General features: G+C 39.5%; 53 protein-coding genes and 2 rRNA genes. 54 read left to right on the top strand and 1 reads right to left on the bottom strand.

Translation table 11 applies throughout. The features are described from left to right. From M028_RS0111570 to rsmI, 12 genes are all read left to right on the top strand, one after another. Window positions 1-146: ribosomal RNA gene (locus M028_RS0111570) — 23S ribosomal RNA — on the top strand; the annotation flags it as partial. Between the two features lie 81 nt (window positions 147-227). Next, window positions 228-344 (top strand): 5S ribosomal RNA (gene rrf, locus M028_RS0111565). A gap of 275 nt (window positions 345-619) precedes the next feature. Continuing rightward, complete coding sequence (locus tag M028_RS0111555) at window positions 620-838, top strand: sigma factor G inhibitor Gin (RefSeq protein ID WP_197031408.1); 219 nt, start codon at window positions 620-622, stop codon at window positions 836-838. A gap of 96 nt (window positions 839-934) precedes the next feature. Beyond that, entirely contained in the window at window positions 935-2362 is a 1428-nt protein-coding gene (locus M028_RS0111550) for an aminotransferase class I/II-fold pyridoxal phosphate-dependent enzyme (protein WP_026574056.1), read from the top strand. Window positions 2363-2385: 23 nt separating this feature from the next. After that, complete coding sequence (gene tmk / locus M028_RS0111545) at window positions 2386-3015, top strand: dTMP kinase (protein WP_026574055.1); 630 nt, start codon at window positions 2386-2388, stop codon at window positions 3013-3015. A 124-nt stretch (window positions 3016-3139) separates the two neighbouring features. Next, window positions 3140-3469 carry a cyclic-di-AMP receptor gene (locus M028_RS0111540; protein ID WP_026574054.1) on the top strand — a complete coding sequence of 110 codons (330 nt, stop codon included), beginning with the start codon at window positions 3140-3142 and terminating at the stop codon, window positions 3467-3469. Between the two features lie 37 nt (window positions 3470-3506). Then, a complete protein-coding gene (gene holB, locus M028_RS0111535) occupies window positions 3507-4514 on the top strand; it encodes a DNA polymerase III subunit delta' (protein ID WP_026574053.1) in 1008 nt (335 codons plus the stop codon). After that, a complete protein-coding gene (locus tag M028_RS0111530; protein ID WP_026574052.1) occupies window positions 4507-5334 on the top strand; it encodes a PSP1 domain-containing protein in 828 nt (275 codons plus the stop codon). Before holB ends, M028_RS0111530 begins: the two co-directional genes overlap by 8 nt. A 13-nt stretch (window positions 5335-5347) precedes the next feature. Next, the gene (gene yabA, locus M028_RS0111525) at window positions 5348-5716 is read left to right on the top strand and encodes a DNA replication initiation control protein YabA (protein ID WP_026574051.1); all 369 of its coding nucleotides are present in this window, start codon (window positions 5348-5350) and stop codon (window positions 5714-5716) included. 53 nt (window positions 5717-5769) lie between these two features. Continuing rightward, window positions 5770-6513: a tRNA1(Val) (adenine(37)-N6)-methyltransferase gene (locus tag M028_RS0111520; RefSeq protein WP_026574050.1), complete on the top strand. Its 744-nt coding sequence runs from the start codon at window positions 5770-5772 to the stop codon at window positions 6511-6513. Next, complete coding sequence (locus tag M028_RS0111515; RefSeq protein WP_026574049.1) at window positions 6500-6787, top strand: GIY-YIG nuclease family protein; 288 nt, start codon at window positions 6500-6502, stop codon at window positions 6785-6787. The genes M028_RS0111520 and M028_RS0111515 overlap by 14 nt, the downstream gene beginning before the upstream one ends. Then, window positions 6765-7640 carry a 16S rRNA (cytidine(1402)-2'-O)-methyltransferase gene (gene rsmI / locus M028_RS0111510; protein ID WP_026574048.1) on the top strand — a complete coding sequence of 292 codons (876 nt, stop codon included), beginning with the start codon at window positions 6765-6767 and terminating at the stop codon, window positions 7638-7640. The genes M028_RS0111515 and rsmI overlap by 23 nt, the downstream gene beginning before the upstream one ends. A 42-nt stretch (window positions 7641-7682) precedes the next feature. Here the strand turns inward: rsmI and M028_RS0111505 are convergent, their stop codons facing one another. Then, window positions 7683-7967 (bottom strand): AbrB/MazE/SpoVT family DNA-binding domain-containing protein, encoded by a 285-nt coding sequence (locus M028_RS0111505; RefSeq protein WP_026574047.1) that lies wholly within the window; start codon window positions 7965-7967, stop codon window positions 7683-7685. 482 nt (window positions 7968-8449) lie between these two features. Here M028_RS0111505 and metG point away from each other — a divergent pair, with 482 nt between their 5' ends. From metG to lysS, 42 genes are all read left to right on the top strand, one after another. Next, complete coding sequence (metG, locus tag M028_RS0111500) at window positions 8450-10408, top strand: methionine--tRNA ligase (RefSeq protein ID WP_026574046.1); 1959 nt, start codon at window positions 8450-8452, stop codon at window positions 10406-10408. Window positions 10409-10522: 114 nt separating this feature from the next. Further along, complete coding sequence (locus M028_RS0111495; protein ID WP_026574045.1) at window positions 10523-11290, top strand: TatD family hydrolase; 768 nt, start codon at window positions 10523-10525, stop codon at window positions 11288-11290. A 237-nt stretch (window positions 11291-11527) separates the two neighbouring features. Next, window positions 11528-12709, top strand: coding sequence for a G5 and 3D domain-containing protein (locus M028_RS0111490; protein ID WP_026574044.1), 1182 nt, complete (start codon window positions 11528-11530; stop codon window positions 12707-12709). Window positions 12710-12926: 217 nt separating this feature from the next. Then, entirely contained in the window at window positions 12927-13487 is a 561-nt protein-coding gene (gene rnmV, locus M028_RS0111485) for a ribonuclease M5 (RefSeq protein WP_026574043.1), read from the top strand. Continuing rightward, window positions 13480-14358, top strand: a complete 879-nt coding sequence (gene rsmA / locus M028_RS0111480; RefSeq protein ID WP_026574042.1) for a 16S rRNA (adenine(1518)-N(6)/adenine(1519)-N(6))-dimethyltransferase RsmA — start codon at window positions 13480-13482, stop codon at window positions 14356-14358. The genes rnmV and rsmA overlap by 8 nt, the downstream gene beginning before the upstream one ends. 536 nt (window positions 14359-14894) lie before the next feature. Beyond that, on the top strand, window positions 14895-15773 hold the full coding sequence (gene yabG, locus M028_RS0111470) for a sporulation peptidase YabG (RefSeq protein WP_026574041.1): 879 nt from the start codon (window positions 14895-14897) through the stop codon (window positions 15771-15773). Between the two features lie 208 nt (window positions 15774-15981). Beyond that, complete coding sequence (veg, locus tag M028_RS0111460) at window positions 15982-16242, top strand: biofilm formation stimulator Veg (RefSeq protein WP_026574040.1); 261 nt, start codon at window positions 15982-15984, stop codon at window positions 16240-16242. 143 nt (window positions 16243-16385) lie between these two features. After that, window positions 16386-16562, top strand: a complete 177-nt coding sequence (locus M028_RS0111455) for a small, acid-soluble spore protein, alpha/beta type (protein ID WP_026574039.1) — start codon at window positions 16386-16388, stop codon at window positions 16560-16562. A 214-nt stretch (window positions 16563-16776) separates the two neighbouring features. Further along, complete coding sequence (ispE, locus tag M028_RS0111450) at window positions 16777-17649, top strand: 4-(cytidine 5'-diphospho)-2-C-methyl-D-erythritol kinase (protein WP_026574038.1); 873 nt, start codon at window positions 16777-16779, stop codon at window positions 17647-17649. A 255-nt stretch (window positions 17650-17904) separates the two neighbouring features. Next, a complete protein-coding gene (gene purR / locus M028_RS0111445; RefSeq protein ID WP_026574037.1) occupies window positions 17905-18726 on the top strand; it encodes a pur operon repressor in 822 nt (273 codons plus the stop codon). A gap of 17 nt (window positions 18727-18743) precedes the next feature. After that, window positions 18744-19118, top strand: coding sequence for a RidA family protein (locus tag M028_RS0111440; RefSeq protein ID WP_026574036.1), 375 nt, complete (start codon window positions 18744-18746; stop codon window positions 19116-19118). A gap of 197 nt (window positions 19119-19315) precedes the next feature. Further along, window positions 19316-19606, top strand: coding sequence for a septation regulator SpoVG (gene spoVG, locus M028_RS0111435; protein ID WP_026574035.1), 291 nt, complete (start codon window positions 19316-19318; stop codon window positions 19604-19606). Window positions 19607-19797: 191 nt separating this feature from the next. Beyond that, window positions 19798-21171 carry a bifunctional UDP-N-acetylglucosamine diphosphorylase/glucosamine-1-phosphate N-acetyltransferase GlmU gene (gene glmU, locus M028_RS0111430; protein ID WP_026574034.1) on the top strand — a complete coding sequence of 458 codons (1374 nt, stop codon included), beginning with the start codon at window positions 19798-19800 and terminating at the stop codon, window positions 21169-21171. Between the two features lie 22 nt (window positions 21172-21193). Further along, complete coding sequence (locus tag M028_RS0111425) at window positions 21194-22150, top strand: ribose-phosphate diphosphokinase (RefSeq protein ID WP_026574033.1); 957 nt, start codon at window positions 21194-21196, stop codon at window positions 22148-22150. 103 nt (window positions 22151-22253) lie between these two features. After that, the gene (locus tag M028_RS0111420) at window positions 22254-22889 is read left to right on the top strand and encodes a 50S ribosomal protein L25/general stress protein Ctc (RefSeq protein WP_026574032.1); all 636 of its coding nucleotides are present in this window, start codon (window positions 22254-22256) and stop codon (window positions 22887-22889) included. A gap of 261 nt (window positions 22890-23150) precedes the next feature. After that, on the top strand, window positions 23151-23711 hold the full coding sequence (gene pth / locus M028_RS0111415; RefSeq protein ID WP_026574031.1) for an aminoacyl-tRNA hydrolase: 561 nt from the start codon (window positions 23151-23153) through the stop codon (window positions 23709-23711). Between the two features lie 149 nt (window positions 23712-23860). Then, a complete protein-coding gene (locus M028_RS0111410) occupies window positions 23861-24091 on the top strand; it encodes an anti-sigma-F factor Fin family protein (protein WP_026574030.1) in 231 nt (76 codons plus the stop codon). 137 nt (window positions 24092-24228) lie between these two features. After that, a complete protein-coding gene (gene mfd, locus M028_RS0111405; protein ID WP_026574029.1) occupies window positions 24229-27765 on the top strand; it encodes a transcription-repair coupling factor in 3537 nt (1178 codons plus the stop codon). Window positions 27766-27968: 203 nt separating this feature from the next. Beyond that, a complete protein-coding gene (spoVT, locus tag M028_RS0111400; protein ID WP_026574028.1) occupies window positions 27969-28505 on the top strand; it encodes a stage V sporulation protein T in 537 nt (178 codons plus the stop codon). A gap of 161 nt (window positions 28506-28666) precedes the next feature. Further along, on the top strand, window positions 28667-30280 hold the full coding sequence (locus M028_RS0111395) for a putative polysaccharide biosynthesis protein (protein WP_331280317.1): 1614 nt from the start codon (window positions 28667-28669) through the stop codon (window positions 30278-30280). A 3-nt stretch (window positions 30281-30283) separates the two neighbouring features. After that, window positions 30284-31747 carry a nucleoside triphosphate pyrophosphohydrolase gene (gene mazG, locus M028_RS0111390; protein WP_026574026.1) on the top strand — a complete coding sequence of 488 codons (1464 nt, stop codon included), beginning with the start codon at window positions 30284-30286 and terminating at the stop codon, window positions 31745-31747. A gap of 15 nt (window positions 31748-31762) precedes the next feature. After that, window positions 31763-32035, top strand: coding sequence for an RNA-binding S4 domain-containing protein (locus M028_RS0111385; RefSeq protein WP_026574025.1), 273 nt, complete (start codon window positions 31763-31765; stop codon window positions 32033-32035). A 75-nt stretch (window positions 32036-32110) separates the two neighbouring features. Further along, a complete protein-coding gene (gene yabP, locus M028_RS0111380; protein ID WP_026574024.1) occupies window positions 32111-32413 on the top strand; it encodes a sporulation protein YabP in 303 nt (100 codons plus the stop codon). Next, complete coding sequence (gene yabQ, locus M028_RS0111375) at window positions 32410-33042, top strand: spore cortex biosynthesis protein YabQ (protein WP_026574023.1); 633 nt, start codon at window positions 32410-32412, stop codon at window positions 33040-33042. The genes yabP and yabQ overlap by 4 nt, the downstream gene beginning before the upstream one ends. 12 nt (window positions 33043-33054) lie before the next feature. Then, window positions 33055-33450, top strand: a complete 396-nt coding sequence (locus tag M028_RS0111370) for an FtsB family cell division protein (protein ID WP_026574022.1) — start codon at window positions 33055-33057, stop codon at window positions 33448-33450. Window positions 33451-33533: 83 nt separating this feature from the next. Next, complete coding sequence (locus M028_RS0111365; protein WP_026574021.1) at window positions 33534-33971, top strand: S1 domain-containing RNA-binding protein; 438 nt, start codon at window positions 33534-33536, stop codon at window positions 33969-33971. A gap of 290 nt (window positions 33972-34261) precedes the next feature. Next, the gene (gene spoIIE, locus M028_RS0111360) at window positions 34262-36736 is read left to right on the top strand and encodes a stage II sporulation protein E (protein ID WP_026574020.1); all 2475 of its coding nucleotides are present in this window, start codon (window positions 34262-34264) and stop codon (window positions 36734-36736) included. Window positions 36737-36832: 96 nt separating this feature from the next. After that, on the top strand, window positions 36833-37570 hold the full coding sequence (locus M028_RS0111355; RefSeq protein WP_026574019.1) for a VWA domain-containing protein: 738 nt from the start codon (window positions 36833-36835) through the stop codon (window positions 37568-37570). Then, window positions 37539-38540 carry a serine/threonine protein kinase gene (locus tag M028_RS0111350; protein ID WP_026574018.1) on the top strand — a complete coding sequence of 334 codons (1002 nt, stop codon included), beginning with the start codon at window positions 37539-37541 and terminating at the stop codon, window positions 38538-38540. Before M028_RS0111355 ends, M028_RS0111350 begins: the two co-directional genes overlap by 32 nt. A gap of 143 nt (window positions 38541-38683) precedes the next feature. Next, window positions 38684-40069: a tRNA lysidine(34) synthetase TilS gene (gene tilS / locus M028_RS0111345; RefSeq protein WP_026574017.1), complete on the top strand. Its 1386-nt coding sequence runs from the start codon at window positions 38684-38686 to the stop codon at window positions 40067-40069. A gap of 26 nt (window positions 40070-40095) precedes the next feature. Then, complete coding sequence (hpt, locus tag M028_RS0111340) at window positions 40096-40641, top strand: hypoxanthine phosphoribosyltransferase (RefSeq protein WP_026574016.1); 546 nt, start codon at window positions 40096-40098, stop codon at window positions 40639-40641. Between the two features lie 118 nt (window positions 40642-40759). Beyond that, entirely contained in the window at window positions 40760-42709 is a 1950-nt protein-coding gene (ftsH, locus tag M028_RS0111335) for an ATP-dependent zinc metalloprotease FtsH (RefSeq protein ID WP_026574015.1), read from the top strand. 182 nt (window positions 42710-42891) lie between these two features. Beyond that, complete coding sequence (locus M028_RS0111330) at window positions 42892-43677, top strand: type III pantothenate kinase (protein WP_026574014.1); 786 nt, start codon at window positions 42892-42894, stop codon at window positions 43675-43677. 14 nt (window positions 43678-43691) lie between these two features. Continuing rightward, window positions 43692-44570: an Hsp33 family molecular chaperone HslO gene (gene hslO, locus M028_RS0111325; protein WP_026574013.1), complete on the top strand. Its 879-nt coding sequence runs from the start codon at window positions 43692-43694 to the stop codon at window positions 44568-44570. Window positions 44571-44593: 23 nt separating this feature from the next. Beyond that, window positions 44594-45493, top strand: a complete 900-nt coding sequence (locus M028_RS0111320) for a peptidyl-prolyl cis-trans isomerase (RefSeq protein ID WP_026574012.1) — start codon at window positions 44594-44596, stop codon at window positions 45491-45493. Between the two features lie 148 nt (window positions 45494-45641). Beyond that, window positions 45642-46565 (top strand): cysteine synthase A, encoded by a 924-nt coding sequence (cysK, locus tag M028_RS0111315; protein WP_026574011.1) that lies wholly within the window; start codon window positions 45642-45644, stop codon window positions 46563-46565. A gap of 130 nt (window positions 46566-46695) precedes the next feature. Further along, window positions 46696-47541 carry a dihydropteroate synthase gene (folP, locus tag M028_RS0111310; protein WP_026574010.1) on the top strand — a complete coding sequence of 282 codons (846 nt, stop codon included), beginning with the start codon at window positions 46696-46698 and terminating at the stop codon, window positions 47539-47541. Continuing rightward, a complete protein-coding gene (gene folB, locus M028_RS0111305) occupies window positions 47534-47893 on the top strand; it encodes a dihydroneopterin aldolase (RefSeq protein WP_026574009.1) in 360 nt (119 codons plus the stop codon). Before folP ends, folB begins: the two co-directional genes overlap by 8 nt. Window positions 47894-47895: 2 nt before the next feature. Continuing rightward, on the top strand, window positions 47896-48423 hold the full coding sequence (gene folK / locus M028_RS0111300; protein ID WP_026574008.1) for a 2-amino-4-hydroxy-6-hydroxymethyldihydropteridine diphosphokinase: 528 nt from the start codon (window positions 47896-47898) through the stop codon (window positions 48421-48423). After that, on the top strand, window positions 48375-48587 hold the full coding sequence (locus M028_RS0111295; RefSeq protein ID WP_026574007.1) for a helix-turn-helix domain-containing protein: 213 nt from the start codon (window positions 48375-48377) through the stop codon (window positions 48585-48587). The genes folK and M028_RS0111295 overlap by 49 nt, the downstream gene beginning before the upstream one ends. Window positions 48588-48606: 19 nt before the next feature. Then, window positions 48607-49599, top strand: coding sequence for a tRNA dihydrouridine synthase DusB (dusB, locus tag M028_RS0111290; RefSeq protein WP_026574006.1), 993 nt, complete (start codon window positions 48607-48609; stop codon window positions 49597-49599). A gap of 189 nt (window positions 49600-49788) precedes the next feature. Beyond that, window positions 49789-51273 carry a lysine--tRNA ligase gene (gene lysS, locus M028_RS0111285; RefSeq protein ID WP_026574005.1) on the top strand — a complete coding sequence of 495 codons (1485 nt, stop codon included), beginning with the start codon at window positions 49789-49791 and terminating at the stop codon, window positions 51271-51273. The last annotated feature ends 304 nt before the right edge of the window (window positions 51274-51577 follow it).

Here is a 51577-nt window from a genome sequence, read left to right as displayed (position 1 = left end):
CTAAGCATGAAGCCCCCCTCAAGATGAGATTTCCCATAGCGTCAAGCTAGTAAGATCCCTGAAAGATGATCAGGTTGATAGGTCAGAGGTGGAAGCATGGTGACATGTGGAGCTGACTGATACTAATCGATCGAGGACTTAACCATAGTCTTAAGGTGAACTCGTTTTTACTAAAAACTTCTTCTGTATTATCTAGTTTTGAGGGAATGATACCTCAAACAAAATAGTCTGGCAATAATGGCGAGAAGGTCACACCCGTTCCCATACCGAACACGGAAGTTAAGCTTCTCAGCGCCGATGGTAGTTGGGGGCTGTCCCCCTGTGAGAGTAGGACGTTGCCAGGCATAATGAAGGACAACCTGATATGGTTTGTCCTTTTTGCATTGGAATTAAGAGAGCACTGAGGCAAAGGGTATGGATCTGGAATGTAGATGCCCAAAATCAGAAGGTAAAACCGGCTAAAGTAAAAAACTCTAAAAAAGTACGAAGTATTTGAAAAGAAATCGTGTATAGACATACACCCAATTCCGAAAGAGGGCATAAACTAAGAAACAGGAACCCCTGAAAGAGACTATTCGAAAAATTGTATACAATTGCTAATTTAGGGAAGAATGGGTGTATGGAGGTGGACAAATTGAGTTCAATTTTTGCACAAAAATATCATGAGGAAACGTGTGTTATTTGTGATCAGCTAAAACCGAAAGGTATACATCTATACACGTCATTTATCTGCATGGAATGTGAAAAAGACTTAATTAATACAGAAACCAGTGACCCAAAATATAAATACTTTTTAAAACAACTAAAAAAGATCACTACACCGGAGATATTTTCTTAGCCAAGTCCTTTTAGGACTTTATTTTTTTGCAAACAAATGGGAAAGAAATCAATCTTTTGATAAAATAGATAAGACTCTTTTAAGGATGTAACGTAAATGAAAAACCAACAAAAAATCCCACTTTATCAAGCATTAGTAGAACACATCAACAAAAGTCCAATTTCCTTTCATGTACCGGGGCACAAATATGGGACGATCGCAAAGGATTATTTCGAGCAAATCCTTAAGCTCGATGCGACAGAACTCTCAGGATTAGATGATTTGCACTCACCTGAGGGAGCCATTTTGGAGGCTGAACAGCTTCTACAAGACCTATATCAAACCAGAAGCAGTTTTTTTCTTATTAATGGATCGACAGTTGGAAATTTGGCAATGATCATGGCGGCTTGCCGCGAAAATGATCTTGTGCTTGTTCAAAGGAATTGTCATAAATCGGTAGTAAATGGGTTACAGTTAGCGAAGGTAAATCCGATTTTTTTAGAACCGGAGATAGATAATGAGTGGAAAGTTGCTTCAGGTGTTCATTTAGAAACAGTAAAGGAAGCAATTGATTTATATCCTAATGCCCGTGCATTGATCTTAACCTATCCTAATTACTACGGGATGGTATACGATTTAGAAAGTATTATAAACTATGCGCACATACATAATATTCCTGTATTAGTAGATGAGGCACATGGACCTCATTTTATTGTAGGCAGTCCTTTTCCTTCTTCAGCTGTACAATTAGGGGCTGATATTGTCGTTCAATCTGCACATAAAACACTCCCTGCTATGACGATGGGATCTTATTTGCATGTAAATGGAAATCGAATTCAAATGGATAGGGTCAAAGATTACTTGCAAATTCTTCAATCGAGCAGCCCATCCTATCCGATTATGGCATCATTAGATATAGCAAGGCATTATCTATCCTCCTACCAACACAGGGATGTACTATATCTTTTAAAGGAAAGAAATCGATTTAAGGAATTACTCAAAAAGATTGCAGGTATAAAAGTCTTAACTTATCCTAATCATTTAGGTGACCCGTTGAAAATAACAATTCAGTCTACCAGCCATCTTAGTGGATTTGACCTTCAAAGCAAATTGGAGGAGCAGGGGATTTTTACGGAACTTGCAGACCCACATAACGTACTGATGATTCTCCCTTTGCTTAAGGAAAATCAAATCTATGCTTTTGAAGAAACGGCGAGGAGCATTCAAAAGGTTTTAGAGGGTATTACAGATAATGAGATAAATATAGAAACTAAGAAGATTGAACAAAAAATCACGGGACTGGCCATCTCTTATAGAAAAATGGAAGTTTTGAAGGAAAGAAAAATCCCACTCTTGGATTCAGTTGCCCAAGTGTCTGCGGAAACCATTATTCCTTATCCCCCAGGTATACCGCTGCTGCTAAAAGGGGAACGAATTACGGAAGGACAAATACGAAATCTTGTGAAATTAATGGAGAGCGGTGCACGGTTTCAGGGCGGAGGCTTTTTACAAAGTGGTCTAATAAGTGTATATAGGACATCTTAAGATTGGTTTTGGAGGTACATTTAATGAAGAATGGAATGTTTATTACATTTGAAGGTCCGGATGGCGCAGGGAAGACAACCATTATTAGTATGGTTGCGAGGCACTTTGAAGGTGCAATACTGACAAGAGAGCCTGGCGGTATTGATATAGCAGAACAAATTAGAAGTGTAATCCTGAATAAGGAAAATACGGCTATGGATCCGCGGACAGAAGCTTTGCTATATGCGGCTGCAAGAAGACAACATTTAATTGAAAAGGTAAAGCCTGCATTAGAGGAAGGAAAAGTGGTCTTTTGTGATCGGTTTGTTGATAGCTCTTTAGCATATCAAGGATATGCACGAGGGTTGGGAATAGATGAAGTACTAAACATTAACCAGTTTGCCATCGAGAATATGATGCCTAATTTAACGATTTACTTTGATATTGAGCCTGAGGAAGGATTAAAGCGAATTAATAAAAATAAAGGGCGGGAAATTAATCGCTTAGATTTAGAAAATCTTGAATTTCATCAAAAGGTAAGGGAAGGTTATCATCATATTTTGGAGCGTTTTACAGATAGGATTGTTAAAATAGATGCTTCGGGAACGCTAGATGAGGTATTCCAAAAAACAATTCAGATTATAAAGGATAAATTGGAAGAGACAAAGCCTTGACCTTAAGGCTTTTTTTCTATCCTTCAAAAAGAAAACAATCCCTTTTCTAGTATGTAAAGACACATAATACCTGTTATAATTATAGAAACGGAAGTCGGTATCGATAATTGAAAGGGTGAAACGAATGAAACTAATCATTGCAGTTGTTCAGGACCAAGATAGCAATCGATTATCCAAGGCTTTGGTAGAGAATAATTTTCGCGCGACTAAACTTGCGAGTACAGGTGGATTTTTAAAATCCGGCAATACTACATTTATGATTGGTACAGAAGATATTCGTGTGGATCGAGCTCTTCAAATTATTAAGGACAACTGCAGGGCCAGAGATCAGTTAGTAGCCCCGGTTTCCCCCATGGGTGGAAACGCAGACTCCTATGTTCCCTATCCCGTTGAGGTGGAAGTAGGAGGAGCAACAGTCTTCGTTCTGCCAATTGAACAATTTATGCATTTTTAATAGAAGAGGTTTTAAATAATAGAAGTGAGTGATGATTTTGGTTAAAACATGGGATCAGCTGGAAGTGGTACAGCCAACTGTATTAAAAATGATAAAAAACAGTATACAGAAACACCGAGTTGCCCATGCATACCTACTTGAAGGCATTAGGGGGACAGGCAAAAAAGATATTGCACTTTTATATACAAAGGCTCTATTTTGTGAATCCCCGATGAGTGAGTATAAACCATGTGAAGCCTGTTCAAACTGTAAGCGGATTAATCATGGCAACCACCCTGATGTACATATAGTTGAACCGGATGGTCAATCCATTAAAGTTGAGCAAATCAGAAACCTCCAGGCGGAGTTTTCAAAAAAGGGAGTTGAATCCCTAAAAAAGGTCTATATTCTGGCACATGCTGATAAAATGAGTGTCAGTGCCTCCAATAGCTTGCTAAAGTTCCTTGAAGAACCAAGTTCGCAAACGGCTGCCTTCCTGCTAACGGAGCAGCCACAGAAAATCTTACCTACCATTCTTTCAAGGTGTCAGGTATTAACATTCCAGCCGTTATCCCCACATGCAATGGTGGAACAATTGATAGAAAATGGTGTTGATCCAATGAAGGCGCCACTTCTTGCCCAATTAACGAATAGTCTGGAAGACGCATTGTCATTAAATGGCGATGATTGGTTTGCACAAGCCCAAAAAGTCGTGGTAAAATTATATGAGGTGTTGAAAAAAAATCCATTGGAGGCGATGATTATGCTCCAAGGGGATTGGTTTCCTCACTTCAAAGAGAAAGAACAGATTAATCGTGGTTTAGATCTATTACTTCTTATTTTTAAAGATTTACTATATATTCAGCTAGACAAGCAGGAGCAGATTGTTTATCTCGAAGATCGTGAACGGCTAAAACAATTTGCCTTGCAAGCATCTAGGCGGCGCTTAACCGATCAAATGTCAGCTATTCTTGAAGCAAAGAAAAAGCTTGCGGCTAATATGAATCCTCAGCTTATGATGGAACAGCTTGTGCTAAAATTGCAGGAGGGATCTTCGTTTGTATGATGTTGTAGGAGTACGATTTAAAAAAGCGGGGAAAATCTATTATTTTGATCCTGGAGAGCTGCAGGTTCAGAAGGATGACTTTGTGATTGTTGAAACGGTTCGTGGTGTCGAATATGGCAAAGCGGTTATTGCCAGAAAAACAGTAGAGGAACACGATGTCGTTCTTCCGCTTAAAAAGGTAGTAAGAATTGCTGATCAAAAGGATCGAATGATTGTTGAGGAAAACAAACAGGCAGCACAGGAAGCATACGAAACATGTAATGATAAAGTCAATGAACATCAGCTGGATATGAAACTAGTGGATGTTGAATATACATTTGACCGTAACAAAATCATTTTTTATTTTACCGCTGACGGAAGAGTTGATTTCCGGGAGCTCGTAAAGGATTTAGCAGCGATTTTCCGTACGAGAATTGAACTCAGGCAAATTGGTGTTCGCGATGAAGCGAAAATGCTTGGTGGAATTGGGCCTTGCGGAAGAATGCTTTGCTGTTCAACCTTTCTCGGTGACTTTGATCCCGTTTCGATTAAAATGGCGAAGGATCAAAATCTGTCATTAAATCCAACGAAAATATCTGGACTATGCGGCAGGCTCATGTGCTGTTTAAAATATGAAAATGATGAATATGAATCAGCCAAGGAGCAGTTGCCGGATATTGGTGAATTCATTGTTACTCCTCTTGGAGAAGGAAAAGTGGTAGGATTAAATATCTTAGAGCGGGTCCTTCAGGTGGAGCTAAAGGAACACGATCGGGTTCTCGAGTATACTTTGGATGAAATCATTAAAGAAGGTGCCTTTTCGATACAATCCACAGATTAACGAGGTGGAATACGTGGATAAAAAAGAGATATTTGATTCAGTAAGTAATATGGAAACACAAATTGGCCAGCTTTACCAACAGCTGGGGGAATTAAAGCAGCATCTGGCTGAAATAATAGAAGAAAATCATTATTTAAAGCTGGAAAATGAGCATCTAAGGCGCCGTTTAGATGTGACCACGGAAAAGGAAAAGAAGGATGTCACCACGAAAAAAGGGGCAGCTCAAGTACAGCCGAGTGATAAACCCTTTGATATTGGTGAAGGATATGATAACCTTGCTCGTCTTTACCATGAAGGGTTTCATATTTGCAATCTTCATTTTGGGAGCTTACGTAAGGAAGGGGATTGCTTGTTCTGCCTTTCTTTTCTAAATAAAAAATAAGAATCGGCCTTCCTTCCAAAAGGAAGGCTATTTTTATAAGTCAGGTGATATATTTGGTTTTTTTAAAAGATGATGAACGGCTTGATTATTTATTAGCAGAGGACTTACGAATTATTCAGAGTCCCTCTGTCTTTGCCTTTTCGCTCGATGCCGTTTTGCTGGCACGGTTTGTCTATGTCCCCATTCAAAAGGGAAACTTAGTAGACCTTTGCAGCGGGAATGGCGTAATTCCTTTATTTTTAAGCGTAAGAACAAAAGGCACGATTACCGGAGTGGAAATACAGGAACGGTTATACGATATGGCAGTAAGAAGTATTGAATATAATGGGCTGCAGGACCGGCTAAAAATGATTCACGACGACATTAAGAACATGCCAAAGCTTTTGGGCCATGGGAATTTTGATGTGGTTACCTGCAATCCACCTTATTTTGTAACTCCATCAACGGGTGAAATTAATTTAAATGAGCACTTGGCCATTGCCCGCCATGAAATCCATTGCACGTTAGAGGATGCAATCAGCGTTTCAAGTCAGTTAGTAAGACAGGGGGGGAAAGTGGCATTTGTTCACCGGCCAGGTCGATTATTGGATATCATTTCTTTAATGCGTAAATATCGTCTTGAGCCAAAACGGATTCAGTTTGTGTATCCGAAGATAGGAAAAGAGGCCAATACTTTATTAGTAGAAGCTATAAAGGATGGAAGCCCAGACTTGAAGATTTTACCTCCGATCATTGTCTATAATGAAGACAATGAATATACTCCCGAAATAAGAGGGATTTTATATGGAGAAAAATAATCACTTCTTTTATGTATTAACATGCGGGGATGGAAGCTTCTACGGAGGATATACAAATAATCTTGACCGGCGGTTAAAGCTCCATAATGATGGGAAAGGGGCAAAATATACCCGAGGAAGAGGACCGTTATCATTAACATTTTTCAAAACCTATGACAATAAGACTGATGCCCTAAAAGCAGAGTATCAATTTAAACGGTTAACGAGAAAGAAGAAATTGGAGTTTTTAACTAGGGAAACGGGTGGTTATGATGTGGCAGCAGAAGAGTTTTGAAAACGAGGAGCAAAAGGGGATTCTTTATCTCGTTCCAACCCCTATTGGAAATCTGGAAGACATGAGCGTTCGGGCAATTAGAATTTTAAAAGAAGCCGACTTAATTGCTGCTGAAGATACCCGAAATACAAAAAAACTATGTAATTATTTTGAAATTACGACCCCTGTGGTAAGTTATCACGAGCATAACAAGGAGACGAGTGGGGAGAAATTGATTTTGAAGGTAAAGGACGGCTTAAACATTGCCCTTGTTAGCGATGCAGGAATGCCAACCATCTCCGACCCTGGCTATGAGCTCGTTACGGCGGCAATCGCCGAGGAGTTAACGGTTGTTCCATTACCCGGTGCAAATGCAGCACTCACTTCCTTGATTGCTTCCGGACTTGTAACCCAGCCCTTCTATTTTTATGGTTTTTTAAATCGGAATAAGAAGGACAAACGTAAGGAATTAGAAAGCTTGAAACATCAGGAAGCAACAATGATTTTCTATGAATCACCACACCGTTTAAAAGAAACCCTGTCCATTATGCTGGAAATCCTCGGCGATCGGAAAATTTCCTTATGCAGAGAATTAACAAAAAGGTATGAAGAATTTATCAGGGGCAGTATTCAAGAGACGGTGGAATGGTCAAATCAAGAGGAAGTCCGCGGTGAATTTTGTTTAATTGTAGAAGGCGGGAACCGAATTGATGAGGAAACAAGCAGCTGGTGGGAGGATTTAACGATTGAGGAACATGTGAATCACTACATCACGCTAAAAAATATACCATCCAAAGAGGCCATTAAACAAACAGCAAAGGATCGCGGAGTGAATAAACGGGAAGTGTACCAGGCTTACCATATTGAGCATTAATTAAAAAAGCCCCAGACCATAATGTCTGAGGCTTTCGTCAATTTATTTTACTAACGCAAAAGAGTCTTGGATTTCTTTTAGTAATACTTCTGCACCTTCACGGCTAAGAATTAATTTACCGCCGGCAAGTGCTAAGTTATCATCAGAAACTTCCCCTGTAACTTGGCAAGTCATGTTTGGCTTGTATTTCTTAAGGATAATGCGGTCGTCATCCACATAGATTTCGAGAGCATCCTTTTCTGCAATACCTAATGTACGTCTTAATTCGATTGGAATAACTACGCGTCCTAATTCATCAACTTTACGAACAATTCCTGTAGATTTCATGTGTTTTAATCTCCTCTCAACTTGTTTATCTCTATTTTTTCTTCGCCATTATTCGACAATATTTTCACAACTCAATAATACCAGCCATTCCCATATTCGTCAATTATTTTATTAAATAAATAAAAGGGAATTTTTTCATGTTACAAAAAGGTTGATTTAACAAGGTTTTGCTGAATTAATATTCAGTTTTTTGGTTTTCACCATTAGTGTGATGCCGATCACAAATCAGAATTTCAGCTCTTATAATTCGACAAATTTCTACAAATTTCTATATAAATCTACTTTTATTCCTCATAACCTTCGCAGAAAGTTCGACTTTTACGTCCGCCATTTGGGATAATGGAATTAGTAAATTTTCTCTAGTTATAGGTTTGTTGCACAATACAAAGTTTTTCGGTATATTTTGATGATATAAGAGGATAAAAATGGGGCAATAATGGTTAAGTAGAGTTTAAGTTTTGCCGATCATAGGAGGGGTAAAGATGGAGGAAAAATTAAAAACGTTTTATATTACAACACCAATTTATTATCCAAGCGGAAATTTACATATTGGGCATGCGTATACCACAGTTGCTGGTGATGCAATGGCACGCTATAAGCGGATGCGCGGTTATGATGTCATGTACTTAACGGGAACAGATGAACATGGTCAAAAAATTCAGCGTAAAGCTGAAGAAAAGGGAATCACGCCTCAAGCGTATGTGGATGATATTGTCGGGGGAATCCAAGAACTATGGAAAAAACTTGATATTTCTTATGATGATTTCATACGGACAACACAGGAGAGGCATAAGCAAATTGTCGAAAAAGTATTTGCTCGGCTGCTTGAGCAGGGAGATATTTATTTAGATCAATACGAAGGCTGGTACTGTACACCTTGTGAATCCTTTTTTACTGACCGCCAACTAGTGAATGGAAACTGTCCGGACTGTGGCAGACCGGTGGAAAAGGTTAAAGAAGAGTCCTACTTTTTCAGAATGGGTAAATATGTTGACAGACTATTGCAATACTATGAAGAAAATCCTGATTTTATTCAGCCTGAGTCCCGAAAAAATGAAATGGTTAACAACTTTATTAAACCGGGTTTAGAGGATTTAGCGGTATCTAGAACGACGTTTGATTGGGGAGTAAAAGTACCAGGGGATCCAAAGCATGTCATTTATGTTTGGATTGATGCCTTATCCAATTATATTACGGCACTTGGTTATGGGACCGACAATGACAGTAAATATTTAAATTACTGGCCGGCAGATGTCCACCTTGTTGGTAAAGAGATTGTCCGTTTCCATACGATTTATTGGCCCATTATGTTAATGGCTCTGGATATTCCACTACCTAAGAAAGTATTTGCTCATGGGTGGCTGTTAATGAAGGATGGCAAAATGTCCAAGTCAAAAGGGAATGTGGTTGATCCTGTTACCTTAATTGATCGCTACGGGCTAGATGCACTTCGCTATTACTTATTAAGGGAAGTTCCATTTGGTGCTGACGGAGTCTTCACTCCCGAGGGGTTTGTCGAAAGAATAAATTTTGACCTAGCGAATGATTTAGGAAATCTATTAAACCGCACCGTTGCAATGATCGAAAAATATTTTGCAGGAGTCATTCCTGATTATGCCGGATCAGTTGTTGAATTTGATGAGGCATTACTTCAAGTAAATCAAGAAACAGTAACTAAATATGAAGAGGCTATGGAGAAAATGGAATTTTCAGTTGCCTTAGCATCAATTTGGCAATTGGTAAGCCGGACGAATAAATATATTGATGAAACACAACCGTGGACACTAGCGAAGGATGAAAATCGCAAAGAAGAACTTGCAAGTGTAATGGTGCACCTCGCTGAGTCATTACGCAGAACAGCGATTCTTCTTCAGCCATTTTTAACCCGGACTCCGAATGGTATTTTTAATCAATTAGGGATTACGGATATCGGCCTTAAGGCATGGGATAGCCTTGAAGGGTTCGGTTTAATTCCAAGTGGAACAAAGGTTCAAAAAGATGCTCCACTTTTCCCGCGTCTTGAGATTGCGGAGGAAGTTGAGTTTATTAAAACAAAAATGCAAGGCGGCACTACACCAGCTGTAGAGGAAATGAAAGAAGAAAAACCGGAAGAACTTGCTGAAATTGCCATTGATGATTTTATGAAAATTGATTTACGGGTGGCAGAGGTTATTCAGGCGGAACCAGTTAAAAAGGCGGATAAACTTCTAAAGCTGCAGCTTGATTTAGGCTATGAAAAGCGCCAAGTGGTTTCGGGAATCGCTCAATACTATAAGCCGGAGGAATTAGTAGGTCAAAAGGTGATTTGCATTACGAACCTAAAGCCTGTGAAACTTCGTGGTGAACTTTCCCAAGGAATGATCTTGGCAGGTTCTAAAGACGGGCAATTATCACTTGCTACTGTAGACCAAACATTGCCAAATGGATCAAAAGTGAAATAAAGCTTCATACAAAAAGAGCCTTTAACGGGCTCTTTTGCTTTAAAAAAGTTTCACGTGAAACAATTTTCGAGATTTTTCGGTGTTTTTAAACCTTTAATGACAGGGAGTTTTAAAATGTTATTCGACACACATGCACATTTAAATGATGAACAATACAACGAGGATTTGCAAGAGGTTATTGTAAGGGCAAAAGAAGCAGGAGTATCCAATCTTGTTGTTGTCGGTTTTGATCGACCAACGATTGAAAAGGCAATGGTTTTGGCTGATACATATGATTTTATCTATGCTTGTGTCGGCTGGCACCCGGTTGATGCCATTGATATGACAGAAGAGGACTTACAATGGATTGAGGATTTAACCGCACATCCAAAGGTTGTCGCAATAGGTGAAATGGGGCTGGACTATCATTGGGATAAGTCCCCTAAGGACATCCAGAAAGAGGTATTTCGCAAACAAATCAGGCTAGCGAAAAAGGTAAAGCTTCCAATTGTCATTCACAATCGTGAAGCAACGGCAGATATTGTTGAGATTTTAAAAGAGGAGGGAGCAGAGGAGGTCGGGGGCATCATGCACTGTTTTAGCGGCAGCCCAGAGGTTGCGAAGGAATGTGTGAAAATGAACTTTTATATTTCACTTGGAGGTCCGGTCACTTTTAAAAACGCAAAAAAGCCAAAAGAAGTGGCTGCTGAAATTCCTTTAGATAAACTGTTAATTGAAACCGATTGCCCATATTTAGCACCCCATCCTTATCGCGGAAAAAGAAATGAACCGGGGTATGTGAAGTTGGTCGCTGAGCAAATTGCCGAAATAAAAGGCATAACTCTAGAAGAAGTAGCCCATGCAACCACCTATAATGCAAAAAAATTATTCGGCATAAACTGACAGAAAATGCTGTCGTAGTACCGAGAAACTTGTCCTAATTTTTTCGGAAAACAAAAAGTTCTACACGTCTCCTTTCAGGAATAGGATTACCATGTCGATAAGTTTTCCTTTGCATTCCGTCCAGCATTATGCATAATTAGAAATACGTTCACAGGAATGCAAGGGTTGACAGCCGACAGCGTGGTTCTTATTATTTACTCCAACAAGAAGGAGGCGTTTTTCATCGTATTCAAAAACATGAAAAACCTGATTTCCAGGTCTGTGAGCAAGAAGAAATGGCCCATTGTATTCACTAGTTTAGTAGTTTTTGCCGGTGCTCTTAGTTTCCTTGTATTTGAGGGGTCGAAGAAAACAGTGGCAATGACGCTGAATGGCCAAGAAAGAATCGTAAAAACACATGCAGATACCGTCAAAGATGTATTCGACGAGCTAGGGTTAAAGATTCGCTCTCAGGACTACTTGTTTCCGTCTACAAATAGCAATGTAAAAGACGATCAAAAGATTGTCTGGAAACAAGCAAAACAGGTTACTATTGTGAAAGACAACGAGAAGAAAACGGTATGGACAACAGCCGATACGGTTGCTGAGCTTCTAAGGAATCAGAATGTTTCGATTAAGGAACATGATCAAGTTTTGCCAAATCCACAGAAACAGATCAGAAACAAGATGAAAATTAATATTAAGGCTGCCTTTCATCTTACATATGTAGATGGTGGAAAGAAGAAGAAAGTATGGTCCACTTCGACTACGGTCGCTGACTTTTTAACACAACAGGGAATTAAGCTAAAATCATTAGACCGAGTTGAACCGTCATTAACTGCGACAGTCAATAAGAATAATGTGATTCACGTTATTCGAGTAGAAAAAGTCACCGATGTAGTGGAAGAACCAGTTCATTTTGCTGTAATAACAAAAAAAGATGAGAGCCTCGCTAAAGGTAAAGAAAAGACTGTCAAGGAAGGCCAGAAAGGACTTGTTTCAAGAGAATATGAAGTTTTCTTTGAAAATGGCAAAGAAGTTTCAAGAAAACTAATTAATGAGCAGAAGCTTAAAGAGAAACAGGATAAGATTGTGGCTGTCGGAACGAAAGAGTTGGATTTACAAGTTTCCCGTGGTGAGAGTGAAACCGGTAAAGAGTTCTATGTGAGTACAACTGCATATACAGCAGATTGTAACGGCTGTTCGGGAAGGACGGCTACAGGGATTAATCTTCGGGCCAATCCAAATGTAAAAGTGATTGCTGTTGATCCGAATATCATTCCGCTTGGAACAAAGGTTTTTGTGGAAGGCTATGGCTATGCTGTAGCAGCTGATACTGGCTCAGCTATTAATGGTTACAAAATAGATGTTTTCTTTCCATCCAGATCGCAGGCGTATCGCTGGGGTGTTCGGAAGGTGAAAATTAAAGTCCTAAATTAAGCTTTTTTGTGCAGAGGATTCCTTCCTCTGCATTTTGCTTTTTTCCTAAATTTCTTTATACTAAGGAAAGCATAAGTGCCTTTTAGGACACCATCTGAACCATTTATAGATTCTTATTCTAATGTATGATGTTTTTCATTTATATAGACGATGGACATTACAAAAATGTTTCAAGTTTTTTTCAATTTTTTATTTTTTATGTTTTTTGGAGGAAATAATGAAGATTAAAGAAATTATTGTGGTAGAGGGCAAGGATGATACGACCGCCATTAAAAGGGCGGTAGATGCAGATACAATTGAAACAAACGGTTCAGCAGTAAATCAGGCAACAATTGAGAAGGTAAGACGTGCCCAAGAAACAAGAGGGGTCATTATTTTTACCGACCCGGATTTTCCCGGTGAAAAGATTAGAAAGACCATTGCAGAAAAGGTACCGGGGTGCAAACATGCCTTTTTACCAAAGGAAGTGGCAATTGCCAAGAATGGGAAAGGGGTTGGAGTGGAACATGCCCATCCGGAGGCAATTGTTGAGGCTTTAAAGGATGCCCAAATGATGTGTGAAACGATTGTCGAAGAAATCTCCCAAGAGGATTTAGTCACAGCAGGTCTAATTGGCGGTGAAGGCTCGAAGGAACGCCGAATCAAGCTGGGGATGCTTTTAAAAATTGGCTATACAAATGGTAAACAGTTACATAAACGCTTAATGATGTTTCAAATCAGTAAGCAGGAATTCGCACAGGCACTTTCAGTTGTGCTTCAGGAGGAACAAAATGAATAAAGATATCGCGACCCCTGTTAGAACAAGGGCTATACTGGAGAAATACGGTTTTTCGTTTAAGAAAAGCCTAGGACAAAACTTTTTGATTGATACGAACATATTAAGAAAAATCGTTGAATTTGCCAATATTACAGAAGATACAGGTACCATTGAAATCGGACCGGGGATTGGTGCCTTAACTGAGCAGCTTGCCCGCAGAAGTAAGAAGGTAGTTGCTTTTGAAATTGATCAGCGCTTGCTGCCTATTTTAAAAGATACTCTTGACCCTTATTCCAACGTAAAAGTGATTCATCAGGATGTTTTAAAAGCAGATGTAAAAGAGGTCATTAAGGATGAGTTTCAAACAATTGATGATCTGATGGTGGTTGCAAATTTACCGTATTACGTAACAACTCCGATTATTATGAAGATCCTCGAGGAGCATCTGCCGATTCGTGGAATTGTTGTCATGCTCCAAAAGGAAGTGGCGGACCGAATTTCAGCTTCTCCAGGTACAAAGGATTACGGGTCACTTTCAATAGCTGTTCAATACTATACGGAAGCCGAAACGGTAATGATTGTTCCGAAAACCGTGTTTGTTCCTCAGCCTAATGTTGATTCAGCGGTGATTAGGCTGACGAGGCGGACTACTCCTGCGGTTACGGTGAAAGATGAAGGTTTCTTTTTCCAAGTAACAAGAGCAAGCTTTGCCCAGAGAAGAAAGACATTGTTGAATAATTTAACTAGCCAGCTGCCGGATGGCAAGCAGAAAAAGGAACAAATCCTTGAAGCTTTAGGCGGATGCGGAATTGATCCGACCAGAAGAGGGGAAACACTCTCCCTAGAGGAGTTCGGAAGGCTCTGTGATGCATTATATCCATATTTTAAGTAGAAGACCTCTTAGGGGGTCTTTTTTGGTTTTAGAGGGCGTTGGACACAGGATCATTGGGGAAGTGTCTTCAATAAGCCTGATAGGCGACAAAACGAGTGAGAAACCCGGTCAAAGTGTCTTCAATAAGCCCGATAGGCGACAGAACGAGTGAGAACCCAGCCAAAGTGTCGCCAATAAGTTTGATAGGCGACAAAACGAGTGAGAAGCTAAGTCAAAGTGTCGCCAATAAGTTTGATAGGCGACAAAACGAGTGAGAAGCTAAGTCAAAGTGTCGCCAATAAGCCCGATAGGCGACAAAACGAGAGGGAAGCCCGGCCAAAGTGTCGCTAATAGTCAAAACTAGTACGAAACCTACCCAAATGCCCTAACATCCCGATTAAAAAGAAACCAATATGCTGCCAGCAAAAATTCCGACAATAACCTGGTGCCTCAAGCCTTCCCCACCATTCCGTCACAAATCTGCCGTATTCTGCATAGCCTATGAAAGGAACTTTATTTGAAAGGCCTTATTTGCTGGTCTTATTGGAGTGACAGCAATGGATTTAAAATTAATGGATGTTGTCGGCAGACAATCACATAATTGCGATATTCTCTTCCGAATTATAGATATTCGGGAAATCAACGGTCAAAAGATCGCCATCCTCTACGGTGAAGACTTTCGCTTAATTGCAGATGCACCCTATTACGATTTGATTCCAATTAACCAAACAGACAGAATGAGGATGACACAGGAATTTCGAAATCTGGAGGAACAATCGTACCGGCTTTTTACACAAGATGTTGATTTATTAAAGCACAGACAGGAATATGAAGCAACAGACGGGTATGTCAAATCATTTAATTACTTCCAGATTCCCGGTAAGGTCCTTCATTTAGATGGAGACCCAAATTACTTAAAGAAATGTATGGACTTATACGATAAAATCGGGATACCTGTCACAGGTATACATTGTAATGAAAAAGAAATGCCTGAAAAAATCGGTCAATTAATTGATTATTACCGTCCCGACATCCTTGTCATTACAGGACATGATGCCTATTCAAAAGCAAAAGGGAAAATGACCGATATCAATGCATACCGTCATTCTAAGCATTTTGTTCAAACCGTTCGGGAAGCCCGCCGAAAAGTACCGCATTTGGATCAATTGGTGATTTTCGCCGGCGCCTGCCAATCCCATTTTGAATCGCTCATTCATGCAGGAGCCAATTTTGCAAGCTCACCATCAAGGATCAATATCCATGCACTCGACCCTGTATATATCGTAGCTAAAATTAGCTTTACGCCCTTTATGGAGCGGATAAATGTTTGGGATGTATTAAGAAATACATTGACGGGCGAAAAAGGATTAGGAGGAATCGAAACAAGGGGAGTTTTACGGACTGGAATGCCTTATAATCCGGTTCCTGAGGAATAATTGAAGGCCTTTTTTACTCAAAGGGGCTTTTTTTTTATGATTGATACATATTTAAGGGAAGTTAAGGAAACCATAGAAATGTTGAAATTTAGAAGAAAAAGTAGAAGAAAAAATATTGACAATCTTTTTATCGGACTGATATAATTTTATATTTTGTTTGACAAATTGTTATACGCGTGGTATACTTTTACATAGTGAGGTGGACCGAATGCCAAAAACCTTAGCCGATATTAAAAAGGCTCTTGACTCAAATTTAGGGAAAAGATTGTTACTTAAGGCAAACGGAGGACGCAGAAAAACGATTGAGCGCTCCGGTGTTTTAGCGGAAACATACCCTTCAGTATTTGTCATTGAGTTGGATCAAGATGAGAATGCTTTTGAGCGTGTTTCATACAGCTATGCAGATGTATTAACTGAGACCGTTCAAATCACCTTTGAAGATGCATCAGGACACTTAGCTTTAAGCTAACATATAAGCAATGTTTGGGCGGTAAACGGTGGTTTACTGCTTTTTGCTTTCTTCAAAAATCGACATGGATGATTATAGATAACATGAAAAGATTAAATTTATACATACTATAAATACCGTGTGTGAAGAAAGGGGTTGTTTAGATGGGCAGAAGAAGAGGTGTCATGTCCGGTCAATTTAAAGAGGAGCTCGCTAAAGAGCTTGGCTTTTATGATGTGGTTCAAAAAGAAGGCTGGGGCGGGATTAAAGCCCGTGACGCAGGGAATATGGTAAAGCGTGCCATAGAGCTTGCTGAGCAACAGTTGTTGAACAAACGTTAACCAAAAGATCGATATCTTTCTGAAGTCAGTTTAAACCGATAGATTCACCACGGTCAGGCCAGGGAATAAACCCCCTGGCCTTTCATTTCTGCACTATTCTTTGTTAAAATGTTATATTTGATAGGATTATTTATCTATCACGTCTTACATTGGCCGTTTTGTGGTAAAATAGGACAAAATATGGAACTGTCAATTTTTAAAGTAGGTGGACGTTGTGAAGCTTTTAGTAAAAGCACCGGCCAAGATTAATTTATCATTAGATGTTTTGTACAAACGTCCTGATGGATATCATGAAGTTGAAATGATTATGACAACAATTGATTTGGCCGATCGAGTTGAGCTAAGTTTATTAAATCAAGATAAAATACATATTCTTTCCCATAACCGCTACGTTCCGGATGACCAGCGAAATTTAGCCTATCAGGCTGCCCAGCTGTTAAAGGACCGTTTTCAGGTCAAAAAAGGGGTTGTGATCTCCATTGAAAAGACAATCCCGGTTGCTGCAGGCCTTGCCGGCGGCAGCAGTGATGCTGCGGCAACATTAAGAGGTTTAAATAAGTTATGGGGACTTGGATTAACACTGGATGAGCTGGCTGAACTCGGTTCTGAAATTGGGTCAGATGTTTCCTTCTGTGTATATGGCGGAACAGCCATAGCAAAGGGCAGAGGGGAATTTATCACCGATCTCCCGGCTCCTCCCACATGCTGGGTGATTTTAGCAAAACCCTTTATTGGTGTATCGACAGCAGAGGTCTATCGTCGCCTTGACTTAAATGGAATGAAGCACCCAAACACAAATGGAATGGTTGAAGCAATAAAAAATAATGATTATCAGCAGGTTTGTCAAAACGTTGGGAACGTTTTAGAAGACGTTACATTAAACCTTCATCCGGAAGTAGCCCTCATCAAGGATCAAATGAAGCGCTTTGGTGCTGATGCTGTACTAATGAGTGGCAGTGGGCCGACGGTTTTTGGCTTAGTTCAGCATGATTCGAGAATGCACCGAATCTATAACGGCTTAAGAGGATTTTGTGACCAGGTTTTTGCAGTGAGGATGTTAGGAGAACGCCACTTCCTTGATGTCTAGCGCAAGCGTCCTGCCCCTCACGGTTGCTATCCTGCTCCTGCGGCAAAGCTTATTCAAGGTAGTACTGTTCACCTCGTCGCATGCCTGCAAGGAAGAAAATTCAGTGATGCTGGCATGTCGATGAAGTCAAAGAACGACTTCACCGCCAGGACCTAAAGCCTTGTCGGGGCTGAACAAGGCGCTTACGCTTTCCTTGATTAAATGCGTACGTTAGTGATATATTTTAATTAGAATTTTCGTCTTTTGGAGGTTATTATGAAGTTTCGTCGAAGTGAACGGTTGATTGATATGACGAATTATTTACTGGACCATCCTCGCCAGCTCGTGCCGCTGACATTTTTCGCCGATCGTTATGAATCAGCAAAATCATCTATTAGTGAAGATTTAGCGATAGTCAAAGAAACATTTGAGCAAAAAGGATTTGGAACCTTGCAGACGGTACCTGGTGCAGCTGGAGGCGTTAAATTCTTAGTGCAAATAAGCAAAGAAAATGCGAGGCCATTCGTTCAAGAACTTTGTGAATTAATTGCTACTCCTGATCGGTTATTACCTGGAGGCTATTTATATTTGACGGATATCTTGGGGGACCCTCAAATTGTACAAAAGGCAGGAAGGATTATTGCTTCTGCTTATTCCGAAGCTAAAATAGATGTCATCATGACTGTGGCAACAAAAGGGATTCCGCTTGCCTATGCAGTGGCAAGTCAATTAAATGCTCCTGTTGTGATTGTCAGAAGGGACAGCAAAGTGACAGAGGGGCCGACGGTAAGCATTAATTATGTCTCTGGTTCAACCAAAAGAATTCAAACGATGGTTCTTTCCAAGAGAAGCCTAACAGAAGGCTCCCGGGTCTTGATTGTCGATGATTTCATGAAAGCCGGCGGAACAGTTATCGGCATGATTAGTTTATTAGAGGAATTTAATGCTACAGTAGCTGGGATTGCTGTTTTAGTTGAAGCGGAAAAAATTGAAGAGCGCCTGGTTGATAACTATTTATCTCTTGTTCAATTATCGGATGTTGATTTAAAGGAAAAAAAGATTAATGTTAAAGAAGGTAACTATTTTACACTTGAATAAATAGGAGGGTTCTACATATGAAAATCGTTCAAACAAATCAAGCACCAGCGGCAATTGGTCCATATTCTCAAGGTATTGTTGTCAATAATTTATTCTACAGCTCTGGTCAAATTCCGCTAACAGCGGAAGGTACTTTGGCTGAAGGAGATATTAAGGTACAAACCCACCAGGTATTTAAAAATTTACAAGCAGTACTAGAGGCTGCTGGTGCATCCTTAGAGACTGTTGTAAAAGCCACTGTTTTTATTAAAAATATGGATGAATTTGCACAGCTTAATGAAGTGTATGGAGAGTACTTCCACACACATAAACCTGCACGCTCATGTGTCGAAGTAGCCAGATTACCTAAAGATGTATTAGTTGAGATCGAAGTAGTAGCGCTCGTGAAATAAACGAGTGCTTTTTTTATTTGTACGGAGGAAAATATTTATTATTTTGTCTTAAAATGTAAGAAAATTACCGTTTTTTACAGAAGTTCACTTTTTTGTCCTAATTTTTCTAAAAAATTTTAAAATTAAAGAAGGAAAACCAAGATTTCTGTTGAATTTATTAATCTAGCTTTTTATCTAGAAGAAAAGGGTGTGAGCACATGGAAGTAACTGACGTAAGATTACGCCGCGTTAATACGGATGGAAGAATGAGAGCGATTGCATCAATCACATTAGACAATGAATTTGTTGTTCATGACATCCGTGTTATCGATGGAAACAACGGTTTATTTGTAGCTATGCCAAGTAAACGTACTCCAGACGGAGAATTTCGTGACATTGCGCATCCAATCAATTCAGGAACACGCGGAAAAATCCAAGAAGCTGTTTTGGCAGAGTACCACCGCTTAGGTGAATTGGAAATTGAATTTGAAGAAGCCGGAGCTTCCTAAGGATTTTGACAACTAGGGCCTTTCTTCCACGTAAGGCTCTTTTTATTTTTCTTCGCTAATTGTCCCCTCTATAAGTCTTCTAAGCAGCACTCCAAATAACAAATTAAGACACTTTCAGAACATTCCTTGAAAAGGCAAGCAAATTGCGTTAATATTTTTAATGGATAAAAAGGTAAATTGGAGGCATGTTCATGTCTAATCGTTATGCTGTGATTTTAGCCGCTGGACAAGGAACGCGGATGAAATCAAAGCTCTATAAAGTGTTGCACCAGGTTTGTGGAAAACCAATGGTTCAGCATGTGGTGGATCAAATAACAAAGCTGGATATAGAAGAAATGGTTACGATTATCGGGCATGGAGCAGAAATGGTAAAAGCCCAATTAGGCGATAAAAGCCTTTATGCTCTTCAAGAACAACAGCTTGGAACGGCACATGCGGTCATCCAAGCTAAAGAAATGCTCGCTGGTAAAAAGGGAACAACCATTGTTGTCTGCGGTGATACTCCATTAATTCGTGCAGAAACGATGGAAGCCTTATTTAACCATCATCAAGAACTAGCTGCAAAGGCTACCATTCTGACTGCGAGGATTGAAGATCCAACAGGCTATGGCCGGATCATTCGAAATGAAAGCGGATTGGTTGAAAAAATCGTTGAACACAAAGATGCTACAGAGGCAGAGCGGGCCATTAATGAAATTAATACTGGAACGTATTGCTTCGACAATGAGGCTCTTTTTGAGGCATTATTAAAAGTCTCAAATGATAATGTTCAAGGGGAATACTATTTACCGGATGTTATCGAGATTCTAAAGGAACAAGGTGAAATTGTTACCGCCTTCCAAACAGATAAGTTTGAAGAAACGATTGGCGTGAATGACAGAATCGCGCTAAGCACTGCAGAGCGAATTATGCGAAAACGGATTAATGAAGACCATATGCGGAATGGTGTAACGCTCATCGATCCCGATAACACCTATATTGAGACAGATGTACAAATTGGCCAGGATACTGTGATTTATCCTGGGACCATCCTGAAGGGTAGAACGATCATTGGTTCTGATTGTCAAATTGGCCCGCATTCTGAGATTGATACTTGTGAAGTCGGGAATGGAACAGTTATCCGCCAATCTGCTGCTAATAAAAGTTCAATTGGCGCAAATGTCAATATTGGGCCGTTTGCCCATATTCGGCCTGATTCAGCCATTCAAGATGAAGTGAAGATTGGAAACTTCGTTGAAATTAAGAAGGCTGTATTTGGTAAGGGAAGCAAAGCCTCTCATTTAAGTTATATTGGAGATGCAGAAGTGGGTAATAATGTAAACATCGGCTGTGGTTCGATCACGGTTAACTATGATGGTAAAAATAAATATTTAACCAAAATAGAAGATGATGTCTTTGTCGGCTGTAATTCAAATCTTGTTGCTCCTGTTACAGTTGGGAAGGGTGCATATGTTGCTGCAGGTTCTACCATTACCATGGATGTACCTGGAGAGGCATTGTCCATTGCCCGTGCGAAGCAAGTGAATAAGGAAAACTACGTTCAAAAGCTTAATTTGAAAAAATAAGCGAGAATAATGGAGGACCATCATGTCAAATCAATATTTAGATCCAAATTTAAAGGTATTCAGTTTAAATTCTAATCTTCCCTTGGCAAGAGAAATTGCAAAAGTAATTGGTGTAGAGCTTGGAAAGTGCTCAGTAACAAGATTTAGTGACGGGGAAATTCAAATTAATATTGAAGAAAGTATCCGCGGCTGTGATGTGTACGTAATCCAGTCAACAAGCAATCCGATTAATGAGAATCTCATGGAACTATTAATCATGATTGACGCATTAAAAAGAGCATCTGCAAAGACGATTAATATTGTGATGCCTTATTATGGTTATGCCCGTCAAGATCGTAAAGCACGTGCCCGTGAGCCAATTACTGCAAAATTAGTAGCGAATCTGCTTGAAACAGCAGGAGCCACCCGTGTGATTTGTCTTGATTTGCATGCTCCGCAAATTCAAGGGTTCTTTGATATTCCAATTGACCACCTTATGGGTGTGCCAATTTTATCAGAATACTTTAAGAACAAAGCACTAGACGGTGATCTTGTCGTTGTATCTCCAGACCATGGCGGGGTAACAAGAGCTAGAAAAATGGCGGAGCGCCTAAAAGCACCGATCGCGATCATTGATAAACGCCGTCCGCGTCCAAATGTTGCCGAGGTTATGAATATTGTAGGTAACATTGATGGAAAGGTAGCTATTCTCATTGATGATATTATTGATACAGCTGGAACGATTACACTTGCTGCAAATGCATTAGTGGAAAACGGTGCTTTAGAGGTTTATGCCTCCTGTACACACCCTGTATTGAGCGGTCCAGCCATTGAAAGAATTCAAAATTCAAAAATTAAAGAATTAGTGGTTACAAACTCAATTGAACTTCCGGAAGAGAAAAAGATTGATAAAATTATAAATCTTTCTGTCGCACCACTAATCGGTGAAGCAATTATCCGTGTACATGAGGAACAGTCCGTTAGTACATTATTTGATTAATCGGTGCAAGGAACCACCCGAATTTAGCTGAATTAAAATGTTTAGACCTTCCTGTTTTGGGGCAATTTTATAAAGTGAACTTAAATAGGAAGGTGACATTTCAATGAGTACTGTTTTACAAGCAAAAGAACGCAATGAATTTCGTCATTCTGCTTTAAAGAAAATTCGGGACACTGGAAGCATTCCAGCTGTTATTTATGGTGCAAAGGTTGAAAGTAAGCCTGTTTATATTAGTTCTGCTGATTTAACGAAAACCATTCGTTCTGTAGGCAGGAATGGTGTCTTTTCTCTTGATATCAGTGGAAATCAGCATGATGTTGTCCTAAAGGATTATCAAGAGGATTGTATTAAAAAAGAAATTACACATGTTGATTTTTTAGCAGTTGATAAGTCTTCAAAAATCAATGTATCGGTCAGACTTGTACTTACTGGTGAGGCTGCAGGTGTGAAAGATGGCGGGGTTCTACAGCAGCCGGTCCACGAATTGTCAATCACATCAACTCCTGACAATATTCCGGCTCAGATTGAAGTAGATGTCACGAACCTGCAGGTTGGTGAAAATGTAACCATTGCAGATATCCTCTATCAAGGGTCATTTTCGATTAATCATGATGCAGAAGAAGTGGTTGCCTCGATTCTTCCTCCAAAACAGGAAGTAGAAATTAATGCAGGTGAACAGCAAGATGGCGGCCATCCTGATCAAGAAGAAGGAAGAGAAACAGAACCAATTGGAGACTAATAGTAATAGACGTAACCTAAACAAAGGTTACGTCTTTTGCAGTTCTTATTTAAAGCGAAAGCTATGTTAGACTTGGTTGTTGATTTCCGCTCCAGGAGGCTCACCTGTCCCGCTGCTCCCGCAGGAGTCTCGCACCTTACGCTCCAATCAACGTTTTTCAAATCAACACTACCTTTAACACAGCTAAAGCGAAAATAATGGAGAGAATTTATGCTTCGAAAAATTTTTAGAAAGTGGTTTGAACCGGAAGAGGTGGGAAAGATGAAAATAATGGTTGGTTTAGGAAACCCGGGGAAGCAATATGAACATACGAGGCACAATGTAGGCTTCGATGTCATTGATGAGCTTTCGCGCCGATTTAATATTCCGTTAGACCAATCCAAATTAAAAGGTTTGTATGGAATTGGATTCTACAAAGGGGAAAAGGTCTTATTGTTAAAACCATTGACCTTTATGAACTTATCTGGGGAATCCATTCGCGCCGTAATGGATTATTATGATATCGATTTAGAAGACCTCTTGGTGATTTATGATGACCTTGATCTACCTGTTGGGAAAATTCGTCTCCGCCAAAAGGGAAGCGCAGGCGGACATAATGGAATTAAGTCCACGGTAGCCCAACTTGGGACTCAAGCATTTAACAGAATTCGAATCGGCATTGACCGCCCACAAAATGGGATGAGCGTGCCTGATTATGTTCTGGGGAAATTTCATAAAGAAGAGCAGTCACAGGTTCAAGATGTTATTCAAAAAAGTGCCGATGCATGTGAAGCCTGGCTGGAGAGGCCATTTATACAAGTAATGAATGATTTTAATCAGTAAATGTACATGAGATAGGCCATCCTTTCATATTATAAAGCGTATATCCAAAACTGAATGTTTGCGGTTTGAGAAGTGACTTTAGAGTGAATAGATTCCCCCTGTTTGGGTTAATATACTAATATTAAATCGAAGAATAGGGAGGGACAGGCGTGGCCATCCATTATCATTGCAGGCATTGCGGCACAAAATTAGGCTCTATCGAACAATCATCCATACACAGCGAAACGCTTGGTCTGAATAAGTTAACTGAACGGGAAAGACAAGAAATGGTTGCGTACGATCCATCTGGGGATATTCACATCACCTCGATTTGTGAAGACTGCCAGGAAGCTTTGGAGCGAACTCCAGAATACCATCAATATGATTTTCTTATTCATTAACTAGCTTTGGATGCACTCCAAAGCATTTTTCTGTTTTGAAATTTAAACTTTTATAATATATGAAATTTGTATACTGTCTAGCTCCAGCCCCTGAAAAAGGCGCTTTTAGCTTTTCGGTTGAGAGAGGAGGATTTAGGTTGAACAGTTTAACATCATTATTCCTTCGACAGGAAGACATTCATTCTGTTATATCCGGAATGGAAGAAGGACTAAAGGAACAGTTAATTGCAGGGTTATCAGGCTCATCGAGGACCATCTTTGCAGCATCCATTTATGAACAAATGAAAAGGCCAATTATGTTCGTTACCTATAATTTGCTGCAAGCACAAAAGCTATATGATGACCTTGTCAGTCTAGTAAATGAAAAGGATGTTTTTCTTTTTCCGGCAAATGAACTGATCGCTGCGGAAATGAGTATTGCCAGCCCGGAATTAAAGGCTCAAAGAATTGAAGCTTTGAACTATTGGAGCAAAAATAGCCGCGGAATTTTAATAGCTCCTATTTCTGGCTTGAAAAAAATTACTCCCCCAAAGGCTATGTGGAAAAACTATCAACTTTCCTTAAAACTAGGGGAAGACTTAGATATAGAGAGAACGCTTACAACCCTTGTTAAGATGGGGTATGTAAGGGAAGAAATGGTGTCTACTCCTGGAGAATTTAGTGTACGGGGCGGAATTATTGATATTTATCCTCTTACAGAATCAGACCCGCTTCGGATTGAACTTTTTGATACCGAAATTGATTCGATCCGTTATTTCTCTCTTGAGGACCAGCGTTCCAAGGAAAAGATCTCAGAAATCTTAATTGGCCCTGCAACAGAAATTCTTCTTGAAGATGTAAATTACAGTCGAATCGTTGAAAGATTAGAAGATGGCTTAGCAAAAAGCTTAAAAAAATTAAAGGACGAAAAGGCCAAAATCCAACTCGCACAAAATATTGGATATGAATTAGAGCTGCTAAAAAATCAGCAAAAGCCTGACCAAGTCTATAAATACTTATCACTTGCCTACGAAAATGCTGGTAGTTTACTAGATTATCTTCCACATAACGGTTTAGTATTTATTGATGAAATCAGCAGGGTTCATGAAATGAATGAATCTCTAGTTAAGGAGGAAGCAGACTGGTATACCTCCTTATTAGGTGAGGGAGAAATTATACATGACCTGGTTATTTCACATGACCTACACGGGCTTTTACAAAAAAAGAATTTTCCGGTCCTTTATATGTCACTATTTCTCCGTCATGTCTCAAATACCAGTCCGCAAAATATTATTAATGTTTCTTGTAAGCCTATGCAAAACTTCCACGGACAAATGCATTTGCTTAAAGCAGAAGTAGACCGTTGGAAAAAAAGCAACTATTCTATTCTTGTACTCGGACCCGATGAAGAACGGGTAAAAAAACTGGAGAGGGTTTTAGAGGATTATGAAATTCAATCCTCACTTTTAGGTGAGGGGCAGGAGCCATTACCTGGTAAAGTTCAAATTATGAGAGGAAATCTCCAAACCGGATTTGAATTATCCATTCAAAAAATTGCCGTGATTACCGAGGAAGAATTATTTAATAAACGAGTGAAAAAATCTTCTAGCCGGCAAAAACTATCGAATGCAGAAAGAATTAAAAGCTATTCTGAACTCCGGGTTGGTGACTACGTTGTTCATGTAAACCATGGAATTGGAAAATACCTTGGTATCGAAACACTTGTAATTAATGGAATTCATAAGGATTATTTACATATTCGTTATCAAGGGACGGATAAGCTGTATGTTCCTGTTGAACAAATTGATTTAATCCAGAAATATGTTGGGTCTGAAGGAAAAGAGCCCAAAGTCTATAAGCTTGGCGGCACTGATTGGAAAAAGGTGAAAAAGAAAGTTCAATCCTCTGTCCAAGATATTGCGGATGATTTAATTAAGCTGTATGCCGAACGTGAAGCAGCTGTTGGTTATGCTTTCTCACCTGATGGAGACATGCAAAGAGAATTCGAAACAAACTTTGCCTACCAAGAAACAGAAGATCAGTTACGGTCTATTCGTGAGATTAAAAAGGATATGGAAAGATTGCGTCCAATGGACCGGCTCCTCTGTGGGGATGTTGGTTATGGAAAAACGGAGGTTGCTATTCGGGCGGCCTTTAAAGCCATTACCGATGGCAAGCAGGTTGCTTTCCTTGTGCCAACAACCATTCTAGCTCAACAGCATTTTGAAACGTTAAGGGAAAGATTTCAGGACTTCCCCATCAATATTGGATTGTTAAGCCGTTTCCGTTCGAAAAAGCAACAAACGGAAACGATAAAAGGGCTGAAGGCGGGGACTGTTGATATTGTCGTTGGAACACACCGCCTGCTGTCAAAGGATGTTATTTATCGTGACTTAGGGCTGTTAATTATCGATGAAGAACAAAGGTTCGGGGTTACACATAAGGAAAAGATAAAGCGCCTAAAAACAAATGTGGATGTTTTAACGTTAACAGCCACACCAATTCCAAGAACACTGCATATGTCCATGCTGGGAGTTCGAGATTTGTCGGTGATCGAAACACCGCCTGAAAATCGCTTCCCTGTTCAAACCTATGTTATGGAGTATAATGGATCGCTTGTCAGAGAGGCTATTGAACGGGAACTGGCCCGTGACGGACAAGTATACTTTTTATATAACCGGGTAGAGGATATTGAACGGAAGGCAGAAGAAATTTCTATGCTTGTACCGGATGCCCGTGTAACTTTTGCCCATGGGCAGATGTCAGAAAATGAATTAGAGTCTGTAATGTTGAGCTTTTTATCCGGAGAATTTGATGTTCTCGTCAGTACAACGATTATTGAAACTGGTGTAGATATTCCCAATGTCAATACGTTAATCGTCTTTGATGCTGATCGAATGGGACTTTCACAACTTTATCAGCTGCGTGGCCGGGTTGGAAGATCCAATCGGGTTGCCTATGCCTATTTTACGTATCGAAAGGATAAAGTTTTAACGGAAGTGGCTGAGAAACGCCTACAGGCGATTAAGGAATTTACGGAGCTCGGTTCCGGATTTAAAATTGCGATGCGGGATCTATCCATCAGGGGTGCCGGCAATTTATTAGGGGCACAGCAGCATGGTTTTATTGATTCAGTTGGATTTGATCTGTATTCACAAATGCTGAAGGAAGCCATTGAGGAAAAGAGAGGCGACCTTAAGGAAGCTGAACGGAAAACGGTTGAAATTGATTTAGAAATTGATGCGTATATTCCGGATTCCTACATTAAGGATGGACATCAAAAAATTGAAATGTATAAGCGCTTCAGGGGTATTCAGGCATTAGAGGATGTACAGGAGCTTCAAGAGGAAATGATTGACCGTTTTGGCGAATATCCTAATGAAGTAGCATACCTCTTCCAAATTGCAGAAATGAAGGTTTATGCCCTTCTAAATGGTGTTGAACAAATAAAGCAAGTGAAGCAGGAAGTAACATTGTTAGTGAATGAAATAGTAAGCAGCAAGATTGATGGCCATAAGCTGTTTAAAATCAGCAGTCAGTTTGGAAGAATGGTTACCCCAGGAATGGAGGGCAATAAATTAAAAATGACCCTCAATGTTAAAGGGTGCGAAATAGCAAAATGGCTTCATGTTGCCTTTGAAATGATAAAGGGGCTTGAAGAATCGAAAAAAGGCGAAGAAAATCCAGTTACTTAATCTTTTTTTCAATCCATTAGGTTTCAATTCAGTGGTTAATCCTGTACCTAAAAGGAAATTTTCTCACATATGTGAAAAAATATAACGATTGTGTATAGAACTTTCCAGATGAAAGATACTAAGTTCAAAGTTGGTGGTGATTATTACATAAGCATCATTACCAAGTTAGTTTAAATCATCAGATGAAAGTGAGGCAACATTGGATGAAAGCAACTGGAATAGTTCGTCGAATCGATGATTTGGGTCGTGTTGTCATACCGAAGGAAATTCGCAGAACATTAAGAATTCGTGAAGGGGACCCGTTAGAGATCTTTGTGGATCGAGACGGAGAAGTGATTTTAAAGAAGTATTCTCCAATTAGCGAATTAAGCGATTTTGCAAAAGAATATGCGGAAGCCCTTTTTGACAGCCTTGGAAATCCAGTACTAATTTGTGATAGAGATGCCTATATCGCTGTTGCTGGAGGTTCCAAAAAAGATTATTTAAATAAAAATATCAGTGATTTGGTTGAAAAAACGATGGAGGACCGTAATTCCGTTCTTGTCACTCAACAAGGCGATGTAGCCTTGTCAGATGGAAGTCCGGAGGCGATTTCATCATATACAATTGGACCGATTATTGCAAATGGAGATCCGATTGGAGCAGTTATTATTTTCTCTAAAGAAGGTACAGTTGGAGAAGTTGAACAAAAAGCTGTTGAAACAGCAGCTGGATTCTTAGCAAGACAAATGGAGTCATAATTTTAGTTTTTTTAACGAAAGGACAGCGCTTGCTGTCTTTTTTCATGCACCAAATGAAGGCGCATCCTATGCTATAATACATGGGAGTTTATTTTTGTCTAACTCCAGCGCTGTTCAAGGCGCATGTGCATTTCTGTTTGGAGGAAAAGATATTGAAGCCCGTGAATCAATCAAAGACTCTTTTTCGAGGGGCTTTCATTTTAACGATTGCTGCTCTGGTTACCAAAATTTTGAGTGCCTTTTACCGCATCCCGTTTCAAAATATTGTCGGTGATGTTGGTTTTTACATATACCAGCAGGTTTACCCGTTTTATGGAATCGCCATGGTTCTTGCAACCACCGGATTTCCGGTCGTTATTTCAAAATTATATACGGAGCAAAAAGAAGCAGGTGCCAATGGGAAACCGCAGCTTTTGCTCCTAGGATCATTTCTTTACTTGCAGATTTTTGGTTTTCTTTGTTTTTTAATCCTTTATATCGGGGCCCAGCCGATTGCACTGTTAATGAATGACCCAAAGCTATCGATACTTTTAAGGGTCGTTTCGATTGTATTTTTGACTTTTCCTGTTGCAGCTGTATTAAGAGGCTATTATCAAGGAAATGGAGATATGGTTCCGACCGCCTTATCACAGGTAGGGGAACAAATTACACGAGTGGTTACGATCATTTTCCTTGCCTATCTTTTTACACGGAAAGGCTATTCACTCTATCTCGTCGGCGGGGGTGCGATGTTTGGATCAATTACAGGGAGTATTGTTTCCGCCCTTATTTTGTTTACATTTCTAAAGTTTCGCAAAGAATGGAAACGGGTAGGTCCAAAAAAGAAAGCTGCTTGGAGTTTAAAAAGGGAAACAAAATGGATTTTCAAAGAGTTACTGTTTCAAGGACTGACCATCTGTGTTAGTGGAATGCTGATGATTTTTATTCAATTGGGTGATTCCTTAAACCTATATTCACTGCTTGTTTTAAATGGGACAGAGGAAGGTTTGGCGAAAAGCCTAAAAGGGATCTTTGACCGGGGACAGCCGTTAATCCAATTGGGGACCGTTGCGGCTTCGTCCTTGTCATTATCTCTTGTACCGCTAATTACTAGCGGGAGATTAAAAGAGCAGCCGGGCCTTTTACATGAAAAAATTCAGCTGGCAATGAGGATTAGTCTTGTCATTGGAATAGGCGCTTCTGCAGGTCTATGGGCTATTATTAAGCCAACGAATACGATGCTTTTTGAAAATGGATCCGGCTCCTCGGTATTAGGAGTCCTAAGTTTTGTTATTTTATTTACTTCACTCATTTCGACCATGATTGCGATTATGCAGGGAATGGGAGTCTTGGTTTTTCCCGCCGTAATAGTCGTTCTTTCTTTCCCGATAAAATACGGATTAAATTTGATTTTTTGCCCGCTGTTTGGCATTATGGGGGCTGCGGTTTCAACGATTATTACACTATTCATGATTAATTTACTGCTATATTTAAAGTTTAAAAATATGATGAATGCTCCTGTTTTTACCATCCGTTTTGTTCGAACGATTCTGACTGCGGCCATCGTGATGGCAGGCTTTTTAAAAGGGTATTTATATTTAACTAATTTTCTATTTCTTTCCCATATGGCGGTAAGGATTGGTTCCTCCTTTCAGGCTTTAAGCGGAGTAGTATTGGGAGGGATTTTATTTTTGATGATTGTGATTCGTGGGAGGGTCTTTTTAGTAGAAGATTTAGCGTTATTCCCATTTGGAAGTAAATTAATTCGGTTATTGCCAGAAAAGGTGAGGGGTTAAGATATGAAAAAAATTGAGATACTGGGTTTGGGTGCTGGGGATTTGGAGCAGCTTCCGTTAGGTGTGTATAAAAAATTAATCCAATCCGAACATGTTTATTTACGGACAAAAGAGCATCCGGTTGTGGCTGAATTGGAAAAAGAGGGTTTTCAATATATTTCATTTGATTCTATCTATGAAAAACATGATCAATTTGAGGAAGTATATCAGGAGATTTCTGCAACCTTGTTAAATATGGCCAAAACAGGTCCGATCCTATATGCTGTTCCTGGACATCCGCTTGTCGCGGAGCGTGCTGTTCAGCTTTTATTAGAGCAGGGTCTAGAAGAAGGGGTTGAAATTGTAATTGGCGGAGGCCAGAGTTTTATTGATGCCTTATTTCAATCATTAAAAATTGATCCAATTGATGGATTTCAATTGCTCGATGGAACGGCACTCAGCAGCAGTCAACTTCAAATGGGACAGCATATGATCATAAGTCAGGTTTATGATCAATTTGTTGCTTCAAATGTAAAATTAACCTTAATGGAATGTTTGCCGGATGAATATGAGGTATATCTTGTTACAGCTGCAGGGAGCAGTCAGGAAAAGATTGAGAAACTGCCATTATATGAGCTTGACCGCAATGTTGGCATTAACAACCTTACATCCGTTTATGTACCGCCTGTACAAGACGAAAAGATCTTATTTAAGACCTTTTCAAAGCTTCGGGATATAATTGCGGAGTTACGCGGGCCGCATGGCTGTCCATGGGATAAGGAACAAACACATGAATCACTAAAGAAATATTTAATTGAAGAATCCTACGAAGTGATTGAAGCGATTGATGAGGAGGATTTTGATCATTTAATTGAAGAATTGGGTGACGTTCTCCTGCAGGTCCTGCTGCATGCCCAAATAGGCGAGGATGAAGGTTACTTTTCCATCGACGATGTGATTGAAGGGATTTCAGCAAAAATGGTTCGACGACATCCCCATGTTTTTGGAAATGTGAAGGCAGAAAATTCAAAGGAAGTACTACAAAATTGGCAGGAAATTAAAAGGCAGGAAAAGGGGGAACAACCGGATTCCATCCTTTCAGGAGTTTCAAAATCCATACCCAATTTGATTCGGGCCTATGAGCTGCAAAAGAAAGCAGCAAAGGTTGGGTTTGACTGGCAGGAAATTGCCCCCGCTTTCGAGAAAGTGAAAGAAGAGCTTCAGGAATTTGAGGATGAGTTGAATGGTAAGGATAAAGAGCTTAAGTTAGCAAAACAAGAGTTTGGTGACTTATTGTTTGCTTTTGTCAATGTAGCTAGGTTTCTAGATATTCATCCCGAAGAGGCTTTATTTGAAACAAATGAGAAATTCATCCGTCGCTTTCGATTTATTGAAGAAAAAGTAAAGGAAAGCGGGAAAGCATTTGAAGAATTTACTCTTGAAGAGCTTGATCGGTTTTGGGATGAAGCAAAAGCCAAGGGATTATAGAATGGGGGAGTAATGATGCGTTTAGATAAATTTTTAAAGGTTTCAAGATTGATTAAAAGAAGGACATTAGCAAAAGAAGTATCAGATCAGGGCAGAATTGAGATTAATGGGAAAGAGGCAAAAGCCAGCTCAACCGTTAAGGTGGGGGATGAGTTAACCATTCGTTTAGGTCAAAGAAAAGTAACGGCAAGAATTGACCGAATCCAGGAAACATCCCGAAAGGAAGAAGCTGCCGAGATGTATACAATCCTAAAAGAAGAGAAAATAGGTTCACAAGAATTAGAGTAGGTGCTTGTTCTATTTCTTTTATCCCTCACATAACATGTACAAAAAGGTTTGTACAACTGACTGTGAGGGATGAAGATGAGCCAATATTATGATGTCAATACAACAAAGAGCAGCGTTCCAGAACATGATGTGATTATGCGGGGAAGAAAGCTTTTAGACATTACAGGCGTAAAACAGGTAGAAAGCTTTGATAACGAAGAATTTTTATTAGAAACCGTCATGGGGTTTTTGGCCATCAAAGGACAAAATCTGCAAATGAAAAATCTAGATGTGGAAAAGGGGATTGTTTCAATTAAGGGCAAAATCTTTGATTTAGTCTATTTAGATGAACAGCATGGGGAGAAAGCTAAAGGATTCTTTAGCAAGTTATTCCGATGACACTTTCCACTCAATTTCTAACAATGCTCTCCATGATTGGAATGGGTGCATTATTTGGAGTAATGTTTGATACCTATCAGCGGTTTTTAGATCGGCCGAGAAGGAATCGCTTCATCGTTTTTGTAAACGACATCCTATTTTGGATTATTCAAGCATTACTCATATTTTACATTTTGTTCCAAGTGAATAATGGAGAAATCCGCTTTTATATCTTTATTGCCCTTCTCTGTGGCTTTGCCGGATATCAAGGTCTTTTTAAAGGGCCGTATCTTCGCCTATTGGAATTACTGATCAAAGCGGTTATTTCCATTTACCGATTCCTTAAACATTCCTTTTTGATGGTAATCTATAGGCCTATTGTGGGTCTTATAAAACTAGTCATTTTTATGGTTATTTTCCTTGGCAGGGGCCTTTATACCCTTGTCAAATTTATTTTAAAGGTTGTATGGTTGGTTATAAAAGTCATTGTCATACCCGTTCAAAAAATATTGCTATTAATTTGGAGACTTTTGCCGAAAGGTCTTAAAAAATCCGTCGATAAGTTATATAATAGAACAGCAGGAAAATTCAAGAAATTAAAGAATTATATTGTTAAGTGGATAGATAAGTGGAAAAAGCGTAAACAGTAAGGAGGTTATGAAATGAGCGCGGTACGCAAAAAAAATGTAGCAAAGATTCAATCAACGTATGTAGAGCAGCAAGAGTTTGCTGAAATTGCAACAGCTAGAAAAAGAAAGTTAGTCGTACGCCGCCTTTCGTTGTTTTTAGTTTTTGCGATTTTCGTTTCTTATTTCATGATTTCCAGCATTCTAACGCAGGCTTCCGTGATAGATGCAAAAAAGGCACAAAAAAAACAGCTTGGCCTTAAGCTTGCTGAATTAAAAAAACAGCAGGATATCCTTAAGGAGGATATTGTGAAATTAAATGATGATGATTACATTGCTAAACTAGCGAGAAAAGAATATTTTTTCTCAAAGAAAAATGAAATTATCTTTAATATTCCTGAGGACAAAAAGGAAAAATCAACCGGTAACTAGTCTTATTGACACTGTTTTTTTACTTTCTGTATAATATAAGGTAAGATTGATTTTTTATTTTTTTAAGGAGGAACATTTTTTTTATGTCAATTGAAGTAGGCAGCAAGTTACAAGGAAAGGTAACAGGGATTACAAATTTCGGAGCGTTTGTGGAGCTGCCGGATGGATCAACAGGGCTCGTACACATTAGTGAGGTTGCAGACAACTATGTAAAAGATATCAATGATCATCTTAAGGTTGGCGACCAAGTTGAGGTTAAAGTCATTAATGTTGAAAAGGATGGCAAAATTGGACTATCCATCAAAAAAGCAAAAGATAGACCAGAGACACCTCAAAGATCTCATTCAAATTCGCATTCACAACGTCCTCGTCAGGGTAGAACGAACGATCGCAATAACTCTAGACCAGAAAACTTTGAAACAAAGATGGCTAAATTTTTAAAAGATAGCGAAGATCGTTTGTCTTCCCTAAAACGACACACAGAGTCAAAACGTGGAGGAAGAGGAGCTAGACGAGGATAACTTGCTGCTTGTTTATTGAAGGATAAAGGGCAGGTTCATTTAAAATATAGATCAACAATGACAAGTCATTATGACTTGTCTTTTTGTTTTAATGGAAACACTGACTTCTATGTTGGTGTTTTTTTATTTATGCAAAATTCCGACAATTAATATAATAATTCAGATTATTTGGATAAATTTAGTGAATACCGTCGAACGAAACTTACATATTCGTTCAATCTTTTGACAAACTTTTAACACTATCAACTTTATAATAGTTGGCAACGATGAATTAATAGGGAGTGTGAGATATGGAAAAGCCAAACGCTAGTTTAATAGAGCCGATCGGAGAAGTCAACCTACATTCATCCAAATGGGAGTGGGAGAAGGGAGTGAAAAAACTCCAAAACTATTTGGAGTCTTTTTTTATTAAAAAGGGATACCTTCTGTTATTAGTAGGATTTTTGCTTGGACGAGCTTTAATCTTGTCCAAACTTACTCCATTCAGTCTCCCATTTTTCGCAGCCGTATATTTAATCAAAAGGGATCGCGCACCGCTTGCGTTAGTTGGATTAATTGCAGGAGCTGCGACACTATCGATTGAAAATGCCGGTTTTACTTTTGTAGCGGTCCTGCTATTTCTAATCGTTTTCCGGATAGGAGAGAAATGGATAAAGAGCGGAATAAAATCCTTGCCCTTTTTTGTCGGAATTATCTTAGGCCTTGGGAAATTAATTGAATCTTTCCTATTAACAGGGCAATTGACATTTTACGATGGAATGATGGCCGCTGTGCAGGCCAGCCTATCATTTATTTTAACGTTGATCTTTTTGCAAAGCATTCCGTTATTAACTGTAACCAAACGCAGGCAGCTATTAAAAACGGAGGAAATTATCGGTTTAATTATCATGCTAGCTTCGATTATGACCGGAACCATTGGCTGGCAGGTATATGATCTTTCTGTTGAACACATTATGTCGAGATATCTCGTTTTAGTCTTTTCCTTTATTGCCGGTGCAACGGTGGGCTCAACCGTTGGGGTGGTAACAGGGTTAATCTTTAGCCTGGCAAGTGTGTCTAGCTTTACCCATATGAGTTTACTAGCATTCTCCGGTGTATTAGGCGGTTTATTAAAAGAGGGGAAAAAAATAGGTGTATCAATAGGATTATTAATTGCTACTCTCTTAATCGGTATGTACGGAGAAGGTGGCGGCTCTTTATCCCAAACTTTATTGGAGTCAGCAGCAGCCATTCTTTTATTCCTCTTAACGCCGCAGGTTTTCACCTCAAGACTAGCTAAGTATATCCCGGGAACTTCAGAATATACAGCTGAACAACAAAAATACATGAGAAAGATGCGGGATGTTACCGCACAGCGCGTCTCCCAATTTTCTAATGTCTTTTCTGCCTTATCCAATAGTTTTTCACAAATGGATGTAGAGCCAAGCGAAGAAGAAAATGTGAGAGAAATGGATTACTTTATGAGTAATGTAACGGAAAAAACATGCCAAACTTGCTTTAAAAAAGAACAATGCTGGGCAAAGAATTTTAATACAACCTATTCATATATGGAAGAAATTATTCATGAAATGGATCAAAACGATGGGGTTATTCCAACAAAACTTACGAGAGAGTGGGACAAGTATTGTACCAGGTCGAAACGAGTCTATGATGTCATTCAAACCGAGCTTACTTTCTTCCAGGCCAATCAAAAATTAAAAAAACAAGTAAGAGAAAGCAGAAGATTAGTGGCCGACCAGCTTCAAGGTGTTTCCGAGGTAATGGAGAATTTTTCGAAGGAAATTCAGCGTGAGCGGGAAAACCACTATAGGCAGGAAGAGCAAATTATGGAGGCTCTTCAGGACTTTGGCATACAAATTGAACAGGTTGAAATTTACAGCCTTGAACAAGGAAATGTTGATATTGAAATGACCATTCCTTTTTACAATAGCCATGGGGAGTGTGAAAAATTGATTGCCCCGATGCTGTCGGATATTCTGGGCGAAACAATTGTTGTTCAAAAAGAAGATTCTGCAGAGTACTTAAATGGTCTATGTCATGCGAATTTCCGTTCTTCAAAAAAGTTCATTGTACAAACGGGGGTAGCCCATGCGGCTAAGGATGGCGGCTTTATTTCAGGCGACAGTTACTCAGAAATTGAACTTGGCTTAGGCAAGTATGCTATTGCCATTAGTGATGGAATGGGAAATGGCGAAAGGGCACATTATGAAAGTAATGAAACGATTCAACTTTTGCAAAAAATCCTGCAAACAGGTATTGAGGAACAAGTAGCAATTAAATCAATTAATTCAATTCTATCCCTAAGGACAACTGATGAAATTTTTTCAACATTAGACCTTGCCATGATTGATTTGCAGAATGCATCAGCAAAATTTTTGAAGATTGGTTCAACACCAAGTTTTATTAAACGGGGGAATAAAATTATCAAAATTCAAGCCAGCAATTTGCCAATTGGAATGCTTGAGGAATTCGAAGTCGATGTTGTCAGTGAACAGCTAAAGGCAGGCGATTTATTAATTATGATGAGCGATGGGGTTTTTGAAGGACCAAGGCATGTCGAAAATTATGAGCTTTGGATGAAGCGGAAAATTCAGGAGTTACAAACGGATGATCCACAGGAAGTAGCAGATTTAATCATGGAAGAAGTCATTCGCACAAGCTCTGGATTTATTGATGATGATATGACCGTAACAGTGGCCAAAATAAAACATAATACTCCTAAATGGGCCAGCATCCCTGTGCAAAAAATGAAGAAAAGAGCCTAAACGGCTTAATTTGCACAACTAAGTCTCTAAATATGTATAATTCATCTCCTTCCCGTCGAAAATGGTAACAATTCATGATGTGGAGGGAGAATGGTTATGTATTCAGGGAAAATCCGCCAAATCTTATTGATAACTGATGGGTGCTCCAATCATGGTGAAGACCCAATTGCCATGGCAGCACTTGCAAAAGAAGAAGGAATTACGGTGAATGTAATTGGTGTCATGGACCATGATGTGATTGATGAAAAGGGTATGACAGAAATTGAAGGTATTGCCTTGTCTGGCGGTGGAGTCAGCCAAATCGTCTATGCAGAACGGCTGGCCCATACCGTCCAAATGGTAACGAGGAAAGCGATGACCCAAACTCTCCAAGGAGTTATAAACAAAGAGTTAAAGCAGATTTTGGGCAACTCACAAACGATTGAAGATCTGCCTCCCGAAAAGCGCGGCGAGGTAATGGAGGTTGTCGATGAATTAGGGGAGACTGTCGAATTAGAGGTGTTGATTCTTGTCGATACAAGCGCAAGCATGAAACACAAGCTTCCGACCGTTAAAGAAGCGATTCTAGACCTTTCCATCAGCTTAAATGCAAGAACAGGTGATAATTATTATTCCGTTTACGTATTTCCTGGGAAAAAGAATAATGTCGAAATGTTGCTGGATTGGACGCCAAAACTACAATCTTTGACAAGCATCTTTTCACAGCTGTCTACTGGTGGCATTACGCCAACAGGGCCGGCACTCAGAACAGCTTTATCTGCCTTTAATCAAAAACAATCATTAAGGAGCCTGCTTTCTCGTGATGATGAATCATACTTTGAAGAGTCAATGTAAGGTTAGCCCTGGCACAGTCATTTCAGGTAAATGGCATTCAAATCAGTATACCATTTTGAAGGAACTGGGATATGGAGCAAACGGAGTGGTTTATCTCGCGAATCATAAAAACACTGAGGTAGCTTTGAAGATGAGTGATAATGGATTGTCGATTACCTCTGAGGTAAATGTTTTAAAATCCTTTGCAAAGGTCCAAGGGTCTGCCCTCGGGCCTTCTTTGCTTGATGTTGATGATTGGAAGACAAATCGCGGACAGGTGTCCTTTTATGTAATGGAGTTTATAAAGGGACCGGATTTACTTACGTTTATTGAACAGAAAGGGAAATCATGGATTGTAGTATTAATGTTACAGCTTTTAAGCGATCTTGAAAAGCTGCACCAAAATGGATGGGTGTTCGGGGATTTAAAACCTGAAAACTTAATTGTTACCGGCCCCCCGCCAAAAATTAGATGTATTGATGTGGGTGGTACAACCATTGCTGGAAGGGCTATTAAAGAATTTACGGAATTTTATGATCGTGGATACTGGGGCCTTGGTTCAAGAGTAGCCGAGCCTTCATACGACCTCTTTTCTTTGGCAATGATTATGATCAATACCGCCTATCCGAAGCGCTTTACAAAAACGACAGGGGGCCTTTCACAACTAACAGAGGCAATCCGGCAGAAGCCTGAGCTTCATTCCTTGGAAAAAGTAATGGTAAATGCACTAAAAGGACATTATACAAATGCGAGACAAATGAGACAGGATCTGTTGGCTTTATTAACGGATGAGCCGCTGCCTAAGCACCGAAAAGTGTCAAAAGCAGCTGCCAACAATATTTCGAGCCCAGTACCTGATCTTAATAAAAACAACCCAAAAACAAGGCAGCAATATCGAAAGAAAAAGAAAAAAACAGGCTGGATTGAAACAGGAGTCATAGCAGCAGTATTTATTATTTTCTATGTGGTCATTATTTTAAAATTTTTTTGAAACTATTGAGAGTTTCATTCGTAATTAATTTGTAACAATTAAGAAAATACAGCAGTTAATGAAGACATTGTTTTTGATAGTTTAAATACAAAAGTGGTAAGCTATTGGTATTCAATTTTAAAAAAGACTGAGGAAGAAGCAATATGTTGGAACCGAAGGTAATGGATTTTCTTTGCCGCCACTTCTTTTCATTAAAAAGTAAAAAAATCATTGTTGGTGTTTCGGGGGGACCTGATTCTCTTGCACTACTACATTTCCTTTGGGGGCAAAAGGATAAAAGAAACCTTTCGATTGTTGCGGCCCATGTTGACCATATGTTTCGTGGGCAAGAATCCCTTGATGATGCTTTTTTTGTTAAGGATTATTGTAAGCAGCATGATATTCCCTTTGAAATGACCCGAATCAATATTCCACTGATAATGGAAAGAACCGGGGAAAGCTCCCAGGTCGCGGCTAGAGAGGAACGATATAAATTTTTTGAAACCATCATGGAAAAATATGACTATCCTTACTTGGCACTTGCGCACCATGGTGATGATCAAATTGAAACGATGCTCATGCGAATGACAAGGGGGAGTACTGGAAAAGCGCGAGCTGGTATCCCCTTTACCCGTCCTTTTCATAGAGGTATGATTTTTCGCCCCTTTCTAACCTTGACAAAGGAGGAGATTGAACAGTACTGCAGGGAAAATCAACTCACACCGCGAATAGACCCAAGTAATAAAAAAAGTATTTATAGCAGGAATCGATTTCGAAAAGAAGTTTTACCGTTTTTAAAGATGGAAAATCCAAATGTTCATGAACATTTTCAACGTTTTAGTGAAGATTTACAATGTGACGAGGTATTTCTTCAGGAATTAACTGTCCAAAACATGAATAAAGTAATGACAATAAGGGAAAAATCCAAAATTAGCATGGACATAAAACCGTTTCTTGATATGCCTTTACCTTTACAAAGGAGAGGTATTCAACTAATATTAAACTATCTTTACAAGGAAAAACCTGCATCTCTTTCTGCTGTACATATTGAACAGATTTTCTCAATAATTTACCATTCAGGACCATCAGGAAAACTGAATTTCCCAAACGGACTGATGGTTATTCGGTCCTACGAGACCATATTCTTCCAATTTGGGGATTCAAGTGTAAAGAATTATTATTATGTAGTACACGATGATTCAAAGATTGATTTACCAGATGGGGGGAGTATCGGGGTTAAGTTTGTTCATAAAGAACCTTCAGAATATGACTCTCACTCTGCAATCTTTAATGCAGCAAGGATTAAGTGGCCGATTGTGATTCGGACAAGGGAAAATGGAGACCGAATGTCTTTAAAAGGAATGTCAGGAACGAGGAAATTAAAGGATATATTCATTGACTATAAAGTTCCCCTTCAAGAGCGGGACACTTGGCCGGTAATTACAGATGGAGATCATTCCATTATCTGGCTTCCTGGTTTAAAAAAATCAGCAATGGAAGGCACCGATTCCTCTGCAAAACAATATTTACTACTCACATATAAAACGTAATGATTTTTCTAGGGGGCACAAGTAGAATGAAACAGGATATTGAAAAGGTGTTAATTTCAGAAGAAGAAATTCAGGAAAAAGTTAGGGGATTAGGGGCAGAGCTTACCGAAGAATACAAAGATCGTTTCCCGCTTGCTATCGGTGTTTTGAAAGGTGCTATGCCTTTTATGGCGGACTTATTGAAACATATGGACTGCTACCTTGAAATGGACTTTTTGGATGTATCCAGCTATGGTAACTCAATGACTTCCTCAGGAGAAGTGAAAATCCTTAAGGACTTAGATACTTCTGTTGAAGGAAGAGATATCTTAATTATCGAAGATATTATCGATAGTGGTCTTACATTAAGCTATTTAGTCGACCTTTTCCGTTATCGAAAGGCGAAGTCGATTAAAATTGTCACTTTGCTTGATAAACCTACAGGAAGGAAAAGTGATATTCAGGCCGATTATGTCGGCTTTATTGTACCGGATGCCTTTGTTGTGGGCTACGGATTGGATTATGCCGAGAAATACCGGAACCTTCCATATATTGGGGTTTTGAAACCTGAAGTATACAGTAACAACCTTTAAGCAAAACTTAACGAAAGACATTCTTCGATGTCCTGAAGTAAGTGTAATTCCTTGAATTGGAATGATTTTCTATGATACTATTTAATATAGTTTGTTTACCCGTGGGAGGAGGTAAGGGATGAATCGGATTTTCCGTAATACCATCTTTTATTTATTAATATTTTTAGTCATCATTGGTGTTGTAAGCTTCTTTAATGGAAGCAACGAGCCGACTGATCATATTTCATATGATAAGTTCGTTTCCCAATTAGAGAAGGGGGAAGTTAAGTCATTCTCCATGCAGCCTGAACGAGGTGTTTTTGAGGTTCGGGGACAGTTTAACGATGGGAAGGATAAAAACTTCTTAACCTATATACCAAACAGTGAAAAGATTCTTGATCGAATTGATCGTGCAAAAACAACAAATGTGGATGTGTTGCCAGCTAAAGAAACTAGCGGATGGGTTACCTTCTTCACTTCCATTATTCCGTTTGTGATTATTTTTATCTTATTTTTCTTTTTATTGAACCAGGCACAGGGCGGCGGCAGCCGAGTCATGAATTTTGGTAAGAGCAAAGCCAAGCTCTATAACGACGATAAGAAAAAGGTTCGTTTTAGAGATGTAGCCGGCGCAGATGAAGAAAAACAAGAATTAGTCGAAGTAGTTGAGTTTTTAAAAGACCCTCGTAGATTTGCCGAGCTTGGTGCCCGTATTCCAAAAGGGGTATTGCTTGTCGGACCTCCAGGGACAGGTAAAACGCTTCTTGCAAGGGCAACAGCTGGTGAAGCCGGCGTACCATTCTTTTCGATAAGTGGTTCTGACTTTGTTGAAATGTTTGTTGGGGTCGGTGCATCTCGTGTTCGTGATTTGTTTGAAAATGCGAAGAAAAATGCTCCGTGTATCATTTTCATTGACGAGATTGATGCGGTTGGCCGTCAGCGTGGTGCTGGTTTAGGCGGAGGCCATGACGAGCGTGAGCAAACATTGAACCAATTGCTAGTTGAAATGGACGGCTTTGGTGCTAATGAAGGAATTATTATTATTGCTGCAACAAACCGTGCAGATATTTTGGACCCTGCGTTACTTCGTCCAGGCCGTTTTGACCGTCAAATTACTGTTGATCGTCCGGATGTTATTGGACGTGAGGCAGTACTTAAAGTCCATGCACGCAATAAGCCATTAGATGATTCTGTAAACTTGAAAAACATTGCTATGCGTACACCTGGCTTTTCAGGTGCAGATTTAGAGAATTTATTAAATGAGGCCGCTTTAGTTGCAGCCCGTGCAAATAAGAAAAAAATCGATATGGAAGATATCGATGAAGCAACGGATCGGGTAATTGCCGGTCCTGCTAAAAAGAGCCGTGTTATTTCTGAAAAAGAACGCAATATTGTAGCATTCCATGAGAGTGGTCATACAGTGATTGGTTTAGTTTTAGATGAAGCAGATATGGTCCATAAGGTTACAATTGTTCCACGTGGGCAAGCTGGCGGCTATGCTGTAATGCTTCCACGTGAAGACCGCTATTTTATGACAAAACCTGAGTTGCTTGATAAAATTACCGGTTTGTTGGGTGGCCGTGTTGCGGAAGAGATTGTATTTGGTGAAGTAAGTACAGGTGCGCACAATGACTTCCAACGCGCTACAGGGATTGCACGAAGAATGGTTACTGAGTTTGGAATGAGTGATAAGCTCGGTCCATTGCAATTTGGTCAAGCGCAAGGACAGGTATTCTTGGGTCGTGACCTGCACAATGAGCAAAATTATTCTGACGCAATTGCTTACGAAATCGACCTTGAAATTCAACGAATTATTAAAGAGTGTTATGAGAGAGCGAGAACGATTCTAACGGAAAACCGTGATAAGTTAAATCTTATTGCCAATACTCTTCTTGAGGTCGAAACCCTTGTTGCTGAACAAATCAAATATTTGGTTGAAAACGGAAAGATGCCTGATAGTTCCGTGGCTCTTGAAAGTGTTCATATTGGTCCGAAAAAAGTGGAGGATGTAAAAGTAAACATCAACACCAAAAAGGACGAACAAGTTGACTTAACCAAAACAGATGATCCTGGTAACGAGCAAAAGTAAATAAAAAAAGAGTGCTTCCTATTGAAGCACTCTTTTTTTTCATAACTTTAGGTAACGCACCAAGCCTCGTGAAAAGTCCAGAAGGTCTCGCAATCGACGAGTTTTCTTTACATGACCTTACACAATTATGTTATTATGTTTTCAGTGTGAGAAATGATAAATCTGTAAAGTGAGTGATAGATTTGATTTTTGTCTTTGATGTGGGGAATACAAATATTGTATTGGGTGTTTATGAGGAGGATGAACTAAAATATCACTGGCGGATTGAAACGAATCGCAATCGTACAGAAGATGAATTCGGAATGATCATCAAATCCTTGTTTGACCACTCAAAATTAAGCTTTTCAAAAATTGACGGAATCATTATCTCTTCTGTTGTTCCACCAATTATGTTTGCATTAGAGCGAATGTGTCAAAAATATTTCCATATCAAGCCGCTCGTAGTGGGGCCGGGAATCAAAACAGGGCTTAATATTAAATATGAAAACCCAAGAGAAGTTGGAGCTGACAGGATTGTAAATGCAGTTGCGGCGATTCACGAATATGGAAGTCCACTTATTATTGTTGATTTTGGAACGGCAACTACTTATTGCTATGTAAATGAAGAGCGTCAATATATGGGAGGGGCGATTGCTCCTGGAGTAGGTATTTCAACAGAGGCCCTTTACTCAAGAGCTGCGAAGCTTCCGAGAATTGAAATAGCACGTCCGGAAGGGGTTATTGGGAAAAATACAGTTGCAGCCATGCAGGCTGGTATTGTTTATGGGTATGTTGGTCAAGTTGAGGGTATTGTAAGAAGGATGATCGAGCAAAGTGAAAAAAAGCCAACGGTTATTGCTACTGGGGGGTTATCTAATTTAATTGCTCAGGAATCAAAGATCATTGACATTGTTGACCCTTTTTTAACTTTAAAGGGACTGCAGTTAATCTATAAACGAAATATAGATTCGTTTCACCATAACAACTAGAGGGGAGTCTGAAAATGAACGATTATCTTGTAAAGGCACTTGCCTTTGACGGGCATGTACGTGCATATGCTGTTCGTACAACGAACATTGTGAGTGAAGCACAGCGCCGGCACGATACATGGAGAACAGCCTCTGCAGCATTAGGGAGATCCCTTACAGCTGGAGTCATGATGGGGGCAATGCTAAAGGGTGAAGAAAAATTAACTATTAAAATTGAAGGGGACGGCCCGTTAGGCCCAATCCTTGTTGACAGTAATGCCAAGGGAGAAGTCCGCGGATATGTAACGCATCCTCATGTTGACTTTGAAGCGAATGCCCATGGAAAGCTTGATGTTCGCCGTGCGGTCGGCACTACAGGGTCTTTAACGGTTATAAAGGATATTGGTCTCCGCGACTTTTTCTCTGGACAGGTTCCGCTTGTTTCAGGTGAATTAGGGGAGGATTTCACCTACTACTTTGCTACTTCCGAGCAAATTCCATCTTCAGTCGGTGTAGGCGTTTTGGTGAATCCGGACGACTCGATTTTAGCTGCAGGAGGGTTTATTCTTCAATTAATGCCAGGAATTGAAGATGCAGCGATAACAAAAATGGAAGAACGATTAAAGACTATACCGCCTGTTTCTAAATTAATTGAAAAGGGGCTTACCCCTGAAGAAATCTTAGGGGAACTTTTTGGGGATGAGCCCGTTAATATACTGGAAAAAATGCCGGTAAAATTCCAATGTACATGCTCAAAAGAGCGCTTCTCTAATGCCATACTCGGATTAGGTGCTGCTGAAATTACTGCAATGATTGAAGAAGATGGACAAGCTGAAGCACATTGTCATTTCTGCAATGAAAAGTATCTTTTTACAAAAGAAGAATTGGAAGAACTAAACAAGCAGGCAAAATAAGCAGGGGCATTGGGGGAAAAAAGTTGAGGAGAAAGCAACTTTGGTTTGTAATCGCCGCACTGATTATGGTTAATTGCTTAACTATAGCCATTTTTCTCACAAAAGGGAATACGGCTAATGGCGCCAGCTTAAAAAAAGATGTCGTGGCAACGGTAGGGAAAAAGGAGATTTTAAGGCAGGATTGGCTGAATGAATTAGAAGCACGGTATGGTAAAGATGTGCTAAAAGATATGATCCATCAAAAGGTCGTTAAAGAAATGGCAAAAAAGTATAAAATAACGGTTTCTAATCAGGATGTCGAAAGAGAATTTAGAATTATTCAAACCACTTATCATTCATCCAGCGAAAAAAGGCAGGAAGACGAGAATAGGTGGAAAGAACAAATTCGGAATAGTTTATTGCTTGAAGAAATCTTGACAAAGGACGTTGCCGTTTCTGAACAGGAAAAGAAAAACTATTTTAACCAGAATAAAGACCTGTTTGATATCCCGTCTGCCTTTCATTTGTCTCAGATTATCGTAAAAACAGAAGCGGAAGCAGAGAAATCATTAAAGGAGCTTTCGCAGGGTTCAAGCTTTTCAACGATGGCAATGGAGCGCTCGACTGATGAATTCTCTGCTAATGATGGCGGAGATATTGGGTACATAACAGAGGATGATGACCGTTATCCTTTGGAATATGTTCTAACTGCAAAAACATTAAAAGCCGGGGAATGGAGCAAGCCTGTTAAGGTGGAACAAGGTTATGCAATCCTTAAGTTAGAAAGTAAAATAAAAGGGGAATCGTATTCTTATCAAGATGTAAAAGAGGAGATTCGCCGGCAAATTGCCCTCGAACAAATGAAAGTGCCGGCATCAGCTAGAACCTTTTGGGATGAGGCGAAGGTAAGCTGGTTCTACGGAAAAGAAAAATCAAACGATTAAACACAGAAAGTGATTTTCTGTGTTTTTTGCATTCATAAAATTTTAATAATTTGGTGAATGAATTCAATTGACAAAAGGAGCCTTAAACTGTTAAATTGTATATAAATCCAATAAAAATACTCGGAATAGAGAGCTGGGGGTAATTATAATGGTTCGTGTTGCAAATTCAGTTGCCGGATTAATCGGTCAAACACCAATTGTAAAATTAAACAGATTAGTAGATGAGAACAGTGCAGATATTTATCTAAAATTAGAGTATTTTAACCCTGGAAGCAGCGTTAAAGATCGTATTGGTTTAGCAATGATCGAGGCTGCAGAAGAACAAGGTCTTATTGCACCTGGAAAAGATACTATCATCGAGCCAACAAGTGGAAACACTGGTATTGGTCTTGCGATGGTTGCTGCTGCAAAAGGATATAAAGCTATTTTTGTAATGCCTGAGACAATGAGTTTAGAAAGAAGAAATCTTCTTCGTGCATACGGTGCAGAGCTTGTATTAACACCTGGGCCGGAAGGAATGAAAGGTGCTATCGCAAAAGCTGAAGCACTCGCTGCAGAACATGGATATTTTGTGCCGCAGCAATTCCAAAATCAAGCAAATCCAGAAGTTCACAAACGTACTACAGGACCTGAAATTGTAGCGCAAATGGAGCAGCTAGATGGCTTCGTTTCTGGAATTGGTACTGGCGGAACCATCACTGGTGCTGGAAGCGTTCTTCGTGAACATTATCCAAATATTAAAATTTATGCGGTTGAACCAAAAGATTCAGCTATTTTATCAGGTGGAAAACCAGGACCTCACAAGCTTCAAGGCCTTGGTGCCGGATTTGTACCTGACACATTAAACACAGATATTTATGATGAAGTGATTCAAATTACAACAGAAGAGGCATTCGAATATGCCCGCCGTGCGGCCAGAGAAGAAGGAATTCTTGGTGGTATTTCCTCAGGTGCGGCAATCGCTGCGGCGGTGAAAGCTGCAAAAGAGCTTGGAAAAGGGAAAAAGGTTTTAGCAATTATTCCTGATAACGGAGAGCGCTACCTAAGTACACCACTTTACCAGCTTGACTAACTGTTAAACCCAATAAGGTGATGGCTACATTAGCCACACCTTATTTTTTTGCACTGATATTAAAAATTCGTGTATGATAATGACAGCATATTATACTAAAGAAACGAGAATCATCATGGAGGATAACAGAATGAATAGAGCTGGGATACAAAAAATTGAATGTGGAAAGCATACACTAGACTTCGGTCAAAAAACCATGATCATGGGTGTTTTAAATATTACGCCCGATTCATTCTCTGATGGCGGAAAATTTAATGATCTGAATAAGGCATTAGAGCATGCTTATGAAATGGTCCAAAATGGAGCAGATATCATTGATATTGGCGGTGAATCAACGCGTCCTGGTTATGAGGTTATTTCTGAAGAGGAAGAAATCGATAGAGTGGTTCCTATTATTGATGCGATATCCAAGCAGATTCCTGTTCCGATCTCCATCGATACGTATAAAGCAAGAGTAGCTGAGCAGGCCCTTAAAGCAGGAGCTCATATCATTAATGATATTTGGGGAGCAAAGGCTGATGAAAAAATGGCTGGGGTAGCTGCACAATTTGATGTACCTATCATTCTGCAACATAATCGCAATGAACGGAATTATAATAATTTTATTCGGGATGTTATGAACGATCTATTTGAAAGCATTTCAATTGTAAAAAAAGCAGGGGTTCGTGATGAGATGATTATTTTGGATCCCGGTATAGGTTTTGCGAAGAATTACCAAGAAAATCTAGAGATGATGAGGGAACTAGAAACATTAACATCCATCGGATATCCAGTCTTATTGGGAACCTCACGAAAAAGAATGATTGGGGAAGCCTTGGATTTGCCAGTTAATGAGAGACTGGAAGGCACTGGAGCCACCGTTTGTTATGGAATTCAGAAAGGGTGTCATATTGTCAGGGTTCATGATGTAAAAGAAATGAGCAGGATGGCAAAAATGATGGATGTGCTCATGGGAAAGGGGATTGTCCTTGGATAAAATATATTTAAATCAAATGGAGTTTTATGGTTATCATGGCGTTTTTCCCGAAGAAAATCGGCTTGGTCAGCGTTTCATCGTTGATTTAATCATATCCTTGGATTTAAAAAAGGCTGGGGAAACGGATGAACTAGAGTATTCGGTCCATTATGGTGAGCTTTTTCAATTATGCCAAAAAATCGTTGAGGGAGAGCCCTATAAGCTTTTGGAAACTGTTGCGGAAAACATTGCAGCGAATGTGTTAAAGGAGTTCGTCCTTGTTAATGATGTAACGGTAAAAATGATAAAACCTGACCCACCAATTCCGGGCCATTACAAGTCTGTTGCAGTAGAAATTACAAGGAGAAGATAATGGTGGAAAATACAGCATTTATTGCCCTTGGCTCAAACATGGGAAACCGATATGATTATTTAGGACAAGCTATTAAGCTTTTGTCAGATGTTCCAAAAATAGAGTTAGTAAATTGTTCCTCTGTTTATGAAACAGATCCGGTTGGCTATGAGGATCAGGATTTATTTTTGAATATGGTAATCGAGATAAAGACTGAGTCCAACGCCTATGAACTATTAGATATCTGTTTAAAAACAGAGCAGCAACTTGGAAGAAAGCGGGAGATAAAATGGGGGCCAAGAACAATAGACCTTGACATTCTCATGTATAATCAAGAAAATATTGAAACAGAGAACCTCATCGTCCCTCATCCCCGTATGCATGAAAGGGCATTTGTTATTGTACCGTTATTGGAGATTCAGCCAGACATGATCATTCCAGGGATGGAAAAACCACTTCAAACATCATTAGATGAATTACCTGATAAAGAAGGAGTCCGGATATGGAAGCGGAAAAATGGGGAAGACGCATTCGAGCCTATCGGAAGCTAAAGGGATTTACACAGGAGAGCTTTTCGAAGGAACTAGGTGTTTCAGTATCAATTTTGGGAGAGATTGAGAGAGGCAATCGGCTTCCGCCAAGCGATTTGCTGACCAGAATTGCTCAATCCTTAAATATAACGATTGATGAATTAGCGCCGCCAAAAGAGACATAGGAAATGGAGGTACTTTTACATGTTGAAAATTGGCGATATTGAAATGAAAAACCAGGTAGTTTTAGCACCAATGGCCGGTGTTTGTAACTCTGCATTCCGTCTGACCGTTAAAGAGTTTGGCGCAGGATTAGTATGTGCTGAAATGGTTAGTGATAAAGGAATTAATTTTAGAAACGAAAAAACGATGAATATGCTTTACATCGACGAGCGGGAGAAACCGTTAAGCCTGCAAATTTTTGGAGGGGAAAAGGAATCGCTCGTAGAAGCAGCTCAATTTGTTGATAAAAATACCAATGCAGACATTATTGATATTAATATGGGATGTCCAGTTCCGAAAATTACAAAGTGTGATGCAGGGGCAAAATGGCTTTTAGATCCTAATAAAATTTATGAAATGGTTGCTGCTGTGGTTGATGCAGTTGAAAAGCCGGTAACGGTTAAAATGCGGATGGGCTGGGATGAAGATCATATTTATGCTGTTCAAAACGCCCAGGCAGTTGAACGTGCCGGTGGAAAGGCTGTTTCGCTTCATGGCCGTACGCGTGTCCAAATGTATGAAGGAAAAGCAAACTGGGATATTATTCGTGAGGTAAAACAATCGATAACGATTCCGCTTATAGGAAATGGTGATGTCCAGACGCCACAGGATGCGAAAAAAATGCTTGAGGAAACCGGCTGTGACGGAGTGATGATTGGTCGAGCAGCACTAGGTAACCCTTGGATGATTTACCGTACGGTCCAATTTCTTGAAACAGGCAAGCTTTTGGGTGAACCATCTGTTCGGGAAAAAATTGATGTTTGTATTCTTCACTTAGATCGCTTAATTGCCCTCAAGAATGAGAATATCGCTGTCCGTGAAATGCGCAAGCATGCAGCTTGGTATTTAAAAGGAATCCGAGGAAACGGTAAGGCGCGAAATGGCGTCAATGAGTGTAATACCCGTGAAGAATTGGTCACTCTTTTAAATGGTTTAGTAGCAGAAGCGGAAGAAAAAGAAGTGACAGTCGGATAAAAGCTTGAGTTTCCAATTTGGCTTATCTATAATTGCTTTGTAGCTGCCAGTAATATGCTGGCAGTTTTTATCTATGTTTTAAACATTTTTAATGTCTGAATTCCTAAGTTTGTGTAAAATAATATAGTATGTATAAAAATGCGGATTAGTATGCTATTTACATAAAAGAGATAATTGGAGTTGATTTGCATGAGTCAAGAAGAATTAAACGACCAACTGATAGTCAGACGGGAAAAAATGAATTCCATGCGCGAAAAAGGTTTAGATCCATTTGGAAAACGTTTTGACCGCACGCACAATGCGATGGAATTGATTGAACAGTACGGAGAGCTTGAAAAGGAAGCTATTGAAGCTAAAAATGTAACCGTTACTCTTGCTGGAAGAATTATGACAAAGCGCGGTAAAGGAAAAGCTGGATTTGCCCACATTCAAGATTTAACTGGCCAAATTCAAGTATATGTTAGGCAAGATGCAGTGGGAGAAGAAAAGTATGAGATTTTTGATTCGGCTGATTTAGGTGACATTATTGGGGTATCGGGTACCCTATTTAAAACCAAAGTTGGCGAATTGTCTGTTAAAGTACTAGGATTTGAGTTTTTAACGAAAGCATTACGACCACTGCCAGATAAATTCCATGGTCTTAAGGACGTAGAACAGCGCTACCGTCAGCGTTATTTAGATTTAATTATGAGCGATGAAAGTAAAAAGACCTTCATCATGCGCAGTCGTATTATCCAGGAGATGCGCCGTTATTTAGATAACCATGGCTATTTAGAAGTCGAAACTCCGATGATGCATGCTATTGCCGGGGGGGCGTCTGCTCGTCCGTTCATCACACATCACAATGCGCTGGATATGCCGTTATATATGCGCATCGCGATTGAGCTTCATTTGAAGAGACTAATCGTAGGCGGACTTGAAAAAGTCTATGAAATTGGCCGTGTTTTCCGTAATGAAGGAGTATCAACACGCCATAATCCTGAATTTACAATGATTGAACTGTATGAAGCGTATGCTGACTACAGAGATATAATGAGTCTTACAGAGAATCTAGTTGCTCATATTGCCCAAGAAGTCTTAGGGACAACAACTGTTCAATATGGTGATTATGAGGTAGACCTTAAACCAGAATGGAAAAGGCTTCATATGGTAGATGCAATTAAGGAATACACAGGAGTGGATTTCTGGAAAGAGATGAGTGTTGATGAAGCACGTGCACTGGCGAAAGAGCATGGTGTGGAAATTACCGAACATATGTTATACGGCCATATCGTTAATGAATTCTTTGAACAAAAAGTAGAGGAGAAACTGATTCAGCCAACCTTTATTTATGGACATCCAGTTGAGATATCACCGCTGGCAAAGAAAAACGATGAGGATCCACGATTTACGGATCGTTTCGAATTATTTATTGTTGCTCGTGAACATGCGAATGCCTTTACGGAACTAAATGATCCAATTGATCAGCGGGAGCGCTTTGAAGCACAATTAAAGGAAAAAGAACAAGGCAACGATGAAGCACACGAAATGGATGAAGACTTCGTAGAAGCACTTGAATATGGTATGCCACCAACAGGCGGCTTAGGGATCGGAATCGACCGTTTGGTTATGCTTTTAACCAATTCGCCTTCCATTCGCGATGTATTATTATTTCCATTAATGCGCCAACGCTAATATTTCTTAAAACTAGTGCCGGGTCCTGCCTGGCACTTTTTATTTAGAAGTTTATAATTGAAGAATGTGAATATTTTTATTTTAGATTTGATGAATAAAAACTTAAAAAGACTATTGCACACTGATTCCAATGGTGGTATATTTATATTCGTTGTTGCGAGACAACAACATGTAAGAAAAATTAACTAAAAAAAGTTGTTGACTTTAAGTTGGTAACTTGGTAAGATGATTAAGTCGCCTTTGAGCGACGAAGAAATTTGTTCTTTGAAAACTAAACAAACAAAAACGTCAACAAACAATAATA

The organism is Bacillus sp. UNC438CL73TsuS30, assembly GCF_000482325.1.
Taxonomy (GTDB): domain Bacteria; phylum Bacillota; class Bacilli; order Bacillales; family Cytobacillaceae; genus Neobacillus.
Note: the sequence above shows the minus strand (reverse complement) of the source record. Positions and strands in the feature narration are given on the sequence as shown.

Bases quoted from the DNA above. Each gene is read 5' to 3' on its own strand.
- M028_RS0111555 (WP_197031408.1), top strand. From the start codon at position 620: ATGGAGGTGGACAAATTGAGTTCAATTTTTGCACAAAAATATCATGAG.
- M028_RS0111550 (WP_026574056.1), top strand. From the start codon at position 935: ATGAAAAACCAACAAAAAATCCCACTTTATCAAGCATTAGTAGAACAC.
- tmk (WP_026574055.1), top strand. From the start codon at position 2,386: ATGAAGAATGGAATGTTTATTACATTTGAAGGTCCGGATGGCGCAGGG.
- M028_RS0111540 (WP_026574054.1), top strand. From the start codon at position 3,140: ATGAAACTAATCATTGCAGTTGTTCAGGACCAAGATAGCAATCGATTA.
- M028_RS0111515 (WP_026574049.1), top strand. From the start codon at position 6,500: ATGGAGAAAAATAATCACTTCTTTTATGTATTAACATGCGGGGATGGA.
- rsmI (WP_026574048.1), top strand. From the start codon at position 6,765: ATGTGGCAGCAGAAGAGTTTTGAAAACGAGGAGCAAAAGGGGATTCTT.
- M028_RS0111505 (WP_026574047.1), bottom strand. From the start codon at position 7,967: ATGAAATCTACAGGAATTGTTCGTAAAGTTGATGAATTAGGACGCGTA.
- metG (WP_026574046.1), top strand. From the start codon at position 8,450: ATGGAGGAAAAATTAAAAACGTTTTATATTACAACACCAATTTATTAT.
- M028_RS0111495 (WP_026574045.1), top strand. From the start codon at position 10,523: ATGTTATTCGACACACATGCACATTTAAATGATGAACAATACAACGAG.
- M028_RS0111490 (WP_026574044.1), top strand. From the start codon at position 11,528: ATGAAAAACCTGATTTCCAGGTCTGTGAGCAAGAAGAAATGGCCCATT.
- rnmV (WP_026574043.1), top strand. From the start codon at position 12,927: ATGAAGATTAAAGAAATTATTGTGGTAGAGGGCAAGGATGATACGACC.
- rsmA (WP_026574042.1), top strand. From the start codon at position 13,480: ATGAATAAAGATATCGCGACCCCTGTTAGAACAAGGGCTATACTGGAG.
- yabG (WP_026574041.1), top strand. From the start codon at position 14,895: ATGGATTTAAAATTAATGGATGTTGTCGGCAGACAATCACATAATTGC.
- veg (WP_026574040.1), top strand. From the start codon at position 15,982: ATGCCAAAAACCTTAGCCGATATTAAAAAGGCTCTTGACTCAAATTTA.
- M028_RS0111455 (WP_026574039.1), top strand. From the start codon at position 16,386: ATGGGCAGAAGAAGAGGTGTCATGTCCGGTCAATTTAAAGAGGAGCTC.
- purR (WP_026574037.1), top strand. From the start codon at position 17,905: ATGAAGTTTCGTCGAAGTGAACGGTTGATTGATATGACGAATTATTTA.
- M028_RS0111440 (WP_026574036.1), top strand. From the start codon at position 18,744: ATGAAAATCGTTCAAACAAATCAAGCACCAGCGGCAATTGGTCCATAT.
- spoVG (WP_026574035.1), top strand. From the start codon at position 19,316: ATGGAAGTAACTGACGTAAGATTACGCCGCGTTAATACGGATGGAAGA.
- glmU (WP_026574034.1), top strand. From the start codon at position 19,798: ATGTCTAATCGTTATGCTGTGATTTTAGCCGCTGGACAAGGAACGCGG.
- M028_RS0111425 (WP_026574033.1), top strand. From the start codon at position 21,194: ATGTCAAATCAATATTTAGATCCAAATTTAAAGGTATTCAGTTTAAAT.
- M028_RS0111420 (WP_026574032.1), top strand. From the start codon at position 22,254: ATGAGTACTGTTTTACAAGCAAAAGAACGCAATGAATTTCGTCATTCT.
- pth (WP_026574031.1), top strand. From the start codon at position 23,151: ATGAAAATAATGGTTGGTTTAGGAAACCCGGGGAAGCAATATGAACAT.
- spoVT (WP_026574028.1), top strand. From the start codon at position 27,969: ATGAAAGCAACTGGAATAGTTCGTCGAATCGATGATTTGGGTCGTGTT.
- mazG (WP_026574026.1), top strand. From the start codon at position 30,284: ATGAAAAAAATTGAGATACTGGGTTTGGGTGCTGGGGATTTGGAGCAG.
- M028_RS0111385 (WP_026574025.1), top strand. From the start codon at position 31,763: ATGCGTTTAGATAAATTTTTAAAGGTTTCAAGATTGATTAAAAGAAGG.
- yabP (WP_026574024.1), top strand. From the start codon at position 32,111: ATGAGCCAATATTATGATGTCAATACAACAAAGAGCAGCGTTCCAGAA.
- yabQ (WP_026574023.1), top strand. From the start codon at position 32,410: ATGACACTTTCCACTCAATTTCTAACAATGCTCTCCATGATTGGAATG.
- M028_RS0111370 (WP_026574022.1), top strand. From the start codon at position 33,055: ATGAGCGCGGTACGCAAAAAAAATGTAGCAAAGATTCAATCAACGTAT.
- M028_RS0111365 (WP_026574021.1), top strand. From the start codon at position 33,534: ATGTCAATTGAAGTAGGCAGCAAGTTACAAGGAAAGGTAACAGGGATT.
- spoIIE (WP_026574020.1), top strand. From the start codon at position 34,262: ATGGAAAAGCCAAACGCTAGTTTAATAGAGCCGATCGGAGAAGTCAAC.
- M028_RS0111355 (WP_026574019.1), top strand. From the start codon at position 36,833: ATGTATTCAGGGAAAATCCGCCAAATCTTATTGATAACTGATGGGTGC.
- M028_RS0111350 (WP_026574018.1), top strand. From the start codon at position 37,539: ATGATGAATCATACTTTGAAGAGTCAATGTAAGGTTAGCCCTGGCACA.
- tilS (WP_026574017.1), top strand. From the start codon at position 38,684: ATGTTGGAACCGAAGGTAATGGATTTTCTTTGCCGCCACTTCTTTTCA.
- hpt (WP_026574016.1), top strand. From the start codon at position 40,096: ATGAAACAGGATATTGAAAAGGTGTTAATTTCAGAAGAAGAAATTCAG.
- ftsH (WP_026574015.1), top strand. From the start codon at position 40,760: ATGAATCGGATTTTCCGTAATACCATCTTTTATTTATTAATATTTTTA.
- hslO (WP_026574013.1), top strand. From the start codon at position 43,692: ATGAACGATTATCTTGTAAAGGCACTTGCCTTTGACGGGCATGTACGT.
- cysK (WP_026574011.1), top strand. From the start codon at position 45,642: ATGGTTCGTGTTGCAAATTCAGTTGCCGGATTAATCGGTCAAACACCA.
- folP (WP_026574010.1), top strand. From the start codon at position 46,696: ATGAATAGAGCTGGGATACAAAAAATTGAATGTGGAAAGCATACACTA.
- M028_RS0111295 (WP_026574007.1), top strand. From the start codon at position 48,375: ATGGAAGCGGAAAAATGGGGAAGACGCATTCGAGCCTATCGGAAGCTA.
- dusB (WP_026574006.1), top strand. From the start codon at position 48,607: ATGTTGAAAATTGGCGATATTGAAATGAAAAACCAGGTAGTTTTAGCA.
- lysS (WP_026574005.1), top strand. From the start codon at position 49,789: ATGAGTCAAGAAGAATTAAACGACCAACTGATAGTCAGACGGGAAAAA.